Genomic DNA, 57,671 nt, shown 5'->3' on the forward strand with positions numbered 1-57,671 from the left:
GTGAGCCAGATCGACTGGTTCGCCTCCCTTGCCTCACTGACGAATTCCCGTCTTCCGGAAGGAAGCGCGCCGGATAGCTATGATTATCTGGATACTTGGATCGGGAAAAGCAAGGAAGACCGCCCGTGGGTAATCGAGCAAGCGCTTAATAAGGCACTTTCCGTCCGTACGAAAGATTGGAAATATATCGAGCCGAGCGTAGGTCCCGCTATCATGGAATATGAGAAGATTGAGACCGGATATTCCCCCGAGCCTCAGTTATACGACATGACGAAGGTCTACGAAGAAGGAAACAAGGCCTTGCAACATCCGGAGATCGTTTTCCAATTGCAGGGAATCTTAAAAGGAGTTCGGGATCACACAATCAAGGCTAAATAATGGAAAGAAGAAACTTCATTAAATCATCCCTCGGAATCGGTCTGGGTGCGACACTTCCGGGGATGACGCATAGCAAAAGCGGGAAAGAGGCAGAGACCGCCGTCTCTCCCGCCATGCCCGTAAAGAGCGGTAAGCCGCATATCATCTTGATCATGACCGATCAACAACGGGGCGACGCCCTCGGCTGCATGGGAAACAAGGCGGTGATCTCACCGAATATCGACCGGCTGGCGCAAGAAGGCTCGTTGTTCGTGAGCGGATATTCCTCCGCTCCAAGTAGTACTCCGGGACGGGCCGGTTTATTGACCGGGATGTCTCCTTGGCATCATGGTATGCTGGGATACGGACGCATGGCCTTGAAGTATCGTTACGAGATGCCTCAGATGATGCGGAATCTGGGGTATTATACCTTCGGGATCGGTAAGATGCATTGGTTTCCGCAGAAAGCACTTCACGGATTCCACGCGACCTTGATCGACGAGAGTGGCCGGGTGGAAAGTCCCGATTTCATCAGCGATTACCGGGAATGGTTTCAATTGCAGGCACCCGGCAAAGACCCGGATCTTACGGGTATCGGCTGGAACGACCATGCCGCCGGTGTCTATAAGTTAGACGAGAGACTTCATCCTACGGCTTGGACCGGACAGACCGCTTGCGAGTTGATTCGGAACTACGACAACGACAAGCCCTTATTCCTCAAAGTATCATTCGCCCGCCCGCATAGTCCCTATGATCCGCCTCAACGTTATCTGGATATGTACAAGGACGCGGATATCCCGAAACCCCATATAGGAGATTGGTGCGGACAATACGCCGAGCCGAAAGATCCTCGCCAAGGAGCATCAGATGCCCCATTCGGTAATTTCGGGGATGCGTATGCCATAAACTCCCGTCGCCATTATTACGCCAATATCACCTTTATCGACGATCAAGTAGGGCAAATCATCCAGACCCTAAAAGACAAAGGTATGTACGACAATGCCCTGATTTGTTTCACGGCGGATCATGGCGATATGTTGGGCGATCATTATCATTGGCGGAAAACCTATCCGTACGAGGGTTCGGCCCATATTCCTTATATCGTAAAATGGCCCGCCGGTATATCCAAATCCATACCGGACGGAAGCAGCATAGAACAACCTGTAGAACTGAGAGACTTCTTGCCTACCTTTATCGATATCGCCGGCGGGTCGGTTCCTCCCGATATGGACGGGCGGTCTTTACTCAAGCTGATCCAAGGCCAGCAGGAACAATGGCGCCCCTATATAGACATGGAGCATGCCACTTGCTATAGCGACGATAATTACTGGGCAGCCCTTACCGATGGGAAGATTAAGTATATCTGGAATTTCCACAACGGAAGCGAGCAGTTGTTCGATTTACGGGAAGACCCGGGAGAGACACATAACCTTAGTGAGGACGCAGCCTATCAGAATAAGTTGTCCGAATTACGCAAGATGATGGTAGAGCATCTGTCCGAGCGAGGAGACTCATTCGTGAAAGACGGTAAATTGATGACTCTCGATACGACCCTATTGTACAGTCCCAATTTCCCGAAATAAGGGACGAGCGAGCCTCGTCCCTACAGTATCTTACGTTTTTTACCTTTTTTTTATCGCGGAATGGATGTATCTTTGCCCAAGAAACTAGAAGAGACTCAACTTAATGCTAGGAATCGTTAGTAAAGGAATCATTATAGGTGTATTGGTTTCGGCCCCCATGGGCCCCATCGGTATGCTCTGTATACAAAGAACACTAAATAAAGGACGTTGGCACGGGTTCGTCACCGGATTAGGGGCCGCTCTATCCGACGTGATTTATGCGGCACTGACTTGTCTGGGCATGGGAGTTGTGGTCAACTTCGTGGAGGCGAACCAAGCGCCCCTGCAATTGATCGGAAGTATCGTTCTCGGCATTTTCGGGTATTATATCTTCCAAAGCAACCCGACTAGGAACCTAAAGAAACACCGAGAAAAAAAATTATCGTTCACCCAAGACTTTATTACAGCTTTTCTACTTACCTTTAGCAACGTGTTAATCGTCTTGCTCTATATCGGATTATTCGCCCGGTTCGGTTTCGTGTTACCGGAACATTCGTTTTGGCTGCTGGTATTGGGCATTGTTTGCATAGGGTTAGGGGCCGTTCTTTGGTGGTTCGGCATAACATATATTATTGGAAAACTGAGAAAATGGTTCAACGTTAGAGGTATTTGGTTACTGAACCGGATCGTGGGCTCTGTCATTATCGTATTGTCTATTATCGGTGCCCTATCGGTTTTATTGACCTCCTACTTACAATGGCCTTTACTTCAAATCTATAGTTAAAATGAAAAGACTGAAAGTTCCTGTTATCCCCGTTCTGGATGTACTCGATATAACATCCATAGAACCGATTCTTGAGGTGCAATCCCAACGTGAGTTCCTCACCCATGCCAATTGGCATGAGTATCCATATAAGCCGATCACCGCTTTTAATATAGCCCGGACAGAGAAAAATCTATATATACGATATAGCGTGCAGGGTAATTCGCTAAAGGCGTCTTATGAGATGGACAATTCCTCGGTCCATAAGGATAGTTGCGTGGAGTTCTTCATGAAAAAGGAAGGTGACTCGCATTATATGAATTTCGAGTTTAATTGTATCGGGACTTGCGATGCCGCCCGCCGTACCTCACGGGATATCAAGACGTCGCTTTCGCAAGAAGAGTATAAAAGCATCATAAGACTCCCATCCGTGAGAAGAAGGGCATTCGAGGAGATTAAAGGTATTCATACATGGAACTTGATCGTAGTCATACCACTCAAGTTGATGGGGTTAGATCCTAGTAATCTGCCGGAGAAAATACTAGGGAACTTCTATAAATGCGCCGATGAGACAATGAATCCGCATTTCGTAAGTTGGAGTCCGATCGACCTTCCCGAGCCTAATTTCCATTGTCCTGAATTCTTCGGGGAGATCTACCTGTAGTATAGACGTAGCGTGCTGCATGCAGCACGCTACGTCTATACAGGCAAGCCTATGGCTATTTATTGTTCTTACCTAGTTTCAGCTCAATGACGAACGCTATTATCAAGCCGATTCCCCCGAACAAAAGAACCGAAGCCCCATAAGCCGTACCCGCTACCTCATGCCTGTACCAACCATCATCATAATAAGAATTTGTCGCCATACACATATTAATAATAAAGCCTACCAACAAACCTAATCCGATTCCCGCCAAAAGGCACCCGGCCTTTAAGCTACTGAACGAGAAGTTTCGCATGTAGTTAGGCAGTCCCAATTTACCATCGAAAGCAGAGGCATCCAGTTTATCACCGATCTTCTCGATAATCGCCAAACGTTCCCTCTTGCGAACAAACAACTCAAATAATCCGTAAATACCTGCACAAACGATTCCGACAACTAGCGGAACAGAAATAAAATCCATCATAACTGTATAATTTTAATTGATTCATTCATATTGTTTGCTAATTTGACGCAACAGTTTCCCATAGGTTACACCTCCGGGCTGAAAAATATTTTTTATTTTTGTTACCGCAAGTTGTAACCTATTTACCCGGCTTGCGTCCATTAAGTACAATGGAATTGTATACCGATACATATTACATACAAAGGATACAAGCGGGGGACGTGGCATGTTTCGCTTGCCTTTTGGACAAGTATAGCCGTCCGATTCACTCGTTGATCCTCAAAGTGGTACGAAGCCAAGAGGAGGCTGAGGAGTTGGCGCAAGATACGTTTATGAAGGTATTCAAAAACCTCGCCTCATTCAAAGGGGATTGTAGTTTCTCCACATGGATTTACCGGATCGCTTACAACACGGCGATCTCGTCGGTCAGGAAGAAGAGATATGAGTTTCTACCGATTGAGGAGACTACACTTGAAAACGTATCGGAGGAGGAGGTTACGAACCTGTTCGGACAAACCGAATCCACGGAACAGGTTCAAAGATTGGAAGTCGCCCTTGAACAACTTCTACCGGACGAACGGGCCTTGATCTTGCTCTTTTATTGGAAAGAAAAAACAATAGAAGAACTGGTCTCTATCACCGGCTTGACCGCCTCGAATATTAAAGTCAAGCTACATCGCATCCGAAAAAAATTGTTTGTATTATTAAATGAAATGGATCATGAGTAAGATAAACACAAATAAGGAACAACCCGATTTATTGGGGGATTTATTCAAACGCATACCGGAGGAGGAGCTTCCCGCCTCGTTCCGTTCGAACGTAATGCGACAAATCATGCTTGAGTCCGCAAAGGCGAAGAAACGCAATGAACGATTCACCCTAGTAGCGGCGATCGTGGCATCGCTTATCATGATTTCCCTCGCGGCCGTATCTTTCGTATATATGGAGATACCCAAGATAGCCCTCCCGATGATAAGCACATCGGCTTTGGCTTTCTATTTATATATAGGAGCCATCACGCTCATTCTTCTATTTGTGGATTATAAATTGAGGAATCTATTTCACAAGAAAGGATAAGCACGAAGCGAGCTCCGTCCGTATACGAGGAATCTATGGACAAGGAACCATTCAGCCGCTCGGCGATCAAAAGACAGATAGAAAGTCCTAAACCCGCACCGGGTTTGTAATCATCCAGCTTCTCAAAGCGATTGAATACCGCAGCTTGTTTTTCAAGGGGAATACCGGCACCCGTATCCGTAACGGCTATGCATACCTTTTCCCGATCCGGCGCAAGTTGGAACGATAGGTTAATCTCACCTTTCTCCGTAAATTTAGCGGCGTTTGTCAACAGGTTTGTCAACAGTTGTTGCAGGCGCAGATTATCTACATGTACCACGATTGGTTCCCCAGCGGGAGAAAAAGTCAATTTAACCCCATCCGGCATCCGGTAGCGTACACTCTCCAATGCCATTTGGCAACACTCCAAAAGCGGATAATCCTTGATATTGAAATGAAGGTCTCCAGTCTCCATCCGGGATAAATCCAATACGTCGTTTACCAGATTCAACATCAAATCCGTATTATTCCGGATGATAGACGAATATTCCTCCCGCTCTTTCGCATCGGTAGAAGGTTCCACCAGCAAACTGGAGAAACCTACGATCGCATTTAACGGGGTCCGGATCTCATGGCTCATATTAGCGAGAAAAGCACTTTTCATCAGGCTGGCCTCTTCCGCACGGGTTTTCTCCTTCATCAATCGTCTTTGGGATTCCAAAAGCAAGTCTTTCTCTCGCTGTAATTGGTTTTTCAAGGATCGTAGATGGCGGTAGTATAAAAACGAGATATAGAGGAGGATCGATAACACGACCGATATAGATAAGATAAACACCAACAAATCTTGTTTCCGGGCGATACGTAACCCGGCTTCCTTCAGTTCCGTTTCTTTCAATTCCTTTTCATGCAACTCATGCAAGGTTCGCAATTGATTCACCTGCCGGAGAAAAGCAATCCCCCTGTTCTGCGTCATCGTATTGTAAAGCTCATCATACAAAGCCATCACTTCCCCCAACCGGCCTTGCTCTTTCAAGATATCCGCCTTGAACTGAATATCTTCGGGTAATCGCTCTGTCTCCAACACTTCATTTATATAACGCAGTGCCAACGGGATATCTCCAGCCGCCTTATAATAACGAGCCTTAACCGCTAGATAAGTATTGATTGCATAGTCCTTCTCTACCAAACTATTGCCGACATAGGAAGAGGCTTTATCCAACGCTTTCTTGGCATTTGCCAAATCTCCTTTCGAAAGATAAAAGCTCGTGTAAAAAGAATAAAGCAGCCAATACTCCCGCTCTAGTAGCAAAACATCACCTTTTTCTTGATTAATCTCATATTGCTCATCCAGCAGGGCTTTATATTGTTCCAAGATTCGTTCCGTCAACGTATATTGTTTCGTTCGGACACTACTTTCCAATTGATAAGAAGTTAACCGGATTTTAGTATCCATGATATCGGGAACATCTTTTATATCCTTCAATAAATCCAAACCTTCCTGAAAAGAGACTACGGCATCGCTATCCCTACGGATACGTTGGTAAATCAGCCCTAAAGTCTCCGAACAGCGAAGCAAGCCGTATTTATGATTCAGATTGCTCGCCAACCGATACAGATCCATCGCCTCACTCATTGCCAACTCATAATTCCCTAGCCAAAGGAGATCTTGACTGGAATAACTCTTCACCTCAAACAAGACATACGGATATTCATGGCGGGCCTTCGCCATAGAATCTACGATATTACAGCAATAGACCAAACTATCACGCTTAGACTGATTGTAATAATACTCGGCCATACCTTTCAATCCTCTATATGCGATAGATATGGAATCCACCGCCATCGCGTTCTCATAAAGACGTTGATAATAATCTTTCATTTTGGGCTCTTGCCGATAAAGCAAAGCCAACCGCTGCAATATGGGTAAAGTAGACGCTATCGTCGGGCAGCCCGGTAATACCCTCTCCAAGCTGTCGATCTCTGTTAAACGATCCTTGCCGGGAGGAGGCGTGGAAGATTTCATCGAGCCGCAAAATACAAGGGAGATCATAATAACCACCCCTATACGTATGGATATCCCGTTATCGAATAGATTCATCAGCCTCATATAGGGGTTTCAATTAAATTCGCTGGATGTATAAAGACAAACCGGGCACCGCCCTTATAAGAGACATCTACGGATAAAGAACCTTTAAGCTGTTCCGAGATGATCTGGCAAACAGAAAGTCCCAAACCGGTACCTTGAACAAAGTCGTCTAATTTCTCAAAACGCTCGAATATCTTCTTACACTTATCCTCAGGGATTCCACAGCCCGTATCCGTAACGAAGAAACGAACCTCACCTTTGCTCTCATCCACGGCAAATGAGAGATTAATCTCTCCCTCGGAAGTGAATTTAGCGGCATTCGACAACAAATTTGTCAACAACTGCTGCAAACGCAAGGCATCCGTTTTTAAAGTATAAGATTCTGGCGAGGAAGTAAACGTCAATCGAACCCCGGGTTTTACACGATGACGAATCGAATCCAACACTTTCTGACAACAAGAAACCAGATCATTAGGCTTAACGCTGAACTTGATCTTGCCGGATTCCAGACGGGATAAATCCAGAACATCATTCACCAGATTCAACAGCAACTCCGAACTATGATTTACCTCCCCGGCAAACTCAATCTTTTCCTCCTCACTATATTCGCTAATCGCTAATAATTCAGAGAATCCGACAATAGCATTCAACGGCGTACGTATCTCATGGCTGATACTAGCGATAAAGGCACTTTTCTTCTTGTTCGCCGCCTCCGCCTCTTTCGCCACGACACGAAGCTGCTTCTCCGAAGCGATCAAGGAGTCTTTCTCTTGAAGCAACTCATTTTTCAATCGCTTGGTATGCATATAAATACGCCATAATATATAAAGTAAGCCCGTCAAGACCAATAGAAGACCGATAGATACAGCGATCTGCCTCTGCTTCAAAACTTCTTGCTCTGATCTCAACTTCAACTCTCGATCTTGCTTTTCCAAATCATTCAAGTCATTCAGGATGCGGAGTTGTTCGATCTGCCGGTCAAAAGCTTCCGTATTGATCATTTCCGTCTTATTAATGATCTCCTCATAGATAGCGATCGCCTCTCACAATTGACCGGACGATTGCAAGACCGCCTTCTTCATCTCCAACTTATCCAGATCACGGTTGATTTTTAAAGCCAGATTGACGGCGGACAACGCGTGCCTATAATCTTTCTTCTTCCAATAATAAAATGATTTTGTCCGGAGATATTGAGCCTCCACCCTATTCCCAAAAGAACTATCCAAATAAGCGGTTGCCTTATCCAGATACGTCTGTGCCTTTTGCAAATTCCCTTTCATGGTACATAGCTCGCAGAAATAACAATTTACCAAACAACGATAACGATCTACCGGGAAAATCGTCCCTTCTCGATCATACCTCCTCTCCAATGAATCCAATAAAAACTCATACTGTTTCAAAAGCGCCTCTGATTCGGATAAACGCCCTAACAGTAGGGTCGACTCCAACATATTAGATAAATACATAATCCGAAAACTATAGCTCGCCTTCTCCTCTTTCAATAAATACAGGCCTTTTTGGAATATCTCTACCGCATCGCTATCTCTTTTAATCCGTTGGTAAACCATTCCTAAATCACGATAAGCCCGCAGTAAACCATAATCGCTCTTACTATCCCGGGCCAGATCCATATATCGCATGGCCCTATCCATAGCCAACTCATAATTGCCGGACCATAGATAATCCTGACAAACCAAGCTACCGGATAAAAACAACCCTCTGGGACTCTCATGCCTTTTTGAGGCCAACGAATCCAATTGCCCCACCCAATATAATAGGCTATCCCTATTTTCCACATTATAATAATAACGACTCAAGCCAGCCATCGCATCGTACACGATCCCGATGGAATCCAAAGGCATCGCGATATCGATTATCTCTTTCAACGCCGGTACCTCCTCCGGCAATTGCCAGTACAAGCCGATTAATTCTTTAAGAAGGGGTATCTTATCCTGAGGTTTTTGGATACACGATAAAGATTGGCGTATGCTATCCGCACGAAATTTACTCACGGCATTCTGCGCACTTGCGCTCACCGCAAACAAAATCCACACTATTCCTATAAAAGTATTGACGCTGGACTTTCTTAAAAATCCTCTACTCATTGATTTATCGCTTACAATTCGCAAACTTACAAAATAAATATCAATAAAAATCAACAGTTTTCCGTAATTACAGCCAACACGGCCCAATTGAATGTTTTTACCCCTCAAAACTCTTGTCAATCAGAAAAAAAGCATTACCTTTGCCCCGATTTTTGAGAGATGACAACATAAAGTCTAACTTACTAATTAAAACAAACTTAGTATTAACAATTAAAGAATGGAAAATTTAAAAAACATCCAGCCGGTTGAAGATTTCAACTGGGACGCTTTCGAGCAAGGCGAGACTTACACCGAAGTAAGCAAGGACGATCTTGTAAAAACGTATGACGAGACCCTGAACACGGTAAAAGACAAAGAAGTGGTTATGGGTACCGTTACTTCTATGAACAAACGTGAGGTTGTTGTAAACATCGGTTTCAAATCTGACGGTGTTGTTCCTATGTCCGAGTTCCGTTATAACCCGGATTTAAAGATTGGTGACGAGGTAGAGGTTTACATCGAGAGCCAAGAAGACAAAAAAGGACAATTGATCCTTTCACACAAGAAAGCACGCGCTACACGTTCTTGGGATCGTGTTAACGAGGCTCTTGAAAAAGACGAAATTATCAAAGGTTACATCAAATGTCGTACGAAGGGCGGTATGATTGTTGACGTATTCGGTATCGAAGCGTTCTTGCCGGGTTCTCAGATCGATGTGAAGCCGATCCGCGACTACGATGTATTTGTAGGTAAGACTATGGAATTCAAGATTGTTAAGATCAATCAAGAATTCAAGAATGTTGTTGTATCTCACAAGGCTCTTATCGAGGCAGAGTTGGAACAACAGAAGAAAGATATCATCTCCAAATTGGAGAAAGGACAGGTATTGGAAGGAACTGTCAAGAACATCACTTCTTACGGTGTATTCATCGACTTGGGTGGCGTAGACGGTTTGATCCACATCACAGACCTTTCTTGGGGACGTGTTTCTCATCCGGAAGAAATCGTTCAGCTTGACCAGAAGATCAATGTTGTTATCTTGGACTTCGACGACGAGAAGAAACGTATCGCTCTTGGCTTGAAGCAATTGACTCCGCACCCATGGGATGCTTTGGATACGAACTTGAAGGTTGGTGACAAGGTTAAGGGTAAAGTTGTCGTTATGGCTGACTATGGCGCGTTCATCGAGATCGCTCCGGGCGTAGAAGGTTTGATCCACGTTTCAGAGATGTCTTGGACACAGCACTTGCGTTCCGCTCAAGACTTCATGAAGGTTGGCGACGAGATCGAGGCCGTAATCTTGACTTTGGATCGTGACGAGCGTAAGATGTCTCTTGGTATCAAGCAATTGAAGGCTGATCCTTGGGAAAACATCGAGGAGCGCTTCCCGGTAGGTTCTCGTCATGCGGCTAAGGTTCGTAACTTCACTAACTTCGGTGTATTCGTAGAAATCGAGGAAGGTGTTGACGGCTTGATCCACATCTCTGACTTGTCTTGGACGAAGAAGATCAAACATCCGTCTGAATTCACTCAGATCGGAGCAGAGATCGAAGTTCAAGTATTGGAAATCGATAAGGAAAACCGTCGCTTAAGCTTAGGCCACAAGCAATTGGAAGAGAATCCTTGGGATGTATTCGAGACAATCTTCACGGTTGGTTCTATCCACGAAGGTACAATCATCGAAGTATTGGATAAGGGTGCCGTAATCTCTTTGCCTTACGGCGTAGAAGGTTTCGCTACTCCGAAGCACCTTGTAAAAGAAGATGGTTCTCAAGCTCAAGTAGATGAGAAACTTTCATTCAAGGTAATCGAGTTCAACAAGGAAGCTAAACGTATCATCCTTTCTCACAGCCGCATCTTTGAAGATGAGCAAAAAGGCGCTAAGGCAACTTCTGAAAAGAAGGCATCCTCAAAACGTGGTGGTAAAAAAGAAGAGGAATCTGGAATGGTAACCGGTCCGGTTGAAAAGACTACATTAGGTGACATCGAGGAATTGGCTGCTTTGAAAGAAAAACTTTCTGGTAAGTAATTGATTCTTCTTTGAGATATAATAAAAGGAGATATCTGATTCAGGTATCTCCTTTTTCTATGTTATTCCTACTGCGGCTTATTTAAGAAAAGCATTCTTCCGTGACACGTGTCTCACATGGCTCGGAAATACCCAACAAATCATTGATCTCCTTTCTTTTCTCTAAATCCGTAAAATAAGCCTCTACAACTTTATAAATATCAAAACCTCCCGTAGAACCGGCTGCCAAGTTTAGTGACTCGACTAATTTACCTGTAGCTTTATGAATCTCAGCTTGTTTCAGCAAATGAAATTCATTCCCGTGAATTAATTGATTCTTTCCCATGATGTTCCAATTTTAGGTTATACAATATATTACAAAGGATTTCTATTCCTGTCCTAAAGATACAAATATCTTATATATGACCTAATACTTTTATCTATTTTTAAATCGGTTCATCTATTTTATCAGTCGAAAGGGAAAGTATATCTCTACATTCCATTAATTTTGCCAGAAAACTAAAATGAAAAAGTTAGTAATATTCGATCTTGACGGAACATTATTAAATACGATCGCGGATTTAGCCCATAGCACGAACCATGCGTTGCGGCAAAACGGCTTTCCAACACATGACGTAAAGGAGTATAACTTCTTCGTAGGAAACGGCATCAACAAATTATTCGAACGTGCGTTACCCGAAGGTGAAAAGACGGAAGAGAATATACTAAAGGTAAGGGAAGAGTTCTTGAAGCATTACGATCTGCATAACACAGATCGCAGCGTTCCCTACCCCGGTATCCCTGAGTTATTAGCCTTGTTGCAGGAAAGAGGGATAAAACTGGCGGTCGCTTCTAATAAATATCAAGCCGCTACCCGTAAGCTCATCGCCCATTTCTTCCCTTCCATACAATTTACGGAGGTTCTCGGACAGCGTGAAGGAGTAAAGGCGAAGCCAGATCCCAGTATCGTCAATGAGATCGTAGAACGAGCGAGCATATCCAAAGAGAACGCTCTTTATGTCGGTGACTCGGACGTAGACATGCAAACCGCCATCAACAGCGAAGTGACCTCCTGTGGGGTAACATGGGGGTTTCGCCCTCGTACGGAATTAGAGAAATACGCACCCGATCATATAGCGGAAAAGGCAGAAGATATACTCAAGTTTATCTAAAAGACGACCTAAGCCTGCCGTGCGAGGCAATCCTTCCCGTTCTTGTCTCGCACGCTTGTCCTTAACCTGAATTACTAATATTTCCTAACACATATTCCATCCAGCTCGCACAGCCCTTAGAATACAAGTTATCCCTAACATCACCTCAACCGTATTTGCAAAAAAGTATTAGACCTACAAACAAAAACATCCAATAGCGGTTATTTTTCAAGGTATCATTTAAACCAAACTTTAAAAAACGCCAAAACGAGACCTATATTTCTGTAATATTATACCAAACAACCACTAGATAAATATAGTAAAAGACGAAGTTATAATTTTACATAAGAAACATAGACAAAAAGAATGTCGGGAAATATTAAAAAAATAGTTGAGCCGAATAGTGGTATTGATTATTCTTTGGAGAAGGACTTCAAGATCTTTACACTTTCCAAAGAACTCCCTATTACCACTTACCCTTCTTATATAAGATTAGGGATTGTCATCTATTGTGTAAAAGGAAACGCTAAAATTGATATCTATTCCAACAAGCACATTATAACCCCTAAAGAGCTCATCATCATCTTGCCGGGGCAATTGGTCGCATTAACGGACGTTAGCGTAGATTTCCAAATCAGATATTTCACGATCACGGAATCCTTTTATACTGATATATTAAGCGGTATCAGTCGTTTCTCGCCACATTTCTTTTTCTATATGAGGCAACATTACTATTTCAAGATGGAAGACGTGGAAACTCTTTCCTTTGTAGACTTCTTTGAATTACTTATAAGAAAAGCCGTCGATCCGGAAAACCTGTATCGAAGAGAGTCGGTTATACTCTTACTTCGCATATTATTCCTTGATATATATAACCATTATAAAGTCAATTCTTTAGACAGTACGGCAACGATAGATGTACACAAGAAAGAACTGACCCACAAATTCTTTCAATTGGTCATGAGTAATTACAAAGTGAACAGAAGCGTGACGTTCTACGCGAACTCTCTATGCATCACCCCTAAATACTTGACCATGGTTGTTAAGGAGGTAAGCGGCAAATCCGCCAAAGATTGGATTACGGAATATATGATCCTAGAATTAAAAGGATTACTCACCAACTCTACCTTGAATATCCAAGAGATTGTTGAGAAGACGCAGTTTTCGAACCAATCCTCGTTGGGACGCTTCTTTCGGAGGCACACGGGCTTATCGCCTTTGCAATACAGGAAAAAATATTTAACAACAGAGCAAAGAACAAACTTCTCAAAAAATAATACGATATGAATAAAAGTCAGCTAATCGAGGAATTATCGAAAAGAGTCGGTAATGACAAAGAAGAAATCCGGTACATATTGGAAGAACTGAATAACATCATCTTAGAGAAAACGAGAGCCGGAGAAAAGGTATGTATACAGGGTTTCGGTGTTTATACTCCCCGCTTGCAGACAAGCAGGTTGGCTAGAAACCCGAAAAGCGGAGAGACTTTAATGTTGATCCCCAGAACCATTGTCCATTTTAAGTGCGCGCCCAATTTGGTAAAAGAGATCAATAAATGAAAAATAAAGGGTCGGCTCCATCAGGAACCGGCCCTTTCGTTATACCTATTAATGACATACCAAAGACAACATTCTATAATCTACATCAATATTTGTCGAGCATATTTCACGCAAGTGCCTACCTCTTTCACGGAGTCAGACCAAGGCTTGATATCATATTCCAGTTCTATATCGCAATAGATAGGCCATTTCTCTTGTTTGATCAACAAGAGCACGTCTTCCAACGGCATCTCCCCTTGTCCCCATACTTGATTCGTATTCGGCTGGTCCCCTGTCGTAGGCCCCGTCTTGTCTTTCAAGTGGATACTATAGATCCGATCATGATATTTCTTGATCATCTCATTCGGGTGGATACCTGTAGAACCAAAGAAGTGGCCCGCGTCAAAATTCAACATAATAGAAGGAGAGACCGCTAAGATCGGATCGCAACTAAACCCTTCTTCGGCATATTGCATATGATTATGGAAAGCCATATACATCCCATGCTTCTCGGCAAATGGAGCGACTCTTTTCGCCGTCTCCAAATTAATCTCGTCCGTCACGGCTTTAGCGCCCATGGCCTTGGCTACCTTGAACGCATAATCGATTTCCTCGTCCGAACCCATACGGGAAGGTTCCATCTTCACGATATGCGCCGATATTCCTGCTTCGTTCAATAACTTACGGGCACCTTCTACCTTTGATAGATCCAACCCGAGACGCCACGCTTTCACCGCTTCCTTATATTTATCGATCTCAGCCTGCTGCTCCGGAGTAAACTTCGGGGGACCCATCCGACGAGGAGCCGCAGGTTTCTCACCCGGTTTCGCTGCGGGTTGAGGAGCTTGCTGACGGAAGAATTTCATCATCGGATTCTCCGGAGCTCCTAAATAAGCTTCCAGATCACCTCCCATCAACTCGATGGAACTGATATTCGCCTCTTGGCAATACTTGATGATATTCTCCAATCCACCCGGCATGGAACGCCAACTATAAGTGATCGTGCCGATTTGCACGCCACCGAACTTCGAGTTAACCTTGCCTGCCTCCGCCGCCGTATCAACCGGAGCGGGAGCCGCCACACTCTTCCCCGTACAAGAGAAAACACTCGGAAGGAAAGACGCGGCCGCCAAAGCAGCGACCGATCTTCCTAGAAACTCACGTCTGGACTGACCATTGTTCACATCTTTACTCATAACTATTCAGTTTATACATAAATATCAACTCTTAGAAGAAAGGCCCTTACAGACTTCAACCTTTACGATATTCATCGTAAGAAAAAATATATAGTAAAACACAACTTCGCTTCCTCGCTTCCTCGCTTCCTCGTGCGAAACAATGAGAGTGAATATAGGGATGAGCAGTAAACCATGAGTTAACGAACGCTAAACAAGACATTAACCTAGGGCTAATTTAAGGCTAATTTCATATCAGCACAAAGCTTAATTCACATAATAACAGCAATATAAATAAATCAAGAAATATTTATAAAAATCTTCGATAAGTCAGAGGCATAGCACCTGCCTCCCTATTCGAAAGGATCGCTATCAGTGGGGCGCATACATTTGTCACTGTAATGCCAGAGGAGTGCCACACGGATGGCACAGGCATGCCATAACGGTGGCACGGTCTTGCCACAACGATGGCACAAGTGTGACAATAGCGATGGCACAGGCATGCCAATGAGCAGGCACACTATAATATTACTGGGGAGATTGCTGACTCATCAGCGAAGACGGTACGACCTGCTCAAAAGAAGAGGGGAAAGCCTCGCCATACATCTCTTGGTATAAAGCGCAAAAGCGGTCGTACACATAACGGGCCAATTTGAAGTTGTTCTGGTGAATCAAGGCTTTGATCTTATAAATCAAAGCCTCCTCGTTGCAAGGATCGTTCAGAAGGATCTGGTCTGCTATCTGGATCACCCGATCCGCCTCATCCTCGATCGAGTAAGTGTCGATAAAGCGAGACAAGACATCCACCGTACTATTACAGATATAACTTTTAAAATCATCCATCCAATCAAACGATTCCCCTTTGAACACTTCTCCTTTGCTGATAATATCATAGAAATATTCAAAGTCCGGCTGAGTCCGTACCCGTTTATCTTTCAGCCAATCCAAACAAGCCAAATAATCGCAATAGACATCTTCCGAAAGCTGGAGAATATATCGATTCGCATTAAATAGGACCTCGACCGTATCGATACGTTCCAATATCTTCCGGAGTTTCAATATAGATACGCTTCGAAGGCTCTTCGTACTTTTCGAGGGGTTGTCATTCCCCCAAATCATCCGTGTCAAGTCCTTGCTCGATATTCCGAAACCTCCACGGGAAGAGTGAAGCATAATCAAGATAAACAGCTGTTTTAATTTGGGGGTAAATAGAGAGGTTATATCATTTCCATCCCGGTCCAACACATAGAACTCTCCAAACAATCGGATATAATTGCGCAGAACCGGAACCTCCTCGATCTCCTCCGGCATCTCTCGCGAAGAACGATCCGGCTCCTCGGTTCCTTCCTCGATTCCCTCCTCCGCAACCGTTCCCGCATCAGCCTCATCCTGCCTTGGCTTTTCTTTCACCTTCCGATAGCCTAGATAAGCTATCGAGACCAGAACCATCAAAATCAACCCAATTCCAAGGACATCCAACCAAGTAATCGCATTCGATATATGTAAATCTAATAACTGGTTGCTCAATCCCAATATCTCCTTATCGCTCAACACACGAGACCAAATACAAAGATTATCCAGCACACCCACGAAGTTCGAGGACTGGCTGAAATTCACGAAGCCGACATATAAGCTATCACTACCCAGATAAGCCGGACGATCAAAAGAGATCGCGTCCAGTTTTCCATTTACGAATATAGCCTGCTCCCCATTCCGCTTATTATACCGCCATACGACATTATACCATTTACCCGGCTCGATCTCCGTGTTACCAACCAGATCGTTGTTAAAGAATCCCATATACGGTTTCCGGTTCCGTATCAACAGATGCAACGCTTGTTGATAAGTACTGTTCTTAGCTCCCAGAATACAATAATCCTCCTTCTCCGGCAGGTACTTAGGTATTTTCAACCAAACGCCGACAGTGAAATCATGGTCCCGCATATGAAGTTCCGAAGCGGTCGGTAAATCCACACGGGCCTGATTCTCCAAGGAAGCGACCTGCCCCCGTATAGGGTCCTGAATAAACTCGACATTCCTAGATACCGTGAGATTATGATTGGACGAACCATCTTTCTCATCGCCCTCAAACGGTAAATAAATCTCTATATCCTCGTCAATCCGCAAAGGTCTAGCCTTAAAATCGCCGGCGAAAGCCTTCCTTTGGGTACCGGAGACATAAACCGTAGCCGGCTCTATCCTATAGCCCGGAGAGATCGGCGAAAGCATCAACTCGGCTCCGGGCTCTAGCGGAAAGCAATATTTACCCGTCGTATAATTAGACATCCCATCCCAATTCACGTAGTTAAGCAACTCATTGTTATTCGTAACCGCGCCGTAAATGATATCGAAATTCCGGAAAGTAACCAACGAGACATCTAACCATGCGTAATACTTATCTACCAAGACAAAATTAGGAACCCTTCCATCCCGGATCCACGCTCTTTTAAACGATTCTATTAAATAGGGTGTCTGCCGGGCTAAAGCCGAGATATCATTACTATTTCCCCGGGAAGTCTCTAAGAACTTATATCCGGTAAATAAAGACAAATTCTTTTTCAGCCGCTCATCAAAACTCTCAACCCCTTCCGGTTGATTTCCCCAATCAGCGTCCGTATGCTCCACAAAATCCCTCATATTATGCAACCATGAAGGACTGTTCAAATGTTTCTGAACCTCGAAAACGACCAGTCGCTTTCCGGAACTCAACATATCCTTCAGGGATGGCCATCCGTTTTTCGTATCATACTCAAGTACATACTCCATCAAGCCTATTTCCTTAAAAGAGGATTCCAGCTCCATCTCTACATAGAAATCGAGGAAAAGCGTCATAACCTTAGTGGAGTCCGCATCCAAGGCCGTCTTAATGGCTTCCAATGATTCACTAAAAGGAGTAAACGTACCATCAGGTTTCCTTAGTAACAATACATTTGTCTCCGTATCCCGCTTCAAATAGAAATAAAAGCCTTCGATCTGCTTCCGCAATAACTCGTCCAAAGAAAGTTTTTCCGGGGAATTGGAGGATAGACAAGAATAATTAGATAGGATGTAGACGCTCTCGTTATATAAAAGACCGGCCTCTACATCCTCTTGACGTTGAGAAACCAGACGTTGTGCCGAAAGTAATTCCGGCAGGGTGATTATAAGGCTAACAATTAAACATATATAACGAAACCACGCTATCATCGTATACAATATCTTAATTATAAGATCATCCAAAAATAAAGCTTTAATATGACATGACAATGTTTTTAGATTATTATCTTCGCATCAAAATAAAGCGAAGTCATATGGACATACTAGAAATAACGCGAAAGCAAGATCCTCTCTATCCTACCTTTGAGCAAATATATACGGCAAGTTTCCCTCTATTTGAGCAGCGAACAGAAGAACAACAAGAACAGGCCTTCCAATCTCCCAACTATCATCTAGTGGCTTATCTGAAAGACAACCTCTTTATCGGCTTTATCTCATACTGGGATTTTAGCACCTATGTATATATCGAACATTTCGCCATTCATGAGAACTTTAGGGGACAAGGATACGGCGGTTTATTGCTGGAGGATTTTAATAAACGCCTGAATAAGATTATCTTATTAGAGATCGATCCTATTACGGATGAAACTTCCTCCAAGCGATTAAAGTTCTATAAAAAATGCGGCTTCTTCGAAAACCATTACAACCATTTCCATCCCCCTTACAGAAACACCTATCGAGGGCATGCGTTAATCATCCTGACAACAGAGAGGCAAATAACTGAGGATGAGTATATTCAATTCGGTTTCGACTTGCGGAATATTGTCATGGCAAATTAAGAAATAAATATAAAAGCCCCGATCGTTTCTTCGATCAAGGCTTTATTAAATCACCAAAAGCCGAAAATAATGAACTAAGGAGGACAACACCCTTCCTTTCGTAAATTTTCGCATACATCCCGAATAACCGCATATGGCTTTTTATCATAGCCACTGTCAAAAAATTTTTCCATGGCTTCGACTGTGTCCAGATAAAGCCATGCCCCTTTCTTCAAGCAAATCAATCTTACAAAACGAGCCTCTATTAGTTTCTCCAACTTCATATAGGCTAAAGTATCATAAAAATATTTCACCAAACGTCTCGCCTCGTCATACTCAAAGGCTTTCGGCAAATTATTTTTCATATCACTCTCCCATTGTTCCAACCGATATACCCCCCGCTTTATATCTTTCAATTTACGTAAAGCCAATTTCATGTCCTCCTTCGCATATTGCGAGATAAAGAACAGATACATATCCGAGGTATTTTTAGTGGTAGCCTGTCTTAAAGCATAAAGAGACAAAAGCACACTTAATACACTAACTACCAAAGCTGTTATATTCCATATATCTTCCATGATTTATCATTTAAAAAGTTTATAAGCCTTTATTCCCCAATCCGTACACCTCCAATGATCACCCACACAATCGAATATACAAACCCCACCTGTCGGAACCTTAATATCATGAGTCGCACAGAAATCCTCATAATTCCCCAGAATATAGGGGGAGAAACGCATCACTCCATTGGAAGAGACTAGTAACCAAGTCTCACCATCAGGGATACTAGCCGCCAAATCCTGCCAACCGCTTATCAGTTTCTCTACATCTACGTTCCATCCTAACGGTACCACGGCCTTCTCATTCCATTGGGCGATCACGGAAAGTCCCCTCTCCACGATCCGATCTTCCGTTAGGTCTTTCCGGCCCATTCCCTCCTTTTCTAAATAGAGAGATCCCAAACGTTTTATTACATGATCTTCTACCATATTCTCATCCGGCCCATAATCAATCTCTTTAAGACGTAAGTCTTGAATGATAGGCAAATCCACATTCATTTCCTCCAAGATATAATTAGCGGTCTCCAATGTGCGTTTTAAGGGGGCCGAAATCACCTTGTCGATCACAATCCCCTTCTCACGTAAATAACGTCCCGCAGATCTAGCTCGTTCCTCCTCTACCAGAGGCAAATCAGTTCTAGCTCCAACCCGAGTCGGAGTCTCTCCCGCACGAAACGTATTACCATGCCGTACGATCACAAGTTTTCTACATTTTTCCATGGTTGTATTAATTTAAAGTCATCTACTATTTTTTGATATTCAGGTAACAAATCTATCAAGCAATCCCAACGTTTTTTCACTTGCTCCTCCGGGAAAAAACGATTCCTCCGAGCCAATCTTTTGATAACCATTTCTGGTGTCGCATCGATGCACACCATATGAATCCGATATCCAAGACTCTTTATCTTCTTATACAAATCCACATGTTCTCTCAACGCATTACTATGTTCAAATAAAATAGGCCACCCATTCCTCAATCCCAACAAAAGAAGACGGTAACCTAAAAAACGAGCAGGAAGTTCCCAACGTAAGAACGCTTTCTCCCTATCTAGCGAGCAATCCGCTTGATACCCGGATAATGCCTCCATAATAGCGTCGAAAGCGATATGCAAACAAGGTCCATTCTCTGATAGCCATTCCTCCGCCCAATACGATTTACCGGATGCGGGTATACCACATATATTCAAGAGTAAGGGTGATTCCGATGTCCGCATATCCACCTTTTGGCTGTCTACCCAACAGTCAAAATCCATCCATACCGGACCAGCATCACAGCCAGAAGGTAGAACCTCCTCCAAAGTATGGTAGGGAGATAAAATAGAATCTACGATTCCATCTAAGTCACGAAAGATCGAACTCTCCATACTTCTCAAGTATTTCCTCAACCCGTTTGACATCTTCCGGGGAATCAACCCCGCTTGTTGTCTCACGTCCCCGATAATCGACGTCTACGACCCTCATTTTGATGCCATTCTCTAAGAAGCGCATCTGTTCCAATCCTTCTATATAAGAGCGTTCATACACAGACGGAGGTAATGAGAAATAAGACTCGAGGGCTCGACCGCTATACGCATATAAACCCACATGCCGCCTGACAGGGCTTTTAGGCAAAAGATCCCTAGCCTGATCCTCCTTACGGATAGCGGGTATGGTTTGTTTCGAAAAAGCTAAGGCATATCCCAGCCGATCCACCAATACCGTCGTGCCGGAATAAGGGGTTTCCTTTTTCATCGCCAGTAATTGATCGTATTCGCTCCATCCCAACAAGACCGAGGCGGTAAGGACATCCGCCTTCTCCTTTCTCCATGTATCGATCAGATCTTGCAAGATCCAAGGAGGACACGTGGGATTATCGCCTTGCAGATTTATTATCAGTCCGGGATTGGTGTCCTGTTTCCTTACCGCCTCATAGCAACGTTCCGTACCACTTTTACAATTCGTGGAAGTCATCATCACCGGAATCTCCCGGGATTCGCAAAACGAGACGATGCGCTCATCATCCGTAGCTACCAAATAAGAACAAGACTCATTTTTGCGACATACAAAATCCGCTATATCCGAGACCCGTTTTATCATCTCTATACCTTTAATCTTAACCAAAGGCTTACCCGGCAACCCGCTTGAACCATATCGAGCCGGTATTACAATCAGTACTTTTTCCATAATCACTTCATTTAATAGATTAACATTCTAAACCGTTTAATTTTATAATATGTAATACAATCAGAGTATTGAGGGTCCTTTGTATGATCATCCGCCGCACGGCAAACCACGTGCATATCCTCACCTACGATACATAACGAAGGATAATTTCTTGAATACAATTCATTCTCTTGGCAAGCGATCATCCCAGCCATACACCAGTCCACACAATTCTTTGAGAATAACAATTGTAAACGATGCCTCTCATTATTCGGGAGTCCATACCGGGAAGTCTCAGGTAATGAACTTATCGTCCGCATAGCATCGAAGGATTGATTGGATGCCATCCAATACAGCCGGGATATCTCATCATACACTATAAAAAATTTCAAATGGCCACCGGGAAAGGGCAAGAAAAGCAAGATCTGTCCGGAAGGAGCCTCTTGAAAACCGGTTACCATCTGGGCGTTCTCATCTTCCCTCACTTTTAATAAACAAGCGTATCCAATCCCTCCGGTATGCGCACGAAGAAACATATGGAACGTTTTCCCCTCCGGATCATACCAAATATGATGTTTATCCTTTATTTGAACCACTTGAGCCTCCAGCCATCCAGTGGGCGCATTAAAACGACCGGGAGCCAATTCCAGCGGCTTATTGGTCAATGACTCGTAAAAAGGAATGCCAACCCCTTCCGGGAAATGTACCTTATCCCTGAAAACAAAAGGATCGGAACGTCGCCAAGAAGACGCATCCAGTAAATCATCGTGAATAGAGCAAGATAGCAAGGTAGGGCTCAAACCCGCCACATTCCAGCCTTCTATCTCCGAGTTATAAAAACGCTGTTCCATCGCCAAGTAAACCCGCTCGTTAGCGAAAAGAACATTACAGGCAGAAGAATGCCATTTCTCACCTTGGGAGAGAAACGAGGGAACGCTCCACGTATTCCCATCATCTTCCGAGCATATAATACATAAATCGCCCGCGTTTCCTATGATATATATCTTTTCCCCTATACAAAAAGGGCGGGCATGCCAAAAATTAAAATCCGAGATAAAACACCAACTAGCGCCTTGGTCGTCCGATACAAAAATCTTACCGATACCTAACCGTCTTGTCCTTTCCGTGTACAGCTGCGAAGAAGCATAGATTTCTTTTACCCCCTTGCCGCCCAAGTCGAAAGTCACGACCAAGCGTCCCGTCGAAGTCACGGTGATTCCGGGAGTATAACAATAAATGTCTTCCGGACTAATTGATTTATAGATCAATGTTTCTTGAGTAGATATAATCATAGCAAGAGATTTAAGAGTACAAAAAAAGGTCACGACATTTCTTCACAGAAGTTCTCGTGACCTGAGCTTTTAATTTATTACTTTAGTATTAATACTCCCGCATGTTCTACCATCGCGGTGTACTTGAAGAATCTATCTCCACACGGGAATTTCAGAATTATAAATATCTTCTTAAAGGAAGAGATGGGGGATTCCCCCATCTCTTGACCTATCTATTTGTTTAATTATTTAACAACCACTTTAACAGCTTCCTCACCATCAACAGCTACAGCTACGATACCGGCAGGTACGGCAATTGTTGCGTTATCAGATGTAAGAACTGTCTCAGCGACTACCTTACCTAAGATGTTAGAGATAACTACTGACTTACCAACGGCGCCTAGGATAGTTACAGTACCGTTATCAGTTGTGATGGAAACACCTTCCACAGCTTCGATTGTCTCGTTGTCTGTAGCGATATCGTCACCTTGCTCTACGTTGAAGATTAAAGCGTCATCACCACCGGTAGCTTGTTCGTTAAACTTAGAATCATCAGCAGACAATACCAAACAACCATTCTGCATCTTCAACCAAGCTGCTTGTGTAGGAGCAATATCAAGAGCGTCAGCCTTCATAGATTCGAACAAGAATGATCTATCAGCCTCAACCTCATTAGCGGCAGCATTTCTGTCAACAAAACGCATTGACCAAGTCACATACTTGTGGTTGTCACCAGACAAGACATATTTGTAAGATACAAAGTTATCCTTGCTTACACCAGCTTTCTTAGCGGCAGCCCAAGCTGCTTCCTCAGCCTTATTTAAAGCCTCAATCGTGATCTCCTCATTCTTCAAGTTCTTGAATTCGTCTCTCAAGATGAACAATGTATCAGCAACACGGACAGCCTCCACGAAACCGGCACGATCATATTTCTTCCACATATAAGCGGCGTCTTTCTTCGCATCGGAAGTATTAGCCTTATCATGTTTCAAAGCGAAATCATGGAAATTGATCAAATACTTACCTCTCTCGAAACCGGGGATAGCAGGAGTTGCGTGAGAGCACTTATCAGCCTCTACCTTATTACCCTCGTTGTCGAAGTGATTGTGAGTATATGTACAAGGAACACCCGGTGTACCCTCGAAGTCGTTACGATCGATTGAGATCAAATACTGAGGTTTGATATTACCAGCGCCACGATTTACCCATGCCGTATCAACGATGAATGACAAGCCATCTTCCGTCTTATCCGGAGTGTAGATACCTAAGAAATCGATATCACCATTCATGAAATTCTTGTTGTTCTCAACTTGCAAGTACTCTTTACGATATTTCTCGATGAAACGTAATGTATCAGCCTTGTCACCTTCGTTACCTTCAAGCTCAAGAGAGTTGAAACGACGGTACAGCGGAGTCTCATCCGGAGCGATAGCAAAAGCGGATGTTCTAGATTCTGCTAAAAGCTGCGATTTCAATGTTGCGTTTCCATCATAGTCAGATACACCGGCTTTATTCTTATCTAAGATTGAATAATGTACGTCATTTGTATTTGTATTATCTTTATCTGTTGACAAAATCGCATAATAACATTTACCAGTTTCCTTGATTTCATTATTTTCCTTAAAGTAGAACGGAGTAACCTCACTATTTTGATCTGTAATTCGATAATCGTTATGAGTAGGCACATTGAACTTATCCTCTTTATTAATAGCTAAGCCAATACCATTTAGTCTCACTACATAGGCTGTTCTATAAAGTTGTTTCAAGCCTTTAATACGGTCTTGATGTTCTTTCTTAACCTCAAAGCCAAACTTGTCAACAGCGTAAACCGATTTATTAGCACTTCGACTAGCTGTATCTAGCGTGAATGCGGAAACACCATCTTTAACTGTCAAAGTAGAGTCCTTATCAGACTTAGCGATGAACTTATCTGTAGCATATGGATGCCAGTAATTAAATGTATACTTATTTACCTTCAACTCATCATTTGTCAAGTTCTTATAACCCAACAATGAGTCTGATACAGCCTCAGCCGGAACCTCAACAAAGAATAAGTCCGAGTTCTTTAAGATAGTCGTAGTTGTAGTCGCACCATCATGTGACACAAACACATCATTCTTCGTGTAATAAGAATCCTTATCCGCATCTTGATGTAAATTAAAGATTGCTTCCGCATCGTCAAATTCACGGTTCTTCGCTGTTACAGCAGATACATTATTCAAATCTTTTACGTTATTCTTTAAAATCACCCATTGATAAGCAGGCATATGAGCCACATTTTGCTCATCTGCGTTTACTGTAGTCCAACGAATTACGCCATTTTCATAGATCGGAGAAGCCAAGTATTCTCCCTTTTTATTCTTGATATAATAAACGCCATCCTTAATAGAAGTCTTTGTCTGCTCAGCATCACAACCGCCATAACCTAATTTAATAGTAGTATTTTGCTTAGAGTAATCAGCTGTTAAGATACGAGTCTCGTCCTTGATCAAGTCTTGCAAAGACACACGCCAGTTACTTCTGTGATTATCAGTAGTTGTATAGATTTCTTTCCAGTACTTAATGTTAGTCTGCTCATCACCTCTCCATGTAATTTGCTTCACATAGATCTTCAACTCATCGCTACTTGGTGAATAAACGAACAAGAATTTATGTTGGTCTTCCATAGCACCTAAACGTTGAATAGCAGTTTGGGTATCACTTGGACCAGTCCAACCGTAAGCTAAGAATTTAGCACCAGTCTCATTCGTATAAGCGGTATCGACTTTCAGATAAATATCTTTATCATCATCATTCTGACGAGTTACATATAACCACTCATAATTTTTTGTTACAGGTGTTTTTACACCTCCGACCATCTCCATTACAACATTATCCCCAGTGGGTTTAGCAATAAACTTCTGTTCGTTGAATGGATTTTTCAAACTAGTTCCTTTAATATCCGGGCTAAAGTTTAATTTGACACCAGCATCTGCATCCTGCAAATCAAAGATCGTATTCAATTCATTAGCACTCAAAACAACATCAGCTGCCTTATACAACGTAAAGCCAGTCAAATTATCAGTGTCTGCCTTTATATTTTTAACAGCATACTTACCAACTTTAATTACTCCTAATTCATTTCTCAAACCAATAACAGAGTCTGTGCTAAAATGTGAATACAGAGGGACATTAGACTCTAATCCGGTTAAAACAGAAGAGAATGCCCAACCGGAAATCTCACCACCTAAAGTCGGTTCCCACCAATGTTTGTCCGCAGGAGTTATAGATTCCGCATTCGCACTTTTGTCCTCACCATTCATGGCGATATCCAGCATAAGCCCTGTAGCTTTGTTCGTGAAGTCAAATTTCACGTTTTGCCCTTGACTATGTGCTTGAGTAGAGACGCACCACAATGAATTTTTCGTTTTAAAAGCCGCATCTGATGCTTGTCTTGCTTTCAAAACATAGTTACCATTGTTATCCTCTTCCATAAGCAAGTAATAGCCATCATTAGTCTTTAACTGATAAAGGCCACCCTTCGTTTTGTCGTTGTAGTCTTTAAGAGGAGCAGCCGAACCAATCTGGATTGCCTCACCCTCTTCTACTGCTGTCAACTTTTGCGCATTAACAGACACAGCACTTAAAAGCGCAGCACCCGCCAAAAGAGTAGAAAACTTTTTGTTCATAATAAATAAATTAATATTAATACTAGTGTTTATTAAGATAATCAACCTGTTAGACTAATTGAAAATCGTCGTTTGCCATTAAAAACGACTAGTCTAAACGATCGTCTAAATCTTGCGTTTTTTGAGCGTTGAAACGGGAGGTTCGTTGAAGGAATCGCTTGTTTCGTGAAGAATAACCTATCCTATTGATAAGAAAGAGAATAAGCGATAAAAAAATCGTCTGGAAGGGTTGCAAGTATCGAAGAAACGCGTACCTTTGCAAATGACTAAAAGAATCGATCGTTTAAACTAGTCGTTTCTATACTAGAAAAATATTTATTAATCATATAAACTTTACTCTCCTATACTAATGTACACACGTACATTTATATCTATATCAAAATATAACACTTTGACATCTTGTATTCTTAACTCCCGGAGAATCGACTTTTTCAGGCTCCCCCGATAAATCGTGGGGATAATCTCGCAATATACTTTTATCTACACTTTAATTTGTTTATCGCACGTTTCACGTCAGCCAACTTGCTTTATGTCAGTGATATGTTGTGAAGGATGTGAAAGGGAGCGCAGAGATGCCTACGAAGAGTTGTTACCGTTGAGCCTTTCTATTGAATACAAACATTATCGGCAGTAGCTTGCTCTATCTGCCCATGAAATCGTTTCACGGTTGTGATACAATCTTTTCACCTATGCGAAACGATTGTATCACGTAGGTGAAAAGATCTCTTCACGGATGTGAAATGATCAGATCGTGTAGTGTCTGGCCATACTATCCCTTGGTGGAATATACATTCAGGAAAATTATCCCCACGATTTATCGGCTGATCCGGTATTTGAAGTAGTTACATTATGCCTCTCAAAAAACACGTACGAGTTTTTCGAAAAACATGTACGTGTTTCCGAAAAAACTCGTACGTGTTTTCTTAAAAGCTAAAACGATGCCTATCCTATTAAAAAAGTAGTATCTTTACAACCGGAAGACAGGGTGTCCCGTCTCATTATACTATTATTCATTATTAATCACTGAAACCTATAAACACTATGGGAAAATTTATCAATCCCTTCACCGATTTCGGCTTCAAGCACATATTCGGTAGGGAAATGGACAAGGACATACTAATCGAGTTCCTGAACGACCTCCTCGAAGGGGAGCATACGATCATGGACTTGAGAATCATGAACAATGAGCGATTGCCCGAGACAGAGCAAGGAAGGAAAGTCATCTTTGACATTCATTGCGAGACCGACAAGGGCGAACGGATCATAATCGAGATGCAGAACAGGGAACAGCCCCACTTCAAGGACAGGGCCTTGTATTACCTCTCGCACTCGGTGGTGGAACAGGGGATAAAGGGAACATGGGACTATGAGCTGGCGGCCGTGTACGGTGTTTTTTTCTTGAACTTCACGCTAGACGAGGAGAACAGGCCAAACAATAACAGGAACGAAGGAAAGTTCCGAAGGGACATCATATTGGCGGACCGGGAGAACGGACAGGTATTCAACCCCAAGTTCCGCCAGATCTATATTGAGCTTCCCCGATTCAACAAAGAGGAGGAAGAATGCGAGACCGATTTTGAACGTTGGATTTATGTACTAAAGCATATGGACACATTAGACAGAATGCCATTCAAGGCACGCAAGGCCATATTCGAGCGGTTGGAACGCATCGGATCCATGGCGAACCTCACCCCCAAACAACGGGCGCAGTACGAGGCGGAGTGGAAGATGTATAATGATTATTACAACACCTTGGACTTCGCCGTCGAGAAAGGCATGAAAAAAGGGATGGAAGAAGGCATGGAAAAAGGATTGCAAAAAGGATTGGAGGAAGGGCTACAGAAAGGTTTGCAAAAAGGAAAAGCAGAAGGAAAAGCAGAAGGACGACAGGAAGAGAAACACTCCATAGCACTTAATCTTAAGAAATTAGGAGTTAGTATAGAGCAAATCGCCTTTGCCACCGGCCTCTCCATAGAAGAAATAGAGAAACTATAATAATCTGAGACCTTTCGCCTGATCAACAACTGATTAGGCGAAAGGACAACTCCCATCCCTCACACCCCAACCATTGTTCGCAAATTATTGTTACCTTTGTACGACAACTATAAGGATAAAACGATATGACAAACGAGAGACCGTTGATTCTGATCACGAATGATGATGGCGTATGGGCCAAAGGTATTAACGAATTGATTGAGTGCCTGAAAGATCTAGGCGATTTGGTGGTATTCGCTCCCGATGGACCTCGTTCCGGGATGGGTAGTGCCATTACATCTTTAGTTCCTATCAAGTATACCTTGTTGAAAAAGGAGGAAGGACTTACCATCTATAGTTGCACCGGGACACCGGTTGATTGCGTTAAATTAGCGATTAATGAGGTTTTGGAGCGCAAGCCCGATCTGTTAGTCTCCGGTATCAACCACGGGGGGAATATGGCTATCTGCGTAAATTATTCCGGAACGATGGGTGCCGCCGCCGAGGGCTGTATTTTCAACGTCCCTTCCATGGGTGTATCCTTACTGGACCATGCGGCCGATGCCGACTTCTCCGAATGCTGCCGTCTTGGACGTATGCTGGCACGCCGGGTATTAAAAGAAGGCTTACCGCACGGAACCTACTTAAACCTCAACGTGCCGAAGCTGCCGCAAGTGAAAGGGTTGAAAGTTTGTCGCCAAGCTGACGGTCGTTGGGTACGTGAATTCAAGCGTTCCGAGAACGCCAGCGGAGAGCCCGTATTCTGGTTGACAGGAGCTTTCGAAAGCGCCAAACCCATCCACCCGGACAATGATATGCTTGCGCTGGACAGCGGATACGCCTCCCTAGTCCCCTGCAAGATCGACGTTACGGACTACGACTTCATGGCCACCCTAAACAACTGGATCCTTTAATTTTCAATTCTCAATTCATGAAGTATTACCTGATAGCCGGAGAAGCCTCCGGAGACCTGCACGCCTCGAATTTGATGGCAGCCTTGAAAGAGAATGATCCGAAGGCCGAGTTCCGCTTTCTGGGCGGCGATCTGATGAGAGCCGTCGGAGGAACTCTTGTCAAACATTATCGGGAGATGGCGTTCATGGGCTTTATCCCGGTATTGCTGAACTTGCGCACCATCTTAAATAACATGAGGATGTGCCAAGAGGATATCCGCCGCTATCAGCCAGATGTCGTCATTTTAATTGACTATCCGGGATTCAACCTGAAGATCGCCAAATACGTGAAAACCCAGTTGGGACTCCCGGTATATTACTACATATCCCCCAAGATATGGGCCTGGAAGCAATACCGCATCAAGGACTTCCGGCGTTATGTAGATCGTATGTTCTGCATCCTGCCGTTTGAGACCGAGTTTTTCCGGAAGCTTAATTATTCGGTAGATTACGTAGGAAATCCTTCTGTAGACTCCGTCGCCTATTACAAGGAGCATCAAGCGATTCCCAAAGATGCATTTATCAAAGAGGAAGGATTGGCCGACAAGCCTATCCTCGCCTTGCTATCCGGTAGCCGCAAACAAGAGATCAAGGATAATTTACCGACCATGCTGAAAGTAGCCTCCGCATATCCCGACTACCAGCCGGTAATAGCCGGAGCGCCGGGCATCGATCCCGCCTACTATCAAGAATACATAGGCTCTTATCCCGCCAAGATCGTGTTCGGTAAAACCTATCCCTTGCTACAACATAGCGCCGCCGCCTTGGTAACCTCCGGCACGGCAACCTTGGAAACCGCCCTGTTCCGGGTTCCGCAAGTCGTTTGCTACTATGTCGTGGCCGGACAGTTGGCCAGCTTTATTTTCAAGCATTTCTTCCATACGAAATACATATCCCTCGTGAACCTGATCGGGGGACGGGAGATCGTACAAGAACTATTCGGAGCCCGCTTCTCCGAATCGCAAATACAAGACGAGCTAGGACGTATCCTACAAGATCCAGCCTATCGAAAACGAATGCTAGACGGATACGACGAGATTATCCATACGCTAGGAATGCCCGGGGCTTCAAAGCGTACGGCACGGCTAATCGTTGAATCCCTTGGTTCTTAACATCTTTTATTAACGTCTTTTGCAGCATTTCACCCCGAACTTACATCTTTCCTCATAGAACGATGAAATGTGAACTTTTTAAGAAACAAAAGGAATGAAGACGTTGAGAGCTTTTTTATTGGTTATCGGGATCGCTTTAGTATCCCTCACCCTACCCTCTTGCTTAGATGACGATGACTCCTATTCTTTAGGTGATATCTGGATAGCGGTCGCTACCGTAGTACCGGAAGGTAATAACGTATATTACTTACGGCTGGACGACGGAGATAAGCTATGGCCCGCCGCCACGAACTATCCGAACTATCAGCCGAAGCCTAACCAACGTGCCTTGGTGAACTTCACGATATTGGCGGATTCCACCCAAAGTAATCTAGGAGGTTTCTCCCATTATGTCAAGGTTAACGCGATCCATAACATCCTTACGAAATCCATCGCTAAGAACGAGGGAGCGGCTAATGATTCTATCTATGGTACGGACCCGGTAAGTATTTATGAGAATAATATGTGGATCGGAGACGGATATTTGAATATCTATTTCGAGACACTCTGGGGAGGCAAGACCGCCCACTTTATCAACCTGATCCAACCGGATGCCGAGAATGATCCTTATACGCTGGAGTTTAGGCATAACGCTTACGATGATCCCCAATATACGATCGGGGCCGGACGTGTGGCGTTCAACTTGTCTTCCTTGCCGGATACCAAAGGAGAGACGGTCGATCTTGTCGTAAACTATTGGACTTCCGACGGGAAACAGGCTTATAAATTGAAATATAATTCGGATAAGACAAAAATGGAAGGTACTTCGCAAGGCTATACGAACGATAGTATCTCCAATATAACAGACATGAAATAAACCTTCCCACATAACTTTTATTTTTATCATTTAGTTCAGGAGGAGAGGCGTCGAGATGATGCCTTTCTTTTTTTTGTATTTTTACGCTACAAGATGCAACGGTCAAGGCATCACTCTCGTTTATATAAACAAATGGACAAAGTAACCGAACATCTGATCGAGGGTTGCCGCCGGGGAGACCGGAGCTCGCAACTGAAGTTGTACAAACAATACGCACAGCGATTGTATATAGCCTGCTTGCGTATCGTAGGCAACTCATCCGAGGCGGAAGAAGCCATGCAGGACTCGTTCCTCAAGATCTTCACACGCTTGGACCAATATCATGACGGGCAATGCTTTGAGGCATGGATGCATCGTATCGCCATCCATACGGCCATCGATTATGTACGTCGCCAAGCACCGGACCAAGAGGAGCTTTCCGACAATTTGGCCGAACCGGACGAGGAAGGGCCGGACGAGGAAGATATCCAATACTCCGTGGCACAGATAAAGGAAGCTACCAAGAAGTTGCCGGCAGGCTACCGCATAATCCTCTCGCTTTACCTCTTTGAGGGATATGACATGGAAGAGATCGCCTCTATCCTGAAAATCCAACCGCCAAGCGTCCGTAGCCAGTACCTACGTGCCAAGCGGAAATTGTTAGACATTATAGCAGCCAATTAAACATGGATAAACTAAAGAATTTCATAGACGCAAACCGTGACGCATTCGAGGAAGATGAGATGCTTCCCGAAGGTCACTTCGAACGTTTCGAGCAAAAACTGCCGAAGCCACGGAAAAACCGTGCGGCCCTATACAGCCTATCGGCCTTTGTCATAGCTGCCTCTATCGCTTTGTTGCTCTTATTCCGCTTGCCGGGAGGGACCGGTCTGCCGGAACCCGCGCAAAAGACCACGGCCCAGACCTGCGAGGCCCAAGAAGAGATCGAGGAACTACGTCTATATTACAATATGCAAATGAACGACGTATTGACGCAGATGAAGAAGTTGTATAAACAGGACCGGACACCGGGAGCGGAAGAGTTATTGCAAGAGAGCAAACGGATCCTCACGGATAATTATATGTTCGAGGAAACGATACTCCCTACCTTGCCTTGTTCCAACGACGGTCTCTTCGCCATGACCCAGCATTACAGCAATAGCTTGGAGGGCCTCACGCTGATGCTTAAGCAAATGGAACAAGTCACGGATAACCAGAAATAGTAATAACAATTAATACATATCAATCATGAACACGACACACGTAAAATTGAGTCCCGCCGTATTGCTGACTTTCGTATTGCTGCTATGCAATCTATCGGCAATAGCTAGGCCACAAGAGAAGATCAAGAAAAAAGAGATATCCCAATCCTACAGCGTAAGCGCCGGTGATCGTCTCCAAGTAGAAAACCGTTATGGAAACATCACCGTTACCCACTGGAATCAGAATACGGTAGCTATACGGGTTGAGGTAGAATGTAAGGCTCGCAGCGAGGAACGTGCTCAAGAGAACTTGGACCGTATCCAAATCGAGACCAAGAAGATAGGTGGTATTGTCTCAGCGGTCACTACGATAAAGAAGGAGATGAATAGCAATTCGAATAATGAGTCCATGACGATCAATTATTATATCCAGATGCCTCCTAAGCTCGCCGCAGACTTGAACCAGAAATACGGAAATATCAACTTGCCAAGCGATAATAACGGCAACATGGATATCCATGTAAAATACGGCAACCTGAATGCGGGTAATTTCACAGCCAACGCAATGATAGAGGCCAAATATGGTAACATCGAGGTAGGAAATCTGCAGGACGCCCAACTGGATCTGGGCTACGTAGGAACCGCCAAGATTCGCAACGCTAAAGATTTAACGATAGACAGCAAATATTCCAATCTGGATATACAGGATATACAATCTTTACGCATGGAGATTAAATATGGTAATCTCACCATTGAAAGCGTAAGCAGACTAGACATGGAGATTAAGTACAGCGACGCTAAAATCGGGACCCTTAAAGATGCCTTGAATGTAAGTAGCCTTAGCTATAGTAACTTAAAGATACGAAACTTGTCTCCCTCTTTCTCGAAGGTGAACGTAGAATCTCATTATGGGAATTTAGAGGTAGCGCTTCCCGCAAAAACTTCTTTCCGGATAGTAGCGGAGAACATGAAGTATTCAAGCTGCGACGTGAACGGTTTCAATATCACCCGCAAGCATTTTGACGATGAGGATCGTGACAAGAATTACACCTATGAGATTAATGGTGGAAAGCAACCGACGATTCACTTCGAGGGAAATCGATATGGAAATCTAAAAGTCAAGGCCAATTAATCAGTTGTAGAGACGGGGCGTGCCTCGTCTCTACAACCGGATATTTTTATTTTGAGGTGTTTTGCCGGCGTATCTCTTCTCTCTTCAACCAGTTATCGAGTTGTGTAAACAGGAAGAAACAAGAGATCCCGGAAGCAATCGTTAAAACAATCGGGAAATAGGCTCGCAAAGAGCCTAAAACCGTTTCCGCCCCGCCCGGAGAAAGCTTAACCAAATACAAGATGCCTACTAACACAAGCATATAAGCGACAAATATGCTAAAAATGCCTACAGGTGTAAATCGTTTCTTGATATAGTACTTATATACCCGCTTCTTCTCTTGTATAATCAATGCCATAATACGGGAGTTTAATGAGGCCGAAGGTTGTTCCGCCGTCCCTCGCATCAACTTACGTGTCAAATGATCAATATCTTTCTCATTCATATTCATAACAAATCAGCTGTCTCTAATTTCATTTTATCTTGCAACACTTCATAAAACCGTTTCCGCCCACGGAATAGTTTTACTTTCACATTAGAAGCGCTCAATTCAGTGATCTGACAGATCTCTTCCACCGAGCATTCCTCCAAATAATAAAGAGTAAGCAACAAGGCCTCATCAGCCGGAAGCTTTTTCAGCGTACGTGCGATCATCTCTTTCCGGTCCTCACGCTCTAATAAAGCCGTAGCCGATTCAACTTCGTCATTCGAAAGGTCTACAGGGCCCGCCTCCTCATAACTCACGAACATACGCTGTTGTCTCAAGGCTGTCAACGCCGTACGATACACGATCCTATAAAACCATGTTGAGAACTTACTATCGAAATGAAAATCGGAAAGAGCACGATACATCTTCACGAACGCATCCTGTACAGCCTCTTCTGCCTCCTCGCGATTTTCCAAGATACGAAGAGCGATGGTATAAGCCATCTTCTCATACTTCGCGACAAGGCAGGAGAAACTTTGCGTGTCCCCTGCCAAAATACGTTCTATCCACTTTCGCTCATCCATCCGGTATCGTTTATTCTTCCAGACGCATTTTCTTCTCGTCCTCCAATCTCTCCTTCTCCATTAAAGAACGGGAAAGAAAGAAATAAATTATAAAAGCTACTCCACCGAACATAATCGTAATAGCCGGAACTAACAAAAAGAACCAATCGCTATCGTAAGTGAAAGCAGAGTCGACCATCATACCGACAATCACACCCAATGACAAACCGATCATAAAAATACCGTTACGCAGGGTATTATAACGATTAGGCCTTCTCTCGGGGCGCATAGCCTCTTCCAACACAATTCCTTTCTCGATCATCGCCATCTTTTCCTCATGCTTACTTTTAATGGTCATGTAACTAGCGATAATACCTAACAATACCGGCATACCTACCGCACAAATAACACCTAAAATAGGAATCCACAACTCGTTCATATCTTTTATTCTTTAAAGGTTTAATAAATTATTCGCTTTTATCAATAAGACATGAGTAATCACAAATCGGTTACAAAAAAGAGAAGAAATTTTATACATGCACAAATAAAAGAAGCGAACTCCATCCATTTATGAAGTTCGCTTCTTGGGAAAGTTATTTATCGTCTTTTTAGATACTTACGCAAGTTCACCTCTTACGATCTCTTCTTTGTCCTTATCCCAGTACATCGTACGTCCTTCCAGATAAGCACGCGTACCCATGTGGGCAGTCATAGCTTCTTGGAAAGCAGCGTCGATATTACAGCTAGGAGTCTTGCCTTGACGGATACATTCTAGCCACTCACGGATATGCAAGTGAGTCGTATCATAACGTTTACCATTTACATACGTATACAGCAAACCACGTTTAGCGAAATACAACTCCGTAGGAGATGTAACGGAATCCGAGCTATTTTGTCCCGGTACATAGGTATAGAACGGAGTATCTGTAGGAATAATACCTTCCTTGATCTTATCCGCATAACGAGTGGAATCTTGGTCAACCGTAATAGCCAAGATATTGGAAACCTCCATAGAAGCATCATGCCCCATGAACACCTTGCCACGGTTACGGCTACTTGCCAATGTAGCGCTATACAACATCGTCAAGTCACGATCCGGCCACTCGAAAGTAGTCTGCAATACATCAGGTACCGTACGTCCGTCCTTGAAGAAATAAACACCGCCGGATGAAGTAGCGGAATGAGGTATACCCACATGCATGATCTGGTTGACAGCGTCATACTCATGTGTCAACAAGTCACCGGAAAGGCCTGTACTATAATCCCACCAGCAACGCCAGCGGAAGAAACGTTCCAGACTGAACTTGCTACGCTCGTCCGGACCGATATATCTTTCAAGCTTGTTGGATGTCATATAATCCATATATTCCTTAATACGCTCAGGATCACCCTCGAACTGCTTCCAATCAATCGTATTAGGATTAGAGCCTTCGATAATATCATATACCCAAGCACCATTTGGAGAGTTACGGTTCGTACAAACCTCGATCAAGTTGACAGAGCCGAGCAATCCGTTGCCGATAATCTCCTCAGCCTTCTGATAGCAATCGGTCTGACGTCCTTGGTGACCTAACTGAAATACAACGCCGGTCTCTTTGATCACTTGGCGAACCATATACGTCTCAGGAACCGTCCATGACAACGGTTTCTCGCAATACACATGCTTTCCGGCACGTGCCGCAGCCATAGCGATCGTGCTATGCCAGTGGTCCGGACCAGCGATAATAACGGCATCCACATCCGGAGCCGTTACCAACTCTTGATAAGTCCGGTAACGTTTCGGAGCAGGCCCGAACTTACCGTCGCTACCCTCACGATGGATATTGGAACCGGTCAATACAGCGGCCTCACCATATACATCAAATATATCACAAACCGCAGTTATCTCAATATTCAGATCATCTTGCTCCATATATTGCTGATAACGCGTATCCTTCTTATTCAGCTTATTAGCCTCTTTCATCTTATCGATCCAAGAAGGCTCAGCGAAACCTGCGGCACGCATCAATTGCTTTCCACGAATACCGAAGCCGACCAAACCGATACGGATCTTCTTGCCATCGCCTTGCGGCTCCAAATAGGAGGCCTGTCTGTTACTTACCTGAAATACATCTGATATGTTACGGCCTCTTAAAGCGTCTTTCCTTTTTTGGTAAACGCCATATGCCAAAGCACCTAAGATAGGCACTGTAGCCAATGTCTTCAATGTGTCCCGACGTCCTTTATCGGGCATTTGCTCCTGAGAAGGAGTATTCTTTGCATCTTCTGTTGCCATGGGTATCAAATAAATTTAAGTTTATGCAATATCGGACACACACGTCCTAACACACGATCGAATCCTATGATTTGTGATGTAGGGAATACGCACATCAAACCTAAAGCGGCGAACTCCACAAGGTTCTTGTCAATCCATAAATAAGAGCCTTCAAACGGCATCATATAGCTTGCTCCCACGAAAGAGGGGTGGGATAACGTGTACATAGCGAGAAGAATCATACCTCCAACAGAAGATAAACGATACAAACAGCCTAAAGTCAAGCCTAGGCCGATCAATAACAGAACCCACTCATTCAAGAAGTTGATGGTCGTCATCAAACTGTCGTCTTGAGTCAATTTGATAAAAAATGAAGCAGCGGGACCCTTTGAATCGAGTAGATAGGGTAGAGATGTCCATTTTGGGTTCATGATTTTTACTAGGCCTTCATACATAAAGTGCCAACCTATAAAAAGACGCAGCATCATCAGCCAAGTCATCTGCGCTTTCGTGTAACCTTGTTCTATTTTCATTTCTTGGTCCTAAAAAATTGGTTTAGAAAAAGTCGATTATTAAAAACACAACACCCGAAGCTAAAATCATAGATTTAGGCCTCGGGCGTTATTTATGCTAAAATGTGCTTGATACGATTAATCCAAAACTTTAACAGTAATGTTACGGAACCAAACATCATCCCCGTGGTCTTGAAATCCGATGAAACCTTCTTTGTTAGCGCCACCGCAATTCAACAACAACTCATAAGCCAACGGCCATTTGTCTTTGCTAAATTTGCTGTTATCCAACATTTCTTTCCATTGCGGAGTCCACAAGTGATACTCAACAACAGGTTCATCGCTATTCAAATAGTGAACAACTGTACCCTTATAGCACATGATCTTACCCTTGTTCCACTCACCGAACGGTTTTGCGTTCTGCGGTTTAGCAGGAATCATGTCATACAAAGAAGAAGATTTACGGTTGCCATCCTTACCTAACTTAGCGTCCGGATGGTTCTCGTTATCCAATACTTGATACTCAGGAGCAGAGATATAAGAAGGTTGTCCCTCTACCTCTTGAATCATGATGAATACACCAGAGTTAGAGCCTTTACCTACTTTCCATTCGAACTCAAGCTCGAAGTTACCCAACTTATGAGCGAAGATCAAGTCCCCACCGTTGGAAGCACCAGCCTCACCAGCACCAGAGCCATTGATTTTGATCGCTCCGTCCTCGATTGTCCAAGCACCCGGAACGTCAGCACGGTCATAACCTCTCCAGCCATTGAATGTCTTACCATCGAAGATCACATATCTACCCTCTTTATCTTTCGGGAAAGTCGTGATATCTACAGTAGGAAGATCTGTCATGAGCTTGTACTCAGGAGCTGCGGCTTCTGTTGTAGTCTCAGCAGCTGCAGGAGCTTCTTCTGTTTTCTTTCCACCACCACAAGATGTGAAATAACACATCATGATAGCAGCACTTGCTAATAATACTGACTTTTTCATTTTATTTATTGAGTTAAAACTATTATCTCGGCATATCTACCAGCTTCCAACCGTCACGATAATTGTGCTTGATCAAACCTGCGGCAAATTCTTGAGCGTTGATAGGATCCGTCCACACCGTCTTAAATTTCGGGTCGCCATCGATAACCTCGAAGGTATCTTTCTGAATAATCTTGATCGTATCATTCGGATCGATATTCGTAAATCTCATGTTAGGACCATCCCACAACAATTCTTTATTCAATCTTTGCAAACGAACAGCCAATACACCCATTACAACCATTTCATTGAACGGACCAGCCTCCAAGAAGTTAGACTTCGTCTGAACACGGCTACCAGCGCTTTCCTTACAAGCACGGATCCAGTCTTGTTCGTGACCACCCTTCATAGCATCTTTCACACGGCGCAATGTTTGAGGAACGTTCGGTTTACGACCTGACAACAACCAAGGCTCAACACCGTAGCAACCGCAGATCAAAGTATCTTTCGTACCGTGGAAGATACACAATCCACCACCAGAACCCATCAACTCCTTACCTTGAGGGAATCCTTCTGGACGATCCGGCATCATACCACCATCATACCAGTGAACCTCAACCTCCGGCATAGCTACCTTCGGCATATTATCACGAGCCGGGAATACCAACTTAACATGCTGAGCGTTAGGAGCACAGTCTTGTAATAACAATGTAGAAGAACCTTGTACTCTTGTCGGATAGCCTAAATTCAAGCCTTTGAATACCGGATGCAAGATGTGGCAAGCCATATCACCCAACGCACCTGTACCATAATCCCACCATCCGCGCCAGTTCCAAGGATGATATGTCTTATTAAACGGTCTCAATTTAGCAGGACCCGTAAACAAATCCCAATTCAATGTAGAAGGAATCTTATCAACTTTCTCAGGAGCGTTCAAACCTTGTGGCCAAATAGGACGGTTGGTAGCGCATTCTACTTTAGTAACCTCACCGATCTCACCATTCCAAATCCATTCGCAGATCAAATCTACACCTTCAGCCAATGAAGAACCTTGGTTACCCATCTGAGTAGCTACGTCATACTTCTTAGCCAAGTTCGTAAGCAAACGGGACTCATAAACAGAGTGAGTCAACGGTTTCTGAGTGTATACGTGTTTGCCAAGCGTCATAGCGTCAGCTGTGATCATGGCATGAGTATGGTCGGCGGTAGCTACCAACACAGCGTCGATAGATTTACCCATCTCATCATACATCTTACGATAATCCCAGTATTTCTTAGCTTGAGGATGACGGTCGAATACCGGTTTCGCATACTTCCAGTCAATATCACAAAGAGCTACGATATTCTCGGTAGTCTCCATGTTCTTTAAGTTAGCGTTACCCATACCTCCGATACCTACACCGGCAATATTCAATTTATCAGTTGGAGCGATATGACCATGGGTTTTACCTAGGACCGCACTCGGAACAATAGTCAAAGCTGCTGCGGCAGCCGTACCTTTTTGAAGAAAAGATCTTCTAGTAATGTTTGACATAGTAATAATTTTTTATAGATTAGCACTTAACAATGATATTTCATGTGTCTTTACACCTTTACAGGCAACAAATTGTCGCAAATATAGCCAATGCTGTATTATTGACAAGATCAAAAGACCGCTTTCTTATTTAAAATAGTTTTTTTTAACAGACAGGATAGATCTTATTTATAATTTCATAAATATTATCTATAGGATTGGGGGTATTTTATTAACGCGGTTTGGATATATTTGTAAAAACATGAAAACATATTCATATTAACAACTGTTATCTTAAATGAGAACAACTATATGAAAAAAGAATCTGCATTCATACGAATATATCGCTTTTATCTGGAAGGATTCCGGGAGATGAAGCTGGGCAAGACTCTTTGGCTAATAATTCTAGTCAAATTGTTTATCATGTTTTTTATCCTGAGATTATTCTTCTTTCCTAATTATCTCGGGCAATTCGATAGCGATAGTGAGAAGGAGAACCACGTATCGAACGAACTCATACAACGGGCAATAAATCCTTAAAACATTAATAAATATGATTGAAAACATTGACACTTCATTGATCGATTGGTCGAGGGCCCAATTTGCCCTTACGGCCATGTATCATTGGCTCTTCGTGCCACTAACACTAGGACTTGGCGTTATCCAAGCTATTATGGAGACGATTTATTATCGGACAGGTAATGAGGCATGGAAAAAGACCGCCCAATTTTGGATGAAATTATTCGGTATCAATTTCGCTATCGGTGTCGCTACGGGATTGATCCTCGAGTTCGAGTTCGGAACCAACTGGTCTAACTATAGTTGGTTTGTCGGGGATATCTTCGGGGCACCTTTGGCTATCGAGGGAATTCTCGCCTTCTTTATGGAAGCCACCTTTATCGCTGTTATGTTTTTTGGTTGGGACAAAGTTAGCAAACGCTTCCATCTCGCCTCCACTTGGCTGACGATTATCGGCGCTACTCTTTCCGCTCTCTGGATCTTGATCGCTAACGCATGGATGCAATATCCGGTCGGTATGCATTTCAATCCGGATACGGTCCGTAACGAGATGTTCGACTTCTGGGCCGTAGCCTTATCGCCTGTCGCCATTAATAAGTTTTTCCATACGGTATTGTCCGGTTGGATCGTAGGCGCCTTGTTCGTACTAGGAATCAGCTGCTGGTATTTATTAAAGAAACGGAATACCGAATTCGCTTTGTCAAGTATCAAGGTCAGCGCTATATTCGGGTTGGTAGCCTCCATCCTTATTATCTGGACGGGTGATGGCTCCGCTTACCAAGTCGCTCAAAAGCAGCCGATGAAACTAGCCGCCATGGAAGGTCTTTATGAGGGTGGCAACGGAGTAGGACTCGTAGGTATCGGCATCTTAAATCCAGCAAAGACGAGTTATCTGGATAACCAGAACGCATTTATTTTTGACATTAAGTTCCCCAAACTCCTCTCCTTCTTAGCAGAACGTGACATGAACGCATACGTTCCGGGTATCGTAAACTTGATAGAGGGAGGCTATACGACCAATAAGGGAACGGTAGCGCTCTCCGCCAAAGAAAAAATTGAGAAAGGTAAAGCCGCTATCAAAGCGTTAGCTGATTATCGTAAAGCGGTCAAAGATAAAGATACCGCAGCCGCCGGACAATACAGGGTAACTTTGGAAGAGAATTTCCCCTATTTCGGATATGGTTATATTAAGGATCCGGCAGAGTTAATCCCGCATGTAGGATTGACATTCTATTCTTTCCGTGTGATGGTGATCCTTGGTTGTTTCTTCATCTTACTATTCATTATTACGTTGATATGGGATAAAAAAGGGAAAATCGCTAATACACGTTGGTTGCAATACGTGGGCCTATGGTCTATACCTTTAGGATATATAGCGGGACAAGCCGGTTGGATCGTAGCGGAGGTAGGACGTCAGCCTTGGGCCATACAGGATATCTTGCCGACCAGCGCTTCGATATCCAAGTTAAACCCGTCCTCGGTACAGACCACTTTCTACCTGTTCCTTATCTTATTTACGATCCTGCTGATCGCAGAGATTGGAATCATGGTTAAGGCCATCAAGAAAGGGCCGGAAGCTGCCGCCCACTAATTTTCAATTTTCAAATATCAATTCTTAATTAGAAAGTCCTATGGATAGTACATATATATTGTTACAACATTACTGGTGGTTTCTGGTATCTCTACTGGGAGCGCTATTAGTATTCCTTCTTTTTGTACAAGGAGGCCAATCTCTACTCTTCACTATCGGCAAGACGGAGATACAGCAAAAAATGTTATTGAACTCGACCGGGCGTAAGTGGGAGTTTACTTTCACTACGTTGGTCACTTTCGGAGGTGCTTTCTTCGCCTCTTTCCCTTTATTTTATTCCACAAGCTTCGGCGGAGCCTATTGGGTATGGATGCTGATCTTACTTTGCTTCGTGATACAAGCTGTATCTTACGAGTATCAAGCGAAAAAAGGCAACTTACTCGGGAAAAAGACGTATCAAGTATTTCTTATGATCAATGGTATAGCAGGTCCGATCTTACTCGGAACCGCTGTAGCGACCTTCTTTAACGGCGCCGAATTTATTGTTAACAAAGAACAGTTGACTGATGTAGCCATGCCCGTCATTTCCACGTGGGCCAATCCTTGGCATGGATTAGAGGCGGCTTTGGTATTTTGGAATTTGTGCCTAGGACTGGCAGTTTTCTTCTTGGCACGAGCTCTGGCCCTACTCTATTTTATCAACAATATCGATGATCCAGAGATTGTCGCTAAAAGCCGGAAACAATTGATACCGGAGACAATCTTGTTCCTCGTCTTTTTCTTGACATTCTTGATCCGTTTATTGTTGGTGGACGGTTTTGCCGTAAATCCGGATACCGGAGAAGTATTTATGCAACCGTATAAGTATTTTATGAACCTGATCGAGATGCCAATCGTGTTAGCCGTATTATTGATTGGCGTGGTTGGCGTGTTATTCGGCATAGGGAAAACGATATTCTCGAAGACTTGGAGAAAAGGCATCTGGTTCGCGGGAGCAGGGACTGTCTTGACCGTATTAGCTTTATTACTTTGCGCAGGATGGAATAATACGGCTTACTACCCATCTTTGGCGGATCTACAAAGTTCATTGACGATCCAGAATAGTTGCTCAAGCCCATTCACGTTGAAAGTAATGAGCTATGTATCTATTCTCGTCCCATTCGTATTAGCCTACATTTTCTATGCTTGGAGAGCGCTTGATCTACATAAGATCAATAGTAAGGAAATGCAAGAAGGAGGTCATACCTATTAAATAATGTGCAAATTAAATAATATGCCAATGTGCCAATATGTCAATGTGCCAGTGAGAATGCAAGTGATAGTATCTTAATTGACACATTAGCATATTGGTATATTGCTACATTGGCACATTAATTTATTGCCTTTGGAAGTCCGCCTCTTTTGTCCACTTAGGCATCTCATCATTGTTGGCGATGACTAAACCGATACTAAACATTAAGTTCATATCTTCCATAGCCCCATCAAAATCCCACCAAGATTCGTCATACTCATCATTCGGTTGGTGATACCGGTAAACTTTCGGTTTAGCCTCATGGCGTGCTTTATCCACGTAATCCTTACCGCCACCAACTAAAATCGTAGGTACGCCTTTTTTCACGAAATTAAAATGATCGGAACGGAAATAACCACCCGCAGGATCTTCGGTGATAACCTTCACGGTCCGCCCTTGTGCCGAGGCCATAGCGATCACCAAGGCATCTGTATCCGTCTTGCCCGCTGCCCGGAGAGAAACATCATGGGTACGCTCACGCGGAGCAGTGCCGTCAAAATTCAAGTTAATAGCTGTTTTAGATAACGGGAACAAAGGATGCTCACAATAGTACTGAGAACCTAATAAGCCACATTCCTCGGAAGTCACCGCCACGAATACGATAGAGCGACGAGGACGAACAGGCAATGATTGATATTTCTTAGCTAATAGCATTAAGGTAGCCACACCCGAAGCATTATCACTAGCGCCATTATAGATACTATCCCCATCTATCGGAGTACCGATCCCAAAATGATCCCAATGAGCGGTAAAAACCAAGTATTCATCTTTCAAGTCCGTGCCCGGTAAAACAGCCGCCACATTATGAGACTCGCCTACGGTCATCTTTACATTTAATATAACCTTACTCTTCGCCTTCATCGTAAAACTCTTGAAACCCGGTTTCTTCGCCGCGGCAATCGTCTCATCAAAATTCAATCCGCTAAGGGCGAACATTTTCTTGCAAGCCTCCTCCGAGAGCCATCCCTTCATGCCCAAAGCTTCCGCATTCATTGTCTCCGAGCAAAGAGCGATATTTGTCTGCACGTGAGAAGCCTGACAGACCTTCCAACCATACGAAGCGGCCGCCTCGTTATGAAGGACCAATAAACCTGCGGCACCTTGGCGTTGCGCCTCCTCGAACTTATAAGTCCAACGACCATAATAGGTCATGTTCTTTCCGCGGAACAAAGACGCGTCATAAAAACCGGGATCATTCACCATAGCGATAACGATTTTCCCCTTCACGTCTACATTCGCATAATCGTTCCAACCATATTCCGGCGCATTAATACCAAACCCACAGAACACATAATCCGTAGTAGGGATAACTACCTTTTCAGTCCCCCGGTTCGTCCAAACGATAATATCATCCGAGAACTTCAAATCCATAGAGCCTTTCGCGCATTTCACCGTGATCTTATCCTTTACCGGACGGGTAAAAGTAGATATTTCCTTCACCGGCTGGAAATAACTATCGCCATTAGCAGGCTGAAGACCTAGTTTCTTAAATTCATCAGCAATGTAATGGATTGTTTTCGTCTCATACTCGGTCAAAGGCTTACGCCCTCCGAACTCATCCGAGCCTAAAGTCTTTACTCGTTCCTTGAAAAAAGCCAAATCTTCCTCATAACTCTGGGCCATAACAGATACGCCCATAGCGAGCATCAGGAAGAAAACAGAGATAAAATTCTTGTTCATAATCGTAGATTGTTAAATGACATAATTTATTAGATATAGGTATTTAGATTTCAAATTAACAATAAAAAAAGGAAACGGCGAAGCTCACGCTTGGCCGTTTCTACATTTAACCGTTTTAAACAAAAAGAAAAAGTTAGTTAAGGCTTAGAAAAAAATATCTTAAGTCTATTTACCGACTGTATATTCGCTTTCCCGAAGGACAGCAAACAAATATATGGAATCCACCTCATCCTGCATACATTACACTTTGTTTTTTTGTTATTTTTCACAGAACAGAAATGCTTTTGTATTATCTTTGCACTCAATTATTCCCATAGACAACAAATGGCTGATTTTGATATAAACATATTGGGATGCGGTTCCGCATTGCCCACGACACGCCATCTGGCGACCTCTCAAATAGTAGATTTACGAGATAAACTATACATGATCGACTGCGGGGAAGGCACGCAAGTGCAAATGCGTCGTATGCGTATAAAATTCAGCCGTTTAAATCATATCTTCATCTCCCACCTACACGGAGATCATTGCTTCGGGCTACCGGGATTGATCTCTACATTAGGTATGCTGGGGCGTAATGGAGAACTTGTTATTCATGGGCCGAAAGACATCGAGAGCTATATGCGTCCGGTACTTGATATCTTTTGCAAAGGGTTGCCTTATGAGATCCGTTTTAACTTAATCGACCCGACAACTCATTCGTTGGTTATGGAAGATCGCTCCTTAAGCGTTTATTCCATTCCGTTAAAGCACCGTATACCCTGTTGTGGCTATTTATTCGCCGAGAAAGCCAAAGAAGCGCATATCATCCGGGAGATGACAGATTTCTATCAAGTTCCCGTCCGTATGATACAAGAGATCAAAAGGGGCGCTGATTTCGTCACCCCGGAAGGAGAGGTAATCCCGAATGCCCGCTTAACCCGCCCTGCCGTCGCTCCCAAACGGTATGCTTATTGCTCGGATACAGCTTTTCACCCATCTATAATCCCCATCATTGAAGGGGTGGATTTATTATACCACGAGGCGACTTTCGCTGAATGTGACGCCACACGTGCGAAAGAGACCTTCCACTCTACCGCCCGCCAAGCGGCCGAGATTGCTTATAAAGCCCAAGTGAAGCGATTGGTTATCGGTCATTACTCGGCTCGTTACGAGGATATGGCACCGTTAAAGAAAGAAGCAGACAAGATATTTCCCGGCACGATCTTAGGAGAGGAAGGTATGAGGCTTAGCGTATAATCATACATCCGTTTTACGAAATAAAGCTAATTACTTTCTAATATGCAGAAAACTTTCTACATTTGTACGAATTTAGGGACAAGTAAATGAAGCTTATACATATCATCGCTTTGGCACTTGCATTCTCCGCAAGTTATCCGGTTTACGCGCAAGCTAATAAATCGGGAGTCAAGACATTTGCTTCTAGGCTAGAAGATCCCTCTCCTATCGAAATCACGGCCTACGAGAATCGCATCAAGGTAGAGAACGCTCCTGTCGGGAGTATCTTGGAAATTTACAGTGTCGTAGGCATCAAGGTGAAAGAAATCGAAGTCAAGCAGTCCACCGCCGAATATGTCGTAGATATCGCAAAGGGATATTATATCATCCGCATTGGCGATACGGTACGCAAGGTGGCGATACGGTAAATAAAAGCCCCATAGGATAATCCTACGGGGCTTGTTTTTTGATCCGCTTTCTCTTCTCACGAGGATACCTGCGGAAGAACTTTTAATTACTTTAGTATTAATATGCCACGTGTTCACCCGTCACGGGATACTTTTTTATTGCGGCATAGTTATTTAATTATATATTACATAAAGGCGGGTCTCCCCGCCTTTATTCGTTTAGTCTATCGGTTAGTCTTATTTTACGACTACCTTAACTGCTTCCTCACCGTCAACAGCTACAGCTACGATACCAGCCGGTACAGCGATTGTAGCGTTGTCAGAAGTAAGAACTGTCTCAGCGACAACCTTACCTAAGATGTTAGTGATTACGACAGACTTACCAGCAGCGCCTTGAACAGTTACAGTACCGTTACCAGATACTACGGATACACCTTCAACATTGTTGATGTTATCGTTAGATGTTACCATATCATCATCTTCAGTCTTAGAATATGCGTTGAATACCAATGCTCCATCACCACCGGTCTTAGCGGCACCAAATGTAGAGCTAGCATCTGTCAATACCAAGCAGCCATTGTGCATCTTCAACCATGCGGCAGCTTCATTAGGAGCGATAGCTTTTGCCAAATCACCCTTGATAGTCTGATATTGATTATCACCATCTGTTCCTGTTGCATATACGTTAGACTCGATCAAGAAAGAGTTGTTCTCACCCTCTTTACCATCTACATAAGCTAAAGCAGCCTTATCCGGATTTACATAACGGAATGACCAAGTTACGTTCTTATGCTTGTCTCCAGACAATACGTTGATGAATTTCGGATAATCTTTCTTATAAACAGCCATAATAGACTCGATTCCCTCATTCTTCAATTGATCAGCAGTCATAGCTTTGTACTTACCTGTCAAAACGATCAAGGTATCACCATATTGAACGGCAGGAACGAAACCTACACGAGTATAGCTACTGTTTGAAACTGCTTTCGTATTGAACAAGTACGGGTTAAGAGCTTCCTTGCGAGCAGCAACAGCGGCAGCAGAATCTGAGTAGTTAACCAAATACTTACCATAGATGAATGCCGGAGTCTTCACATGAACAGCATGTACACATTGATATGGATCTTCTGTAACTTGACCATCAGCAGTGATATGCTTGCCTGTCTCAGTACAAGGAATGATCTTCTCACCCTCGATCAACTCACGATAAGCGGATACCAAGTATTGAGGTTTAACCTTACCTGCGCCACGAGTTAACCATGCAGTGTCAATACGGAAAGCTAACTTACCATCAGCCTTACCCTCACTCCAGATACCAGCGTAATCAACATCCTTGTTCAACAAGGCACCATTATGCTCATCCATCAAATATTCACCACGGATAGTTTCCTTGAACATCAAGCTATCAGCTGAATTATCAACGTTCTCACCAAGAAGTTCATTATTGAATTGACGATACAACGGAGTCTCGTCCGGAGCGATAGCGAATGCAGAAGTACGAGTCTCACCCATTACCTGAGCTTTCAAAGTAGCGGAAGCGTCATAATCGGAAACACCTGCTTTATGAGTGCTGATAGCACCTGCGGAAGTAGCCTCAAGGATAGCATAGTAATGGTTACCCTCAATATGGTTGTTCTCCTTGAAGTAAACAGAGTCGTTCGTAGTATTAGGATAATACTTACTCAATTTATACTTAGACTCTACCGCTACGTTATGATTACGGAAAGTAGTCTCACCATTAGTAATGATATACATCGTTCTTACCGGTCTCACTAAGCCAGGGATACGACCCGTGATTTTCTTGTCTGCATTACCAGCAACCTCCTCTGAAGGATTGTAACCATAAGCATGCTCTTTGTAAGAAGATTTAAGAGTGAACGCTTTCTTACCCTCTAATACATTCATAGTAGAATCCTTAACACCGATAAATTTATCAGATGCGTACGGATGCCAGTAATTGAAAGTATATTTGTTCGTGATCAACTCATCATTAGTCAAATGCTTATAGCCCACATACTTATCAGTATAGATTTCTTTAGCGACTGGGATAAATTCCAAAGAGTCACCAAAACTAGCAGCATACATATAAGTAGCCCCCGCATTTTTATTCAATTGGAGAGTCGCATCAGCAGTCGTACCGTCATTATACTCACGGTTATACAAATCTACAGCAGAAACCTTATTCTTATCTGTTACGTTCTTCTTCAACACAACCCATTGATATGCAGGCATATGAGTAGCATCTTGAATATCCAAAGTCACCCACTCGTATTTACTAGATGCAGATTCATTATAAAGCGGAGCAGCATAGTACTTACCAGTCTTAGCATTTCTGATTACATAAACACCATCATCAACAGTTGTCTTTGTAGTAGGCAAAACTTTGCAACCAGCGAAACCTAACTCAATCTTAGTATTTTGAGCCGCATCTACCGTCAAGATACGAACCTTGTCTTTCAGCAACTCTTGCAAAGAGATATGCTGATTTTGCATAGCTGTAGTAGCAGTAACATCTTTCCAATACGTCTCACTTGTTTTTAACAAAGATTGTTTAACCTGAATCTCCAAGCTGTCATTTGAAGGCCAATATGTAAACATAAATTTATATTGGTCTGATAAATCTGTAGCATTGATAGAATCTTTCGGAGTAGCATGATTCTTAGTACCAGTCTTATAAGTATCCTTTAAGTTGCTCCAGTTATAAGCCAAGAACTTAGCTCCACCCACAGCATTCGTATAAGCAGTATCTACGTACAAATAAGAAGAGTCGGCTCTCAATACATGGAAATAATTAGCAGTTCCAGAAGCTTCAACCGTGAACTTCTTCTCGGTAAAGTAGTTTACCGCTCCATCTCCTAATACATCCGGAGTAAACTTCAATGCGATACCAGCTTTCTTATCTTGGGTACCAAAGATCGTATTCAATTCATCAGCACCTGAGACAACGATCGAAGCGGCCTCTACCAACTCAAATTCAGTGAAACCAGCGGCAGTAATACCAGTTGTAGTAGCTATAGTTTTAACCATTTCTACATCGCCACTAGTATTCACCTTCAAACCGATTACAGAGTCATTCGTGAAATAAGAATAGAGAACGGATTTCTCCACACCATTCTTAAATACAGGAGAGAATTTCCAACCGGAAAGATCACCACCGACAACAGCAGGTACAGCAGCTAACGGAGCCGCCGCCTTACCTTTGATCGTGCTGATCTCAAGACCTAAAAACTTTCCGATCTTGTTCGTGAAATCATACTTAGGATTCTGTCCTTGATTCTCGGCATCAACCGTTACACACCACATTGTACCTCCTAAATTTGCGGAAGAGTGAGAAACCATTTTGATTTCATCTTCGTGAGTCGTGGAATTTTCGGTAATACTCAAGAAAGCAGAACCTGCCTTAAGCTGATAAAGACCGTTATTCGCTCCTTGATTCAGCTTAACAGCACCATTAGCCGTCACCGCACCCAGAAGCGCAGCACCAGCCAAAAGAGTAGAAAACTTTTTGTTCATAATTCTAAAATTAATATTAATACTAGTGTTTATTAAGATAATCAGCTCATTACGTTATCGTATCGATTGCTTTGTCATTCAAAAACGACTAGTTTAAACGAAGGTTTTAATCTTGCGTTTTATAAGGGGTAAATAGAAAGGTTTGTTGAAGGAATCGCTTGTTTCGTAAATGATAACCTATCCTATTGATAAGAAAGAGAATAAGCTGTAAAAAAATAGCCCGGAAGGGTTGCAAGTATCGAAGAAACGCGTACCTTTGCAAATGACTAAAAGAATCGTTCGTTTAAACTAGTCGTTTCCATACTCCAGATATCATTTCAATCTATTATTCATCAACTTTTATAGTATAGCATTAATTTAATGTACGGGCGTACATTAATATTATATTAAACGAGTTATCCGGAATTTACGGATTGTCATTGTGACACTTTGTAAATTAAAGCCTTTGAGAATCGAATTTTCCGGGAGATTATACATATAGTTCCGTAAAACGAGAAAAAATATTCGCAAGTAGTTATTTCATAACAAGATAACGAAATATACCCTTTTATTCTAGCGAAAATAATTCATCCTTATTCATACTCTTAAGGCTAAAACCTGTAATTCACCTGTATGTAAAGGCAATTTCTATCGTATGCGATGGGGATTACTACCGTATGTATCACCTAATGCATACGGTTGCGTCGGCTAAAACATACGGTTGCGTCGGCTAACGCATATATTCGCATGGGCAAACACCACCTTTCTCACCGGAAAAGCGACCTTTTACCTATAAATAAGAGACAAAAAGGCCCTTTTCACCTATTTCTTCTCTCTGGTTAGACTTCTCCAAAGAAGAGGTATGTCAAACAAACAGCCTTGTTTCGCGCAAACTGTCATGATTATCGCCGCTTCGCTTACCATCCATCCGCAAGGGCTATAACAGAATAATCGACATAGAAAAGCCCCGCAGGATAACTGAACCGCATCCCAAAGTCACTGAGAAGACCTTGTTGGTTCCGGTATAAAAAGGTTTTCCAAGTGATTAGTTATTCACTTCCCAAGCCGTCAGTTAGCGGCTAGGTATAGCCGCTAGTTATTCACTCGACAAGCCGTTAGTTATTCACTTCAACAGCCAATGAGAGGGCCCGTTTCTTGGTTATCAGGGCCTGTACAGGCACATGTTTCCCGTATTTTCAAATAAGCTATGGCTTACATTTGACGCGGAAAGCCTCATTAACCCACCTTTAGCTTTAAGGCTGTATCCTTTATGCGTTCACTATATCTCGTCTTCACTCAAACTACACAAGGTGTTTCCGAAAAAAGACGTACGTGTTTTTTTAAAGCCTAAATGAATGCCCCATATAATAAAAATCGTATCTTTATCGCCAAAGATGGAAAAGAGCCATCTATATCCTATTAATCACTAAAACCTATAAACACTATGGGAAAATTTATCAACCCCTTCACCGATTTCGGCTTCAAGCACATATTCGGCAGGGAAATGGACAAGGACATTTTAATCGAGTTCCTGAATGACCTCCTCGAAGGGGAGCATACTATCATGGACCTGAGGATCATGAACAATGAGCGATTGCCCGAGACAGAGCAAGGAAGGAAGGTCATCTTCGATATCCATTGCGAGACCGACAAGGGCGAACGGATCATAATCGAGATGCAGAACAGGGAACAGCCCCACTTCAAGGACAGGGCCTTATACTACCTCTCGCACTCGGTGGTGGAACAGGGGATAAAGGGAACATGGGATTATGAGCTGGCGGCCGTTTACGGAGTATTCTTCTTGAACTTCACGCTCGACGAAGAGAACGAGTCAGACAAAAACGGGAAGGAGGGAAAATTCCGAAGGGACATCGTGCTGGCGGACCGAGAGAACGGACAGGTATTCAACCCCAAGTTCCGCCAGATCTATATTGAGCTTCCTCGATTCAACAAAGAGGAGGAAGAATGCGAGACAGATTTTGAACGTTGGATTTATGTACTAAAGCATATGGATACATTAGACAGAATGCCTTTCAAGGCACGCAAGGCCATATTCGAGCGGTTGGAACGCATCGGATCCATGGCGAACCTCACCCCCAAACAACGGGCGCAGTACGAGGCGGAGTGGAAGATGTATAATGATTATTATAACACCTTGGACTTCGCCGTTGAGAAAGGCATGAAAAAAGGGATGGAAGAAGGCATGGAAAAAGGATTGCAAAAAGGATTGCAAAAAGGATTACAAGAAGGACTGCAAAAAGGAAAAGAATCTACGGCACGTAATATGAAAGCCGAAGGAATAACCCCTCTTATCATCCAAAAATGCACCGGCCTTTCCCTTGAGGAAATAGAGCGACTATAAAACAAAATCCCTTCAGCCTCCATCCGTTTTTAACGTATAGTTATCAAAGGAAGAGACTGAAGGGATTTTTTATATTTATAAACGATCTAAAAGCTACTCCTCACGCTGCTTCTTCCATTCCTCCGCACACTCTTCCAAGGCCTTATACCAAGCCTGGCCGAACTTACGGATCAAGGGCTCCTTGAGGAACTTATAAACCGGTAATTGCTCTTTCTTTCCTAAGATCTCCGCTGCCTTACAAACGCTCCAGCGATGATAGTTCACGGCCTTGAAATCCCGATACTGAGTGACACGTATCGGGTAAAGATGGCAAGAAACAGGCTTATAGAAATCCGTCTTACCTTCCCGGTATGCTTTCTCGATAGCGCATTTACAAGTACCATCGGCGTCGTAACAGGTAAAGACACAATCTTTGCCGTTCACGATAGAGGTAACCGTATCGCCTTCCTCATCGATATAAGCTACGCCTTGCTTATGAATGACCTCTTGAGCTTTCGGGGATAAATCATCCCAGATAATGGGCAATACTTTCTGGAGCTTCGCCAACTCCGAATCCTCTAATGGAGCGCCGGAATCTCCTTCCACGCAGCATTCCCCCTTACATTTGGAAAGATCACATAAAAAATAACGCTCGATAACGTCAAGACTTACTAAAGTGTCATCTATCTGGATCATAAGATGCGCCTAGCTCTTATTTAATCAATGACTTACCAGTCATCTCCTTCGGCTGTTTCAAGCCCAAGATGTGAAGGATTGAAGGAGCCACATCGGCCAAGATACCATCCTCTACTTTAGCGTCCTTGTTGGCTGTCACATAAACGAATGGAACAGGGTTCAAGGAGTGAGCCGTATTCGGAGTGCCATCCTCGTTCAAGGCGTGATCCGCATTACCATGGTCAGCGATGATGATTACCTCATAGTCGTTGGCTTTAGCGGCCTCAACCGTATCGTGCAAGCAAGCGTCGATCGTTACGACCGCTTTCTCGATCGCTTTGTAGATACCCGTATGGCCTACCATATCACCGTTGGCGTAGTTCACTACGATGAAATCGAATTTCTTCGTATTGATAGCGTCCACCAATTTATCTTTCACCTCGAAAGCGCTCATTTCCGGTTTTAAGTCGTAAGTAGCCACTTTAGGAGAAGCGACCAAGATACGCTCCTCGCTATCGAACGGAGTCTCGCGGCCACCGTTGAAGAAGAAAGTCACGTGAGCGTATTTCTCTGTCTCGGCGATATGCAACTGAGTCTTACCTACGTTTGCCAAGAACTCACCCAGCGTATTATTTACGTTCTCTTTGTCGAACAAGATATGAACACCCTTGAAGCTAGCGTCATACGGAGTCATACAGAAATATTGCAAGCCCGGGATCGTATGCATACCAGCCTCCGGCATATCTTGCTGAGTCAATACAACCGTAAGCTCTTTCGCACGGTCGTTACGATAGTTGAAGAAGATCACGACATCGCCTTCCTCGATAACAGCAACCGGCTTTCCGTTCTCAACGTGAACGATCGGCTTGATGAACTCGTCCGTTACACCCTCGGCATACGACTCTTCCATCGCTTTTACCATGCACTCGGCTTGCTTACCCTTACCTTCAACCAATAAGTCGTAAGCCTCTTTCACGCGTTCCCAACGTTTGTCACGGTCCATAGCGTAATAACGTCCGATGATAGAAGCGATCTTACCGCCGGTAGTCTTCAGATGATTCTCCAACGTTTCGATAAAACCTTTACCACTCTTCGGGTCCGTATCACGGCCATCCATGAAGCAATGTACATAAGCCTTGCTGATTCCGTATTCCTTGGCGATATCCGTCAACTTCAAAAGATGCTCCAAAGAGCTATGTACACCACCATCGGAAACCAAGCCCATGAAGTGGATCTGCTTATTATTCTCTTTCGCATAGCCATAAGCACGTTTGATCTCCGGGTTCTCCATGATCGTATTCTCGCGGCAAGCGATGTTGATCTTCACCAAATCTTGGTAAACGATACGGCCAGCACCGATGTTCAAGTGGCCCACCTCAGAGTTACCCATTTGTCCGTCAGGCAAACCAACGTTCTCGCCAGAAGCCTGTAACTGTGAGGCTGGATAAGTTTTCAATAACTCGTCCCAATATGGAGTCGGCGTGTTAAAGATCACGTCGTCTTTACCTTTGTCACCAATTCCCCAACCATCACAGATAATTAAAAGTGCTTTTTTGCTCATGATTGCTAATTTATTATATTGATTATGTTTTTAACCTTTACGATCGCGAAGATAATCAATTCCATCGTATTATTGTTTCTCTCAATGTATTACTTTTGTGGCAGGAATGGAAAAGAATATACAAGACAAGGATTTGGGAGTCATAACGCTCCGTACCACTCCCCGGGCCACTCGATACACGCTCAAGATATCAAAAGGAAAGATAACCGCCACGATGCCACCCGGGGGAGACGAGAAACGTATGATCGCTTTTATCATGGAGAACAAGGCCCGGCTGGTAAAAGCGCTCCAGAAGCATCCGGCCCGGCCCCTGCTCGACGAAAGATCGGAGTTACAGGCTACGACATTCCGCTTGCATATCTTCCGCACCGAGCGAAGTAATTTCTACATGAGATTGGAAGATGGGGTACTGCACATCGCTTGTCCGAATGAGACTCGTTTCGAGGAGGAAGAGGTGCAATCCTTACTGAAATCCATGCTGGAGAAGGCGCTCCGCCACGAGGCGAAACGGTTGTTGCCGGAACGTATCACGCTATTGGCAAGGCAACATGGATTTATGTTGACCGGGGTGAAAATCAATAATAGCAAAACGCATTGGGGAAGTTGTACAATGAAGAAGAGCATTAACCTCTCGCAATCATTAATGCTTCTTCCTTGGCATTTGGTGGATTATGTATTATTGCATGAGCTTTGCCATACGATAGAGATGAACCATAGCGAAAGATTCTGGAAACTGATGGATAAGGTGACGGACAATCAAGCGATTCGTTTACGAAATGAGTTGAAAAGTTATCATATGTTGTAGAGACGGGGGATGAGACGGAGCACGCTCCGTCTCTACAACCGGGTGAATTGTCAGAAATTGGCTCCTACTTGCAGAATGAAAGTCCGAGGTGCGCCGACATCCATCGGACGGGCGCTATAGCGCTTGTTTAAGAGGTTGTTCACCAGTCCTTGTACATGGATATTCTTCGTCACTTTCATCCCGACACGCATATCCATGACGAAATATCCTTTATTGTTCTCTGCCCAATAATCATGTAAGTTTCCGAATAGCATCGAACGCATATAATCCATCAGGTTAGGCTCCGCTTTCATACGCTCATCGACCATAAAATAATCGACCGCCAATGTCTTGCTTTTCCATGACATATTCGTTCCGATATTAAACCGTTTCCATTCCAGATCGAATACCCCCTTTACGGAATGTTTCTGGCGATATTTTAAATACTTGCTGTCATTCGATTTCGAACGCATCGCCATTAAGTCATCATTCGCTTCCTCCTCCGCGTTCCGTGAATCCACGTCCATATCGATCGGATTCGTATAAACATACCCCAAAGTATATGCCAGACGAGTATCACGGTTAAACTCATACACACCCGAGGTAGACAAGTCTACCCCATAAATCTCCGCCCGGCCTACGTTCGTGAACTGAGCGCCGATTCCTAAGCCGTCGCCGCTAGAGAACGCATTGAACAACTTGGAAAGCCCATCGATATAATCGAAGGTCTTATTATTAAACAGGCCGAAACGGAACTCGATCATATCCTTGTAACGGGTATAAAAGCCGGCCACATCGATAAAGCCTTTCAAATTGCCGAACTTATAACCTTGCTTGAAACCAAGTTCGGCATTATAACCTTGCTCCGCTTTCAATTCAGCGTTCGGGAAAGCTCCCACACCTCCGATATCCTTCAGGATAAACTTCTCCGTAACGGATGGATAACGGTATCCCTGTCCGAAAGATGCCCGGATAAAACTATACTCACCCAACTCATAATTCAAGCCTCCACGGAAAACAGGTTTTATCGGAACCTTCGCCCCGAAAATCTTCGTCTCCGCTTCCCTGTAGAAATCATCGACCCGGTAATACTCCAGACGAACACCGACCGAGACGTTCAAACGATCGATAAATTTATGATCATATTGCAGGAAGGTAGCCACATTATCGCTACTATGCTGCCCGGTCACTTTCGAATCCGCATGAATACGCTCATAAGTACCTCCAACCGTGAGTTGTGAATGATCGAACTTCTTGCTGAATTGGTAATCCAGATTATAGGAATAAGTATGATCCGTAGCCTCCGGCGCCTTTTTCTCCACCGGCTTCATGGCATCTACCAACCAAGCCCCTACGTTATTCTTATCGGGTAGCGGAGTACGTCCCATCACCCAAGAAATCAAGTCCATATAATCCGCCGAGGTAGCTGTCGGGAAAAAATGATTTCCCAGCTTGCCCAATTCACCCATCAATCCGCTCACCTTCCCGTTCATCACCTCCGGCAAATACGGTAAGAAGGTCGGCAATAACTCGGTTTGCCAGTTTTGCGCCATATTGATAATCTCCGGAACAGATGAGATATCAAAACCCATATTATTCGTTATGTCAAAAAGAGACTTATCCGTGGTATGCGTGATGATACGGCTTCCCCGATGGAAGAAACGCCCCTTGAAACGATGAGTCGTCCCTTTTTCCGAATTTGTATAATTCAAGAAGGGATCTATATAAAATGTATTCTCACGGCGTCCCATATTCGCCAGCGGAGATTGAATATAGGGTTCCTCCGGAGAACGCCAGATAAAGAAACCTGTATAATCGTTATACAAGTAATTCACGTTCACACCATAGTTCAACCCTTGTACCCGGGGATCGTGATACGTAAGATTCCCACCGACCCGGACACGGCGGTTGTAATTATCCTGCCGATACCCGTCGTCCAAGAATGTATTAGCCCCCACTGTCAAATCAAAATTCTTGATCCTACGGGAATGAGAGAGATCCAACCCTCCATATAAAGGCGTCCCGTCTTGGCGTGGCTTCCCATACAATCCTCCTTGTACGTTCACCTGTGTTACCGGATCTAATCCGGGGCGTTTCGTTTTCACATGGATCAGACCATTCAACGCAGAAGAGCCATATAATACGGAAGAGGCCCCTTTCAGTACCTCTACTTGATCGACGTTCTCCATCGGGATCATATTCCAGTTTATCTCGCCGGAACCCGGAGTTAGCACCGACATTCCGTCCACCAGAATCAAGCAACGGCTACCCACGCCATAGGTCCATCCCGTACCACCGCGTACGGAAGGTTGCCGGTCCGTTACGTCCACTCCGGAGATATTCTTCAGTACATCCGTTAAATCTTTCGGAGACTGACGAGTGATATCTTTCGCTTTCAATAATTCCATAGAGACGGTAATATC

The 57,671-nt window shown here is 43.6% G+C and carries 50 protein-coding genes (2 of these 50 only partly in view); 25 read left to right on the top strand and 25 right to left on the bottom strand.

Translation table 11 applies throughout. From position 1 onward, the window contains the following. The 4 genes from ACESPU_RS12295 to ACESPU_RS12310 all read left to right on the top strand — a co-directional run. A protein-coding gene (locus ACESPU_RS12295) for an arylsulfatase (RefSeq protein ID WP_373133389.1) crosses the window boundary here: on the top strand, nucleotides 1-378 show its 3' end. Its footprint begins 1,170 nt before the window's first position; the window shows 378 of its 1,548 coding nt (coding positions 1,171-1,548); its start codon lies off the left edge, out of view; it ends in the stop codon at nucleotides 376-378. Next, nucleotides 378-1,940: an arylsulfatase gene (locus ACESPU_RS12300; RefSeq protein ID WP_288656908.1), complete on the top strand. Its 1,563-nt coding sequence runs from the start codon at nucleotides 378-380 to the stop codon at nucleotides 1,938-1,940. The genes ACESPU_RS12295 and ACESPU_RS12300 overlap by 1 nt, the downstream gene beginning before the upstream one ends. A gap of 103 nt (nucleotides 1,941-2,043) precedes the next feature. Then, entirely contained in the window at nucleotides 2,044-2,703 is a 660-nt protein-coding gene (locus tag ACESPU_RS12305) for a LysE family translocator (RefSeq protein WP_005861153.1), read from the top strand. Nucleotide 2,704: 1 nt separating this feature from the next. Next, nucleotides 2,705-3,346, top strand: coding sequence for a carbohydrate-binding family 9-like protein (locus ACESPU_RS12310; RefSeq protein ID WP_005861151.1), 642 nt, complete (start codon nucleotides 2,705-2,707; stop codon nucleotides 3,344-3,346). Nucleotides 3,347-3,401: 55 nt separating this feature from the next. Here the strand turns inward: ACESPU_RS12310 and ACESPU_RS12315 are convergent, their stop codons facing one another. Further along, entirely contained in the window at nucleotides 3,402-3,809 is a 408-nt protein-coding gene (locus tag ACESPU_RS12315; RefSeq protein ID WP_008780672.1) for a DUF6249 domain-containing protein, read from the bottom strand. 149 nt (nucleotides 3,810-3,958) lie between these two features. On the opposite strand from ACESPU_RS12315, the gene ACESPU_RS12320 reads away from it, so the two are divergent. Further along, nucleotides 3,959-4,516 carry an RNA polymerase sigma factor gene (locus ACESPU_RS12320; protein ID WP_008773907.1) on the top strand — a complete coding sequence of 186 codons (558 nt, stop codon included), beginning with the start codon at nucleotides 3,959-3,961 and terminating at the stop codon, nucleotides 4,514-4,516. Further along, nucleotides 4,509-4,865: a hypothetical protein gene (locus ACESPU_RS12325; protein WP_373133390.1), complete on the top strand. Its 357-nt coding sequence runs from the start codon at nucleotides 4,509-4,511 to the stop codon at nucleotides 4,863-4,865. Before ACESPU_RS12320 ends, ACESPU_RS12325 begins: the two co-directional genes overlap by 8 nt. Here the strand turns inward: ACESPU_RS12325 and ACESPU_RS12330 are convergent. The 3 genes from ACESPU_RS12330 to ACESPU_RS12340 are packed head-to-tail and all read right to left on the bottom strand — an operon-like array spanning nucleotide 4,810 to nucleotide 9,035. After that, nucleotides 4,810-6,951 carry a sensor histidine kinase gene (locus ACESPU_RS12330; RefSeq protein WP_373133391.1) on the bottom strand — a complete coding sequence of 714 codons (2,142 nt, stop codon included), beginning with the start codon at nucleotides 6,949-6,951 and terminating at the stop codon, nucleotides 4,810-4,812. The two genes, ACESPU_RS12325 and ACESPU_RS12330, sit on opposite strands and share 56 nt — an antisense overlap. Further along, nucleotides 6,948-7,931 (bottom strand): sensor histidine kinase, encoded by a 984-nt coding sequence (locus tag ACESPU_RS12335; protein ID WP_373133392.1) that lies wholly within the window; start codon nucleotides 7,929-7,931, stop codon nucleotides 6,948-6,950. The genes ACESPU_RS12330 and ACESPU_RS12335 overlap by 4 nt, the downstream gene beginning before the upstream one ends. A gap of 42 nt (nucleotides 7,932-7,973) precedes the next feature. Beyond that, entirely contained in the window at nucleotides 7,974-9,035 is a 1,062-nt protein-coding gene (locus tag ACESPU_RS12340; RefSeq protein ID WP_373133393.1) for a hypothetical protein, read from the bottom strand. 217 nt (nucleotides 9,036-9,252) lie between these two features. On the opposite strand from ACESPU_RS12340, the gene rpsA reads away from it, so the two are divergent. Then, complete coding sequence (gene rpsA / locus ACESPU_RS12345; RefSeq protein WP_005861137.1) at nucleotides 9,253-11,043, top strand: 30S ribosomal protein S1; 1,791 nt, start codon at nucleotides 9,253-9,255, stop codon at nucleotides 11,041-11,043. Nucleotides 11,044-11,125: 82 nt separating this feature from the next. On the opposite strand, the gene ACESPU_RS12350 is transcribed toward rpsA, so the two are convergent. Then, on the bottom strand, nucleotides 11,126-11,368 hold the full coding sequence (locus ACESPU_RS12350; RefSeq protein WP_005861135.1) for a hypothetical protein: 243 nt from the start codon (nucleotides 11,366-11,368) through the stop codon (nucleotides 11,126-11,128). Between the two features lie 178 nt (nucleotides 11,369-11,546). On the opposite strand from ACESPU_RS12350, the gene ACESPU_RS12355 reads away from it, so the two are divergent. The 3 genes from ACESPU_RS12355 (at nucleotide 11,547) to ACESPU_RS12365 (ending at nucleotide 13,732) form a co-directional block, all read left to right on the top strand. Further along, nucleotides 11,547-12,194 carry an HAD family hydrolase gene (locus ACESPU_RS12355; RefSeq protein ID WP_005866716.1) on the top strand — a complete coding sequence of 216 codons (648 nt, stop codon included), beginning with the start codon at nucleotides 11,547-11,549 and terminating at the stop codon, nucleotides 12,192-12,194. Nucleotides 12,195-12,539: 345 nt separating this feature from the next. Continuing rightward, nucleotides 12,540-13,460: a helix-turn-helix transcriptional regulator gene (locus ACESPU_RS12360; RefSeq protein WP_158533075.1), complete on the top strand. Its 921-nt coding sequence runs from the start codon at nucleotides 12,540-12,542 to the stop codon at nucleotides 13,458-13,460. Then, nucleotides 13,457-13,732, top strand: coding sequence for an HU family DNA-binding protein (locus tag ACESPU_RS12365; RefSeq protein ID WP_005866712.1), 276 nt, complete (start codon nucleotides 13,457-13,459; stop codon nucleotides 13,730-13,732). The genes ACESPU_RS12360 and ACESPU_RS12365 overlap by 4 nt, the downstream gene beginning before the upstream one ends. 80 nt (nucleotides 13,733-13,812) lie before the next feature. On the opposite strand, the gene ACESPU_RS12370 is transcribed toward ACESPU_RS12365, so the two are convergent. Both ACESPU_RS12370 and ACESPU_RS12375 read right to left on the bottom strand, forming a co-directional pair. After that, a complete protein-coding gene (locus ACESPU_RS12370; RefSeq protein WP_373133394.1) occupies nucleotides 13,813-14,907 on the bottom strand; it encodes a sugar phosphate isomerase/epimerase family protein in 1,095 nt (364 codons plus the stop codon). A 507-nt stretch (nucleotides 14,908-15,414) separates the two neighbouring features. Beyond that, entirely contained in the window at nucleotides 15,415-18,105 is a 2,691-nt protein-coding gene (locus ACESPU_RS12375; RefSeq protein WP_373133395.1) for a LamG-like jellyroll fold domain-containing protein, read from the bottom strand. Nucleotides 18,106-18,176: 71 nt separating this feature from the next. Between ACESPU_RS12375 and ACESPU_RS12380 the strand changes: the two genes are divergently transcribed. Then, complete coding sequence (locus tag ACESPU_RS12380) at nucleotides 18,177-18,701, top strand: GNAT family N-acetyltransferase (RefSeq protein WP_121961257.1); 525 nt, start codon at nucleotides 18,177-18,179, stop codon at nucleotides 18,699-18,701. A 74-nt stretch (nucleotides 18,702-18,775) separates the two neighbouring features. On the opposite strand, the gene ACESPU_RS12385 is transcribed toward ACESPU_RS12380, so the two are convergent. From ACESPU_RS12385 to ACESPU_RS12410, 6 genes are all read right to left on the bottom strand, one after another. Then, nucleotides 18,776-19,258 (bottom strand): hypothetical protein, encoded by a 483-nt coding sequence (locus tag ACESPU_RS12385; RefSeq protein ID WP_005861117.1) that lies wholly within the window; start codon nucleotides 19,256-19,258, stop codon nucleotides 18,776-18,778. A 6-nt stretch (nucleotides 19,259-19,264) separates the two neighbouring features. Beyond that, nucleotides 19,265-19,960: a histidine phosphatase family protein gene (locus tag ACESPU_RS12390; RefSeq protein WP_373133396.1), complete on the bottom strand. Its 696-nt coding sequence runs from the start codon at nucleotides 19,958-19,960 to the stop codon at nucleotides 19,265-19,267. Next, the gene (locus ACESPU_RS12395) at nucleotides 19,936-20,604 is read right to left on the bottom strand and encodes an AAA family ATPase (protein WP_009018373.1); all 669 of its coding nucleotides are present in this window, start codon (nucleotides 20,602-20,604) and stop codon (nucleotides 19,936-19,938) included. Before ACESPU_RS12395 ends, ACESPU_RS12390 begins: the two co-directional genes overlap by 25 nt. Then, a complete protein-coding gene (locus tag ACESPU_RS12400; protein WP_039848958.1) occupies nucleotides 20,582-21,403 on the bottom strand; it encodes a manno-octulosonate cytidylyltransferase in 822 nt (273 codons plus the stop codon). Before ACESPU_RS12400 ends, ACESPU_RS12395 begins: the two co-directional genes overlap by 23 nt. An 11-nt stretch (nucleotides 21,404-21,414) precedes the next feature. Beyond that, nucleotides 21,415-22,674 carry a sialidase family protein gene (locus ACESPU_RS12405; RefSeq protein ID WP_195284023.1) on the bottom strand — a complete coding sequence of 420 codons (1,260 nt, stop codon included), beginning with the start codon at nucleotides 22,672-22,674 and terminating at the stop codon, nucleotides 21,415-21,417. A gap of 224 nt (nucleotides 22,675-22,898) precedes the next feature. Beyond that, entirely contained in the window at nucleotides 22,899-26,321 is a 3,423-nt protein-coding gene (locus tag ACESPU_RS12410; protein ID WP_121962110.1) for a DUF6383 domain-containing protein, read from the bottom strand. A 1,041-nt stretch (nucleotides 26,322-27,362) separates the two neighbouring features. Here ACESPU_RS12410 and ACESPU_RS12415 point away from each other — a divergent pair. From ACESPU_RS12415 to ACESPU_RS12445, 7 genes are all read left to right on the top strand, one after another. Further along, nucleotides 27,363-28,316: an Rpn family recombination-promoting nuclease/putative transposase gene (locus ACESPU_RS12415; protein ID WP_373133397.1), complete on the top strand. Its 954-nt coding sequence runs from the start codon at nucleotides 27,363-27,365 to the stop codon at nucleotides 28,314-28,316. 125 nt (nucleotides 28,317-28,441) lie between these two features. Continuing rightward, nucleotides 28,442-29,209 carry a 5'/3'-nucleotidase SurE gene (gene surE / locus ACESPU_RS12420; RefSeq protein WP_011966925.1) on the top strand — a complete coding sequence of 256 codons (768 nt, stop codon included), beginning with the start codon at nucleotides 28,442-28,444 and terminating at the stop codon, nucleotides 29,207-29,209. A 17-nt stretch (nucleotides 29,210-29,226) separates the two neighbouring features. Further along, nucleotides 29,227-30,360 carry a lipid-A-disaccharide synthase gene (lpxB, locus tag ACESPU_RS12425; protein ID WP_158533116.1) on the top strand — a complete coding sequence of 378 codons (1,134 nt, stop codon included), beginning with the start codon at nucleotides 29,227-29,229 and terminating at the stop codon, nucleotides 30,358-30,360. Between the two features lie 94 nt (nucleotides 30,361-30,454). Next, entirely contained in the window at nucleotides 30,455-31,216 is a 762-nt protein-coding gene (locus ACESPU_RS12430; RefSeq protein ID WP_048927916.1) for a NigD-like protein, read from the top strand. A gap of 132 nt (nucleotides 31,217-31,348) precedes the next feature. Next, entirely contained in the window at nucleotides 31,349-31,879 is a 531-nt protein-coding gene (locus tag ACESPU_RS12435; protein ID WP_009018379.1) for an RNA polymerase sigma factor, read from the top strand. 2 nt (nucleotides 31,880-31,881) lie between these two features. Further along, nucleotides 31,882-32,418 carry a hypothetical protein gene (locus ACESPU_RS12440; protein ID WP_009018380.1) on the top strand — a complete coding sequence of 179 codons (537 nt, stop codon included), beginning with the start codon at nucleotides 31,882-31,884 and terminating at the stop codon, nucleotides 32,416-32,418. 25 nt (nucleotides 32,419-32,443) lie between these two features. Continuing rightward, nucleotides 32,444-33,529 carry a hypothetical protein gene (locus ACESPU_RS12445; protein ID WP_005861094.1) on the top strand — a complete coding sequence of 362 codons (1,086 nt, stop codon included), beginning with the start codon at nucleotides 32,444-32,446 and terminating at the stop codon, nucleotides 33,527-33,529. A gap of 46 nt (nucleotides 33,530-33,575) precedes the next feature. On the opposite strand, the gene ACESPU_RS12450 is transcribed toward ACESPU_RS12445, so the two are convergent. The 7 genes from ACESPU_RS12450 to ACESPU_RS12480 form a co-directional block, all read right to left on the bottom strand. Next, nucleotides 33,576-33,953 (bottom strand): hypothetical protein, encoded by a 378-nt coding sequence (locus tag ACESPU_RS12450; protein ID WP_226769929.1) that lies wholly within the window; start codon nucleotides 33,951-33,953, stop codon nucleotides 33,576-33,578. 2 nt (nucleotides 33,954-33,955) lie between these two features. After that, entirely contained in the window at nucleotides 33,956-34,519 is a 564-nt protein-coding gene (locus ACESPU_RS12455) for an RNA polymerase sigma factor (RefSeq protein ID WP_008773926.1), read from the bottom strand. 10 nt (nucleotides 34,520-34,529) lie between these two features. Further along, complete coding sequence (locus ACESPU_RS12460; protein WP_008773927.1) at nucleotides 34,530-34,937, bottom strand: DUF6249 domain-containing protein; 408 nt, start codon at nucleotides 34,935-34,937, stop codon at nucleotides 34,530-34,532. A gap of 177 nt (nucleotides 34,938-35,114) precedes the next feature. After that, nucleotides 35,115-36,773: a Gfo/Idh/MocA family protein gene (locus ACESPU_RS12465; RefSeq protein WP_373133398.1), complete on the bottom strand. Its 1,659-nt coding sequence runs from the start codon at nucleotides 36,771-36,773 to the stop codon at nucleotides 35,115-35,117. A 5-nt stretch (nucleotides 36,774-36,778) separates the two neighbouring features. Continuing rightward, on the bottom strand, nucleotides 36,779-37,285 hold the full coding sequence (locus tag ACESPU_RS12470) for a DoxX family membrane protein (protein WP_303391567.1): 507 nt from the start codon (nucleotides 37,283-37,285) through the stop codon (nucleotides 36,779-36,781). A 117-nt stretch (nucleotides 37,286-37,402) separates the two neighbouring features. Further along, nucleotides 37,403-38,257: a DUF1080 domain-containing protein gene (locus ACESPU_RS12475; RefSeq protein WP_005861081.1), complete on the bottom strand. Its 855-nt coding sequence runs from the start codon at nucleotides 38,255-38,257 to the stop codon at nucleotides 37,403-37,405. A 22-nt stretch (nucleotides 38,258-38,279) separates the two neighbouring features. Continuing rightward, nucleotides 38,280-39,770, bottom strand: a complete 1,491-nt coding sequence (locus tag ACESPU_RS12480; protein WP_272025895.1) for a Gfo/Idh/MocA family protein — start codon at nucleotides 39,768-39,770, stop codon at nucleotides 38,280-38,282. A 291-nt stretch (nucleotides 39,771-40,061) separates the two neighbouring features. On the opposite strand from ACESPU_RS12480, the gene ACESPU_RS12485 reads away from it, so the two are divergent. From ACESPU_RS12485 to ACESPU_RS12495, 3 genes are read left to right on the top strand one after another with little or no spacing between them, the layout of a single operon-like run. Continuing rightward, nucleotides 40,062-40,289 carry a DUF4492 domain-containing protein gene (locus tag ACESPU_RS12485; protein WP_005861078.1) on the top strand — a complete coding sequence of 76 codons (228 nt, stop codon included), beginning with the start codon at nucleotides 40,062-40,064 and terminating at the stop codon, nucleotides 40,287-40,289. Nucleotides 40,290-40,302: 13 nt separating this feature from the next. Next, the gene (locus ACESPU_RS12490) at nucleotides 40,303-41,859 is read left to right on the top strand and encodes a cytochrome ubiquinol oxidase subunit I (RefSeq protein WP_195472630.1); all 1,557 of its coding nucleotides are present in this window, start codon (nucleotides 40,303-40,305) and stop codon (nucleotides 41,857-41,859) included. Between the two features lie 40 nt (nucleotides 41,860-41,899). Then, on the top strand, nucleotides 41,900-43,051 hold the full coding sequence (locus ACESPU_RS12495; protein ID WP_005861074.1) for a cytochrome d ubiquinol oxidase subunit II: 1,152 nt from the start codon (nucleotides 41,900-41,902) through the stop codon (nucleotides 43,049-43,051). Nucleotides 43,052-43,174: 123 nt separating this feature from the next. Here ACESPU_RS12495 and ACESPU_RS12500 read toward each other — a convergent pair whose 3' ends face one another. After that, complete coding sequence (locus ACESPU_RS12500; protein ID WP_373133399.1) at nucleotides 43,175-44,770, bottom strand: M28 family peptidase; 1,596 nt, start codon at nucleotides 44,768-44,770, stop codon at nucleotides 43,175-43,177. A 324-nt stretch (nucleotides 44,771-45,094) separates the two neighbouring features. Between ACESPU_RS12500 and ACESPU_RS12505 the strand changes: the two genes are divergently transcribed. Together ACESPU_RS12505 and ACESPU_RS12510 are read left to right on the top strand one after the other, a co-directional pair. Then, a complete protein-coding gene (locus tag ACESPU_RS12505) occupies nucleotides 45,095-46,009 on the top strand; it encodes a ribonuclease Z (RefSeq protein WP_121962117.1) in 915 nt (304 codons plus the stop codon). Between the two features lie 86 nt (nucleotides 46,010-46,095). Beyond that, the gene (locus tag ACESPU_RS12510; protein ID WP_121962118.1) at nucleotides 46,096-46,416 is read left to right on the top strand and encodes a T9SS type A sorting domain-containing protein; all 321 of its coding nucleotides are present in this window, start codon (nucleotides 46,096-46,098) and stop codon (nucleotides 46,414-46,416) included. A 216-nt stretch (nucleotides 46,417-46,632) separates the two neighbouring features. Here the strand turns inward: ACESPU_RS12510 and ACESPU_RS12515 are convergent, their stop codons facing one another. Then, the gene (locus ACESPU_RS12515) at nucleotides 46,633-49,908 is read right to left on the bottom strand and encodes a DUF6383 domain-containing protein (RefSeq protein WP_121962119.1); all 3,276 of its coding nucleotides are present in this window, start codon (nucleotides 49,906-49,908) and stop codon (nucleotides 46,633-46,635) included. A 1,423-nt stretch (nucleotides 49,909-51,331) separates the two neighbouring features. Between ACESPU_RS12515 and ACESPU_RS12520 the strand changes: the two genes are divergently transcribed. Next, nucleotides 51,332-52,249: an Rpn family recombination-promoting nuclease/putative transposase gene (locus ACESPU_RS12520; RefSeq protein WP_121962120.1), complete on the top strand. Its 918-nt coding sequence runs from the start codon at nucleotides 51,332-51,334 to the stop codon at nucleotides 52,247-52,249. Between the two features lie 93 nt (nucleotides 52,250-52,342). On the opposite strand, the gene ACESPU_RS12525 is transcribed toward ACESPU_RS12520, so the two are convergent. Together ACESPU_RS12525 and gpmI are read right to left on the bottom strand one after the other, a co-directional pair. Next, nucleotides 52,343-52,924: a DUF3109 family protein gene (locus tag ACESPU_RS12525; protein WP_005861059.1), complete on the bottom strand. Its 582-nt coding sequence runs from the start codon at nucleotides 52,922-52,924 to the stop codon at nucleotides 52,343-52,345. A gap of 16 nt (nucleotides 52,925-52,940) precedes the next feature. Beyond that, nucleotides 52,941-54,464, bottom strand: a complete 1,524-nt coding sequence (gpmI, locus tag ACESPU_RS12530; RefSeq protein ID WP_121962121.1) for a 2,3-bisphosphoglycerate-independent phosphoglycerate mutase — start codon at nucleotides 54,462-54,464, stop codon at nucleotides 52,941-52,943. 106 nt (nucleotides 54,465-54,570) lie between these two features. On the opposite strand from gpmI, the gene ACESPU_RS12535 reads away from it, so the two are divergent. Continuing rightward, nucleotides 54,571-55,269, top strand: a complete 699-nt coding sequence (locus ACESPU_RS12535; protein ID WP_122368925.1) for a M48 family metallopeptidase — start codon at nucleotides 54,571-54,573, stop codon at nucleotides 55,267-55,269. A gap of 50 nt (nucleotides 55,270-55,319) precedes the next feature. Here the strand turns inward: ACESPU_RS12535 and ACESPU_RS12540 are convergent, their stop codons facing one another. Beyond that, nucleotides 55,320-57,671, bottom strand: partial view of a TonB-dependent receptor domain-containing protein gene (locus tag ACESPU_RS12540; RefSeq protein ID WP_373133400.1) — the 3' portion only. 363 nt of this gene lie beyond the right edge of the window; only the last 2,352 of its 2,715 coding nucleotides appear in the window; its start codon lies beyond the right edge, outside the window — the gene reads right to left on this strand; the stop codon is at nucleotides 55,320-55,322.

The organism is Parabacteroides sp. 20_3, from assembly GCF_964238835.1.
Taxonomy (GTDB): Bacteria; Bacteroidota; Bacteroidia; order Bacteroidales; family Tannerellaceae; genus Parabacteroides; species Parabacteroides distasonis.

Coding starts and splice junctions, on each gene's coding strand:
- ACESPU_RS12385 (WP_005861117.1), bottom strand. CDS start 19,258: ATGGAAGATATATGGAATATAACAGCTTTGGTAGTTAGTGTATTAAGT.
- ACESPU_RS12490 (WP_195472630.1), top strand. CDS start 40,303: ATGATTGAAAACATTGACACTTCATTGATCGATTGGTCGAGGGCCCAA.
- ACESPU_RS12305 (WP_005861153.1), top strand. CDS start 2,044: ATGCTAGGAATCGTTAGTAAAGGAATCATTATAGGTGTATTGGTTTCG.
- ACESPU_RS12325 (WP_373133390.1), top strand. CDS start 4,509: ATGAGTAAGATAAACACAAATAAGGAACAACCCGATTTATTGGGGGAT.
- ACESPU_RS12395 (WP_009018373.1), bottom strand. CDS start 20,604: ATGGAGAGTTCGATCTTTCGTGACTTAGATGGAATCGTAGATTCTATT.
- ACESPU_RS12415 (WP_373133397.1), top strand. CDS start 27,363: ATGGGAAAATTTATCAATCCCTTCACCGATTTCGGCTTCAAGCACATA.
- ACESPU_RS12455 (WP_008773926.1), bottom strand. CDS start 34,519: ATGGATGAGCGAAAGTGGATAGAACGTATTTTGGCAGGGGACACGCAA.
- ACESPU_RS12370 (WP_373133394.1), bottom strand. CDS start 14,907: ATGAGTAAAGATGTGAACAATGGTCAGTCCAGACGTGAGTTTCTAGGA.
- ACESPU_RS12355 (WP_005866716.1), top strand. CDS start 11,547: ATGAAAAAGTTAGTAATATTCGATCTTGACGGAACATTATTAAATACG.
- ACESPU_RS12310 (WP_005861151.1), top strand. CDS start 2,705: ATGAAAAGACTGAAAGTTCCTGTTATCCCCGTTCTGGATGTACTCGAT.
- ACESPU_RS12435 (WP_009018379.1), top strand. CDS start 31,349: ATGGACAAAGTAACCGAACATCTGATCGAGGGTTGCCGCCGGGGAGAC.
- ACESPU_RS12360 (WP_158533075.1), top strand. CDS start 12,540: ATGTCGGGAAATATTAAAAAAATAGTTGAGCCGAATAGTGGTATTGAT.
- ACESPU_RS12515 (WP_121962119.1), bottom strand. CDS start 49,908: ATGAACAAAAAGTTTTCTACTCTTTTGGCTGGTGCTGCGCTTCTGGGT.
- ACESPU_RS12335 (WP_373133392.1), bottom strand. CDS start 7,931: ATGATCAATACGGAAGCTTTTGACCGGCAGATCGAACAACTCCGCATC.
- ACESPU_RS12405 (WP_195284023.1), bottom strand. CDS start 22,674: ATGATTATATCTACTCAAGAAACATTGATCTATAAATCAATTAGTCCG.
- ACESPU_RS12480 (WP_272025895.1), bottom strand. CDS start 39,770: ATGTCAAACATTACTAGAAGATCTTTTCTTCAAAAAGGTACGGCTGCC.
- ACESPU_RS12300 (WP_288656908.1), top strand. CDS start 378: ATGGAAAGAAGAAACTTCATTAAATCATCCCTCGGAATCGGTCTGGGT.
- ACESPU_RS12505 (WP_121962117.1), top strand. CDS start 45,095: ATGGCTGATTTTGATATAAACATATTGGGATGCGGTTCCGCATTGCCC.
- ACESPU_RS12535 (WP_122368925.1), top strand. CDS start 54,571: ATGGAAAAGAATATACAAGACAAGGATTTGGGAGTCATAACGCTCCGT.
- ACESPU_RS12445 (WP_005861094.1), top strand. CDS start 32,444: ATGAACACGACACACGTAAAATTGAGTCCCGCCGTATTGCTGACTTTC.
- ACESPU_RS12450 (WP_226769929.1), bottom strand. CDS start 33,953: ATGAATGAGAAAGATATTGATCATTTGACACGTAAGTTGATGCGAGGG.
- ACESPU_RS12465 (WP_373133398.1), bottom strand. CDS start 36,773: ATGGCAACAGAAGATGCAAAGAATACTCCTTCTCAGGAGCAAATGCCC.
- ACESPU_RS12390 (WP_373133396.1), bottom strand. CDS start 19,960: ATGGAAAAATGTAGAAAACTTGTGATCGTACGGCATGGTAATACGTTT.
- ACESPU_RS12430 (WP_048927916.1), top strand. CDS start 30,455: ATGAAGACGTTGAGAGCTTTTTTATTGGTTATCGGGATCGCTTTAGTA.
- ACESPU_RS12440 (WP_009018380.1), top strand. CDS start 31,882: ATGGATAAACTAAAGAATTTCATAGACGCAAACCGTGACGCATTCGAG.
- ACESPU_RS12470 (WP_303391567.1), bottom strand. CDS start 37,285: ATGAAAATAGAACAAGGTTACACGAAAGCGCAGATGACTTGGCTGATG.
- ACESPU_RS12460 (WP_008773927.1), bottom strand. CDS start 34,937: ATGAACGAGTTGTGGATTCCTATTTTAGGTGTTATTTGTGCGGTAGGT.
- ACESPU_RS12510 (WP_121962118.1), top strand. CDS start 46,096: ATGAAGCTTATACATATCATCGCTTTGGCACTTGCATTCTCCGCAAGT.
- ACESPU_RS12475 (WP_005861081.1), bottom strand. CDS start 38,257: ATGAAAAAGTCAGTATTATTAGCAAGTGCTGCTATCATGATGTGTTAT.
- ACESPU_RS12315 (WP_008780672.1), bottom strand. CDS start 3,809: ATGATGGATTTTATTTCTGTTCCGCTAGTTGTCGGAATCGTTTGTGCA.
- ACESPU_RS12350 (WP_005861135.1), bottom strand. CDS start 11,368: ATGGGAAAGAATCAATTAATTCACGGGAATGAATTTCATTTGCTGAAA.
- lpxB (WP_158533116.1), top strand. CDS start 29,227: ATGAAGTATTACCTGATAGCCGGAGAAGCCTCCGGAGACCTGCACGCC.
- ACESPU_RS12365 (WP_005866712.1), top strand. CDS start 13,457: ATGAATAAAAGTCAGCTAATCGAGGAATTATCGAAAAGAGTCGGTAAT.
- ACESPU_RS12380 (WP_121961257.1), top strand. CDS start 18,177: ATGGACATACTAGAAATAACGCGAAAGCAAGATCCTCTCTATCCTACC.
- ACESPU_RS12500 (WP_373133399.1), bottom strand. CDS start 44,770: ATGAACAAGAATTTTATCTCTGTTTTCTTCCTGATGCTCGCTATGGGC.
- ACESPU_RS12320 (WP_008773907.1), top strand. CDS start 3,959: ATGGAATTGTATACCGATACATATTACATACAAAGGATACAAGCGGGG.
- ACESPU_RS12330 (WP_373133391.1), bottom strand. CDS start 6,951: ATGAGGCTGATGAATCTATTCGATAACGGGATATCCATACGTATAGGG.
- ACESPU_RS12520 (WP_121962120.1), top strand. CDS start 51,332: ATGGGAAAATTTATCAACCCCTTCACCGATTTCGGCTTCAAGCACATA.
- ACESPU_RS12525 (WP_005861059.1), bottom strand. CDS start 52,924: ATGATCCAGATAGATGACACTTTAGTAAGTCTTGACGTTATCGAGCGT.
- rpsA (WP_005861137.1), top strand. CDS start 9,253: ATGGAAAATTTAAAAAACATCCAGCCGGTTGAAGATTTCAACTGGGAC.
- ACESPU_RS12495 (WP_005861074.1), top strand. CDS start 41,900: ATGGATAGTACATATATATTGTTACAACATTACTGGTGGTTTCTGGTA.
- ACESPU_RS12410 (WP_121962110.1), bottom strand. CDS start 26,321: ATGAACAAAAAGTTTTCTACTCTTTTGGCGGGTGCTGCGCTTTTAAGT.
- gpmI (WP_121962121.1), bottom strand. CDS start 54,464: ATGAGCAAAAAAGCACTTTTAATTATCTGTGATGGTTGGGGAATTGGT.
- ACESPU_RS12400 (WP_039848958.1), bottom strand. CDS start 21,403: ATGGAAAAAGTACTGATTGTAATACCGGCTCGATATGGTTCAAGCGGG.
- surE (WP_011966925.1), top strand. CDS start 28,442: ATGACAAACGAGAGACCGTTGATTCTGATCACGAATGATGATGGCGTA.
- ACESPU_RS12485 (WP_005861078.1), top strand. CDS start 40,062: ATGAAAAAAGAATCTGCATTCATACGAATATATCGCTTTTATCTGGAA.
- ACESPU_RS12340 (WP_373133393.1), bottom strand. CDS start 9,035: ATGAGTAGAGGATTTTTAAGAAAGTCCAGCGTCAATACTTTTATAGGA.